45 protein-coding genes and 3 tRNA genes (1 of these 48 running past the window's edge) are annotated in these 57,671 nt (G+C 44.6%); 29 read left to right on the forward strand and 19 right to left on the reverse strand.

Annotation, left to right across the window (positions count from 1 at the left end; genetic code table 11):
* Window positions 1-93: 93 nt before the first annotated feature.
* From L2729_RS12145 to L2729_RS12240, 20 genes are all read left to right on the forward strand, one after another.
* Window positions 94-169, forward strand: a tRNA-Gly gene (locus L2729_RS12145).
* A 17-nt stretch (window positions 170-186) separates the two neighbouring features.
* Window positions 187-283, forward strand: a tRNA-Gly gene (locus L2729_RS12150).
* Window positions 284-302: 19 nt separating this feature from the next.
* A tRNA-Gly gene (locus tag L2729_RS12155) sits at window positions 303-378 on the forward strand.
* Window positions 379-1,096: 718 nt separating this feature from the next.
* Window positions 1,097-1,552 carry a hypothetical protein gene (locus L2729_RS12160; protein ID WP_248988515.1) on the forward strand — a complete coding sequence of 152 codons (456 nt, stop codon included), beginning with the start codon at window positions 1,097-1,099 and terminating at the stop codon, window positions 1,550-1,552.
* Window positions 1,553-1,740: 188 nt separating this feature from the next.
* Window positions 1,741-3,222 carry an NAD(P)H-hydrate dehydratase gene (locus L2729_RS12165; RefSeq protein ID WP_248988516.1) on the forward strand — a complete coding sequence of 494 codons (1,482 nt, stop codon included), beginning with the start codon at window positions 1,741-1,743 and terminating at the stop codon, window positions 3,220-3,222.
* An 81-nt stretch (window positions 3,223-3,303) separates the two neighbouring features.
* Complete coding sequence (gene tsaE / locus L2729_RS12170; RefSeq protein ID WP_232775159.1) at window positions 3,304-3,780, forward strand: tRNA (adenosine(37)-N6)-threonylcarbamoyltransferase complex ATPase subunit type 1 TsaE; 477 nt, start codon at window positions 3,304-3,306, stop codon at window positions 3,778-3,780.
* A complete protein-coding gene (locus L2729_RS12175) occupies window positions 3,764-5,083 on the forward strand; it encodes an N-acetylmuramoyl-L-alanine amidase (protein ID WP_248988517.1) in 1,320 nt (439 codons plus the stop codon). Before tsaE ends, L2729_RS12175 begins: the two co-directional genes overlap by 17 nt.
* A gap of 25 nt (window positions 5,084-5,108) precedes the next feature.
* Entirely contained in the window at window positions 5,109-6,968 is a 1,860-nt protein-coding gene (gene mutL, locus L2729_RS12180) for a DNA mismatch repair endonuclease MutL (protein ID WP_248988518.1), read from the forward strand.
* Window positions 6,961-7,887 (forward strand): tRNA (adenosine(37)-N6)-dimethylallyltransferase MiaA, encoded by a 927-nt coding sequence (miaA, locus tag L2729_RS12185; protein WP_248988519.1) that lies wholly within the window; start codon window positions 6,961-6,963, stop codon window positions 7,885-7,887. Before mutL ends, miaA begins: the two co-directional genes overlap by 8 nt.
* Window positions 7,888-7,982: 95 nt before the next feature.
* Window positions 7,983-8,261 carry an RNA chaperone Hfq gene (hfq, locus tag L2729_RS12190; RefSeq protein ID WP_101092527.1) on the forward strand — a complete coding sequence of 93 codons (279 nt, stop codon included), beginning with the start codon at window positions 7,983-7,985 and terminating at the stop codon, window positions 8,259-8,261.
* A gap of 20 nt (window positions 8,262-8,281) precedes the next feature.
* On the forward strand, window positions 8,282-9,577 hold the full coding sequence (gene hflX, locus L2729_RS12195) for a ribosome rescue GTPase HflX (RefSeq protein WP_248988520.1): 1,296 nt from the start codon (window positions 8,282-8,284) through the stop codon (window positions 9,575-9,577).
* A 48-nt stretch (window positions 9,578-9,625) separates the two neighbouring features.
* Window positions 9,626-10,765 (forward strand): FtsH protease activity modulator HflK, encoded by a 1,140-nt coding sequence (gene hflK, locus L2729_RS12200; protein WP_248988521.1) that lies wholly within the window; start codon window positions 9,626-9,628, stop codon window positions 10,763-10,765.
* A 3-nt stretch (window positions 10,766-10,768) separates the two neighbouring features.
* Window positions 10,769-11,647 (forward strand): protease modulator HflC, encoded by an 879-nt coding sequence (hflC, locus tag L2729_RS12205; protein ID WP_248988522.1) that lies wholly within the window; start codon window positions 10,769-10,771, stop codon window positions 11,645-11,647.
* A gap of 416 nt (window positions 11,648-12,063) precedes the next feature.
* Window positions 12,064-12,654 carry a ubiquinol-cytochrome c reductase iron-sulfur subunit gene (gene petA, locus L2729_RS12210; RefSeq protein ID WP_101092523.1) on the forward strand — a complete coding sequence of 197 codons (591 nt, stop codon included), beginning with the start codon at window positions 12,064-12,066 and terminating at the stop codon, window positions 12,652-12,654.
* A complete protein-coding gene (locus tag L2729_RS12215; protein ID WP_248988523.1) occupies window positions 12,654-13,868 on the forward strand; it encodes a cytochrome b in 1,215 nt (404 codons plus the stop codon). The genes petA and L2729_RS12215 overlap by 1 nt, the downstream gene beginning before the upstream one ends.
* Window positions 13,868-14,563, forward strand: a complete 696-nt coding sequence (locus L2729_RS12220) for a cytochrome c1 (protein ID WP_248988524.1) — start codon at window positions 13,868-13,870, stop codon at window positions 14,561-14,563. The genes L2729_RS12215 and L2729_RS12220 overlap by 1 nt, the downstream gene beginning before the upstream one ends.
* A gap of 109 nt (window positions 14,564-14,672) precedes the next feature.
* Window positions 14,673-15,302, forward strand: coding sequence for a stringent starvation protein SspA (gene sspA, locus L2729_RS12225; RefSeq protein ID WP_101092520.1), 630 nt, complete (start codon window positions 14,673-14,675; stop codon window positions 15,300-15,302).
* The gene (locus tag L2729_RS12230; RefSeq protein WP_248988525.1) at window positions 15,302-15,757 is read left to right on the forward strand and encodes a ClpXP protease specificity-enhancing factor; all 456 of its coding nucleotides are present in this window, start codon (window positions 15,302-15,304) and stop codon (window positions 15,755-15,757) included. The genes sspA and L2729_RS12230 overlap by 1 nt, the downstream gene beginning before the upstream one ends.
* Window positions 15,758-16,159: 402 nt before the next feature.
* Complete coding sequence (locus L2729_RS12235; protein WP_248988526.1) at window positions 16,160-16,732, forward strand: anthranilate synthase component II; 573 nt, start codon at window positions 16,160-16,162, stop codon at window positions 16,730-16,732.
* Between the two features lie 369 nt (window positions 16,733-17,101).
* A complete protein-coding gene (locus tag L2729_RS12240) occupies window positions 17,102-19,579 on the forward strand; it encodes a S9 family peptidase (RefSeq protein ID WP_248988527.1) in 2,478 nt (825 codons plus the stop codon).
* A gap of 73 nt (window positions 19,580-19,652) precedes the next feature.
* On the opposite strand, the gene L2729_RS12245 is transcribed toward L2729_RS12240, so the two are convergent.
* Window positions 19,653-21,086 carry a DEAD/DEAH box helicase gene (locus L2729_RS12245; protein ID WP_248988528.1) on the reverse strand — a complete coding sequence of 478 codons (1,434 nt, stop codon included), beginning with the start codon at window positions 21,084-21,086 and terminating at the stop codon, window positions 19,653-19,655.
* 372 nt (window positions 21,087-21,458) lie between these two features.
* On the opposite strand from L2729_RS12245, the gene L2729_RS12250 reads away from it, so the two are divergent.
* The 4 genes from L2729_RS12250 (at window position 21,459) to cydC (ending at window position 26,162) form a co-directional block, all read left to right on the forward strand.
* On the forward strand, window positions 21,459-21,674 hold the full coding sequence (locus L2729_RS12250; RefSeq protein WP_428848242.1) for a DUF3565 domain-containing protein: 216 nt from the start codon (window positions 21,459-21,461) through the stop codon (window positions 21,672-21,674).
* 195 nt (window positions 21,675-21,869) lie between these two features.
* Window positions 21,870-22,220 carry a DUF3622 domain-containing protein gene (locus tag L2729_RS12255; protein ID WP_248988530.1) on the forward strand — a complete coding sequence of 117 codons (351 nt, stop codon included), beginning with the start codon at window positions 21,870-21,872 and terminating at the stop codon, window positions 22,218-22,220.
* Window positions 22,221-22,608: 388 nt separating this feature from the next.
* On the forward strand, window positions 22,609-24,423 hold the full coding sequence (gene cydD, locus L2729_RS12260; protein ID WP_248988531.1) for a heme ABC transporter permease/ATP-binding protein CydD: 1,815 nt from the start codon (window positions 22,609-22,611) through the stop codon (window positions 24,421-24,423).
* A complete protein-coding gene (gene cydC / locus L2729_RS12265; protein WP_248988532.1) occupies window positions 24,423-26,162 on the forward strand; it encodes a heme ABC transporter ATP-binding protein/permease CydC in 1,740 nt (579 codons plus the stop codon). Before cydD ends, cydC begins: the two co-directional genes overlap by 1 nt.
* 449 nt (window positions 26,163-26,611) lie before the next feature.
* Here the strand turns inward: cydC and putA are convergent, their stop codons facing one another.
* From putA to L2729_RS12285, 4 genes are all read right to left on the reverse strand, one after another.
* Window positions 26,612-29,806 carry a bifunctional proline dehydrogenase/L-glutamate gamma-semialdehyde dehydrogenase PutA gene (gene putA, locus L2729_RS12270; protein WP_248988533.1) on the reverse strand — a complete coding sequence of 1,065 codons (3,195 nt, stop codon included), beginning with the start codon at window positions 29,804-29,806 and terminating at the stop codon, window positions 26,612-26,614.
* Between the two features lie 265 nt (window positions 29,807-30,071).
* On the reverse strand, window positions 30,072-30,647 hold the full coding sequence (locus L2729_RS12275; RefSeq protein WP_248988534.1) for a TIGR04211 family SH3 domain-containing protein: 576 nt from the start codon (window positions 30,645-30,647) through the stop codon (window positions 30,072-30,074).
* Window positions 30,648-30,810: 163 nt separating this feature from the next.
* Window positions 30,811-32,079 (reverse strand): inorganic phosphate transporter, encoded by a 1,269-nt coding sequence (locus L2729_RS12280; protein ID WP_248988535.1) that lies wholly within the window; start codon window positions 32,077-32,079, stop codon window positions 30,811-30,813.
* A 24-nt stretch (window positions 32,080-32,103) separates the two neighbouring features.
* On the reverse strand, window positions 32,104-32,784 hold the full coding sequence (locus L2729_RS12285; protein ID WP_101092509.1) for a TIGR00153 family protein: 681 nt from the start codon (window positions 32,782-32,784) through the stop codon (window positions 32,104-32,106).
* 232 nt (window positions 32,785-33,016) lie between these two features.
* Between L2729_RS12285 and L2729_RS12290 the strand changes: the two genes are divergently transcribed.
* A complete protein-coding gene (locus tag L2729_RS12290; RefSeq protein ID WP_248988536.1) occupies window positions 33,017-34,504 on the forward strand; it encodes a CYTH domain-containing protein in 1,488 nt (495 codons plus the stop codon).
* Between the two features lie 47 nt (window positions 34,505-34,551).
* Here the strand turns inward: L2729_RS12290 and L2729_RS12295 are convergent, their stop codons facing one another.
* From L2729_RS12295 to L2729_RS12330, 8 genes are all read right to left on the reverse strand, one after another.
* Window positions 34,552-35,346 carry a potassium channel family protein gene (locus L2729_RS12295; RefSeq protein ID WP_248988537.1) on the reverse strand — a complete coding sequence of 265 codons (795 nt, stop codon included), beginning with the start codon at window positions 35,344-35,346 and terminating at the stop codon, window positions 34,552-34,554.
* Between the two features lie 63 nt (window positions 35,347-35,409).
* Window positions 35,410-35,739 carry a hypothetical protein gene (locus L2729_RS12300; protein ID WP_248988538.1) on the reverse strand — a complete coding sequence of 110 codons (330 nt, stop codon included), beginning with the start codon at window positions 35,737-35,739 and terminating at the stop codon, window positions 35,410-35,412.
* 107 nt (window positions 35,740-35,846) lie between these two features.
* Window positions 35,847-36,500 carry a hypothetical protein gene (locus L2729_RS12305; protein WP_248988539.1) on the reverse strand — a complete coding sequence of 218 codons (654 nt, stop codon included), beginning with the start codon at window positions 36,498-36,500 and terminating at the stop codon, window positions 35,847-35,849.
* An 11-nt stretch (window positions 36,501-36,511) separates the two neighbouring features.
* A complete protein-coding gene (locus L2729_RS12310) occupies window positions 36,512-37,201 on the reverse strand; it encodes a PspA/IM30 family protein (RefSeq protein ID WP_101092504.1) in 690 nt (229 codons plus the stop codon).
* Window positions 37,202-37,213: 12 nt separating this feature from the next.
* A complete protein-coding gene (locus L2729_RS12315; protein ID WP_101092503.1) occupies window positions 37,214-37,627 on the reverse strand; it encodes a YjfI family protein in 414 nt (137 codons plus the stop codon).
* A gap of 92 nt (window positions 37,628-37,719) precedes the next feature.
* A complete protein-coding gene (locus tag L2729_RS12320) occupies window positions 37,720-39,441 on the reverse strand; it encodes a polyamine aminopropyltransferase (RefSeq protein WP_248988540.1) in 1,722 nt (573 codons plus the stop codon).
* A 71-nt stretch (window positions 39,442-39,512) separates the two neighbouring features.
* The gene (locus L2729_RS12325) at window positions 39,513-40,412 is read right to left on the reverse strand and encodes a DUF350 domain-containing protein (protein ID WP_248988541.1); all 900 of its coding nucleotides are present in this window, start codon (window positions 40,410-40,412) and stop codon (window positions 39,513-39,515) included.
* Between the two features lie 13 nt (window positions 40,413-40,425).
* Complete coding sequence (locus L2729_RS12330) at window positions 40,426-41,385, reverse strand: hypothetical protein (RefSeq protein ID WP_101092500.1); 960 nt, start codon at window positions 41,383-41,385, stop codon at window positions 40,426-40,428.
* A gap of 330 nt (window positions 41,386-41,715) precedes the next feature.
* On the opposite strand from L2729_RS12330, the gene glnE reads away from it, so the two are divergent.
* The 3 genes from glnE to L2729_RS12345 all read left to right on the forward strand — a co-directional run bounded on the left by glnE (window position 41,716) and on the right by L2729_RS12345 (window position 45,989).
* Window positions 41,716-44,565, forward strand: coding sequence for a bifunctional [glutamate--ammonia ligase]-adenylyl-L-tyrosine phosphorylase/[glutamate--ammonia-ligase] adenylyltransferase (glnE, locus tag L2729_RS12335; protein ID WP_248988542.1), 2,850 nt, complete (start codon window positions 41,716-41,718; stop codon window positions 44,563-44,565).
* A 236-nt stretch (window positions 44,566-44,801) separates the two neighbouring features.
* Complete coding sequence (locus tag L2729_RS12340; RefSeq protein ID WP_248988543.1) at window positions 44,802-45,491, forward strand: DUF4347 domain-containing protein; 690 nt, start codon at window positions 44,802-44,804, stop codon at window positions 45,489-45,491.
* 123 nt (window positions 45,492-45,614) lie between these two features.
* Window positions 45,615-45,989 carry a hypothetical protein gene (locus L2729_RS12345; RefSeq protein ID WP_248988544.1) on the forward strand — a complete coding sequence of 125 codons (375 nt, stop codon included), beginning with the start codon at window positions 45,615-45,617 and terminating at the stop codon, window positions 45,987-45,989.
* A gap of 613 nt (window positions 45,990-46,602) precedes the next feature.
* On the opposite strand, the gene zapE is transcribed toward L2729_RS12345, so the two are convergent.
* The 6 genes from zapE to L2729_RS12375 all read right to left on the reverse strand — a co-directional run bounded on the left by zapE (window position 46,603) and on the right by L2729_RS12375 (window position 56,356).
* The gene (zapE, locus tag L2729_RS12350; protein WP_248988545.1) at window positions 46,603-47,799 is read right to left on the reverse strand and encodes a cell division protein ZapE; all 1,197 of its coding nucleotides are present in this window, start codon (window positions 47,797-47,799) and stop codon (window positions 46,603-46,605) included.
* 42 nt (window positions 47,800-47,841) lie between these two features.
* Window positions 47,842-49,383 (reverse strand): M16 family metallopeptidase, encoded by a 1,542-nt coding sequence (locus tag L2729_RS12355; protein ID WP_248988546.1) that lies wholly within the window; start codon window positions 49,381-49,383, stop codon window positions 47,842-47,844.
* Complete coding sequence (locus L2729_RS12360) at window positions 49,383-50,843, reverse strand: M16 family metallopeptidase (protein WP_248988547.1); 1,461 nt, start codon at window positions 50,841-50,843, stop codon at window positions 49,383-49,385. Before L2729_RS12360 ends, L2729_RS12355 begins: the two co-directional genes overlap by 1 nt.
* Window positions 50,844-51,057: 214 nt before the next feature.
* A complete protein-coding gene (norR, locus tag L2729_RS12365; protein WP_248988548.1) occupies window positions 51,058-52,599 on the reverse strand; it encodes a nitric oxide reductase transcriptional regulator NorR in 1,542 nt (513 codons plus the stop codon).
* Window positions 52,600-52,767: 168 nt separating this feature from the next.
* Window positions 52,768-55,062 carry a nitric-oxide reductase large subunit gene (locus tag L2729_RS12370; protein WP_248988549.1) on the reverse strand — a complete coding sequence of 765 codons (2,295 nt, stop codon included), beginning with the start codon at window positions 55,060-55,062 and terminating at the stop codon, window positions 52,768-52,770.
* A 367-nt stretch (window positions 55,063-55,429) separates the two neighbouring features.
* A complete protein-coding gene (locus tag L2729_RS12375; protein WP_248988550.1) occupies window positions 55,430-56,356 on the reverse strand; it encodes an LpxL/LpxP family Kdo(2)-lipid IV(A) lauroyl/palmitoleoyl acyltransferase in 927 nt (308 codons plus the stop codon).
* 119 nt (window positions 56,357-56,475) lie between these two features.
* Here L2729_RS12375 and hldE point away from each other — a divergent pair, with 119 nt between their 5' ends.
* On the forward strand, window positions 56,476-57,671 hold the 5' portion of the coding sequence (gene hldE, locus L2729_RS12380; RefSeq protein WP_248988551.1) for a bifunctional D-glycero-beta-D-manno-heptose-7-phosphate kinase/D-glycero-beta-D-manno-heptose 1-phosphate adenylyltransferase HldE. It continues 235 nt past the right edge of the window; 1,196 of the gene's 1,431 nt are visible here — the first part of the coding sequence; its start codon is at window positions 56,476-56,478; its stop codon lies beyond the right edge, outside the window.

The raw sequence follows: 57,671 nt of genomic DNA on the forward strand, positions 1-57,671 counted from the left end.
AAAAAAGATTTACGCGATATTAGCTCAGTTGCTAAAGGTGAAAACGATACCTTTGGTTAATGTACACAGCTAGAGTGTGATGAAAAGATTTATGCGACATTAGCTCAGTTGGTAGAGCGATACCTTGCCAAGGTATAGGTCATCAGTTCGAACCTGATATGTCGCTCCAATTTTAAAAAGATTTACGCGACATTAGCTCAGTTGACTCTTTATTAGAGCAAAAGGGCGATACCTTACCAAGGTATAGATCATCGGTTAGTTTTTTCGAACCTGATATGTCGTTTCAATTTTAAAAAGATTACGCGACATTAGCTCAGTTGGTAGAGCGATACCTTGCCAAGGTATAGGTCATCAGTTCGAACCTGATATGTCGCTCCAATCTTCCTCAAGTAAAACTCCAAACTTAGCTCTGTTGTGTTTTTAGAAACAGTTGATACCGTTTTTTTGCCAAGGTATAGGTCATCAGTTTGAACCTACTCTCTGTAACATCAAAAACTCGCTCCAATCTCCCTCTCGAATAACAACAAATTCCCTTAACAAAAGTCTTTAGCAACATCGCGTTTAAGAATAGCGCGTCATTAGCTCAATTGTGTTCATCGAAATAGTTGATACCTTCTTTTGCCAAGGTATAGGTCATCAGTTCGAACCTACTCTCTGTAACATCAAAAACTCGCTCCAATCTTCCCCTTGCAGCTAAAAAATTTAAGCTTCCCTTTTTAAAGACTGCCGTAATATGAACATGAGATTAGCTCTGCCATGTTCGTAGAAATAGCTGATATCTTTTTCTAAGGTAAAGAGCATAGGTTGGTATTCACTATTGCTAAATCAGAAGCTAGCGCCAGTTTTTACATTCCTTTCATCAGATAATAATAATTCCTTTAAGACCCATATCGCTCAATCCCTTAACCTCTCTACTTAAACGAAGCTGGGAATGGCGTGATCAAGCACTCATTTTTTTAACTATCTTTAAGGCTGGCCACTTTCTAGTTGGCAAAGTATGACTAGCATCAACTATTGCGTAGTGCGTTCAGCTCATAATATCGTCAAATTGATTTTTAGCTTGCTATCTAAAATGCAAGCGATAGGAGAGCGGTAAATGCGTATTCAACAACTTAGTGAGCTTTTAAATTATGTAGCAACTTGTCGACTTGAAATGGCACAGCTATATAGCCGTTTACACTCACAAGCTGACTCGTCACGTGTAAAGTTAATGCTTGAATATTTTCAACAGCATGAGCGTCAAACCGCCGATAAACTTGAAAACTATATCGATGCAGCTCCTAAGAAAATACTCGATACTTGGTACAAGGATATTGTGTTTGAAGATTTCTCGGCTTTTTGCTTAAAGCAAACTCTGCCAGCAAATATGAGCGAAGAAGATATTTTAGAGCTACACCTTGAGCTCGATAATAAGCTGATTGGTCTAATTGAAAAAACCTCCCTTTCTTCAGCATCAGCCGAGACAAAAGGTGCACTTGAAGATCTCGTTAGGGTTGAGAAAATTCAGCAACAGCGTTTGGTTCATAGCAGTATCCGCATGGACGACATCTAATAGTCTGCTTCTTCTATCGATTAAAGGCACCTTCTGGTGCCTTTTTTGATCCCGCCTGTAGCGGCCTATACTTGTGTTAGATCAACTTACGGTGATTTAAATGCCTTACGGATGAACAATTCATTTGTGTTTAAGTCTCAGTTACTAACATTCTAAGTTGGTCGTAATTCTGTCGTGGGGACACCTTAATGAACGAAAAAAATCTGTCTGCATTAGTATCATTATACTCAGTCGAGCAAGTGAGGGAGGCCGAGGCTAGCGCTGTACGTTGTGGCAAAACAAGCCTTTATGGGCTCGTTGAACAGGCTGCATCTGCTGCCTTTGAGCTGCTGCAAACTCAAAGTGCTGACTCTCAAACCATTTTGGTTTTAGCGGGGCATGGCAATAATGCCGCTGATGCTTATGTTACTGCATCACTGTTAATTAAGGCTGGACGAACGGTCTATTTACAAGCCTCTGTGGCTCATAACCCCACTGCCGAGCTGTTGCTTGCTATTGCACATTTTGAAGGCGTTGGTGGTAAAACTTGTCCATTTTGTATCGATAGAATCGTTGAAGCTGAAGTGATTGTTGATGGTTTATTGGGTACAGGGGCTAAAGGTGAACTCAGTGATGAGCTTGTTGCGATAATTAGTGCTGTAAATCGCAGTGGTGCTTGGGTAGTGTCACTTGATGTTCCATCAGGGATAGAGCCTGATACCGGAATCGCTAAACAGGTTGCTATAGAAGCGAGCATAACCCTTACCTTTGGAGGGATTAAGCAAGGATTGTTAACCAGTCAAGCTCGGCACTTTTGCGGTAAATTACTACTGGCAGATATTGGTTTAACTCCTTTCTTGCCTCTCAGTGAAGTGAAGAAGTTGGTGAGTAACGATCTGCCTAACATTTTTTTGCCAAGAAGAAGGGATTCCCACAAAGGTGATAGCGGTAAAGTTACCGTTATCGGTGGTGATTTAGGCATGTCTGGTGCGGTAAGATTAGCTTCTGAGTCATGTTTGAGAGCTGGAGCCGGACTTGTCACTGTGATTTCAAGGCCTGAACATCATGCGGTGGTTTGTACCACTCGACCGGAACTGATGTTTTGGGGTTGTGAGTTAGTCGATATGGAAGTTTACCTTAAACTGGGTTGGGCTAATGTTCTAGTGATTGGGCCCGGTTTGGGCACAACTGATTGGGGTTACAATTTACTTAAAGCGGTCGACTTAGCTGAGAAACCCAGTGTGATAGATGCTGATGCATTAAATTTGCTGTGTCATTTTCCATTGTCGAATAAGAATTGGGTGCTAACCCCACACCCAGGTGAAGCGGGTCGATTACTTGGAGTGAGTACTGAAGAGGTAGAGAAAGACCGTTTCAAGGCGGTTCGTACATTACATCAAAAATATGGCGGAGTTATCGTTTTAAAAGGTGCTGGTACCCTTATCTATGACGGTAATGACTGCCTTGTCGCCCCTGTTGGTAACCCCGGCCTTGCCAGTGGTGGCTGCGGAGATGTGCTCTCTGGGATCATTGGCGCCTTGATGGCGCAAGGTTTCAGCAACATGCAGGCGGCTTATATAGCCGTTGTCATTCATGGTGATGCAGCCGATCTCGCGGCTAAAGACGGTGAGCGAGGTATGCTAGCCAGTGATTTAATGTCTTATATTCATCAGCTGGTTAATGAAATCTAGTTTGGAAAACGAGATGATTAGGTTAAAGTAACGCATTCTAGCCAATGTGTTACTAGGACATCTTTTTAAATTAATATGAATATGCAATCAATTATCTTAGATCTTAATGATGAGCAAGCAACAGTGAGTTTAGGCAGCAAGTTATCGGCCTTAATCACACCGCCCTTGACGCTCTACCTTAGTGGTGATTTAGGCGCTGGAAAGACGACTTTTAGCCGTGGTTTAATTCAAAGCTTAGGTCACGACGGAGCGGTGAAAAGCCCAACGTACGCACTGGTTGAGCCATACGAGCTAAATGGTATGGACGTTTTTCATTTTGATTTGTATCGGTTATATGATCCCGAAGAGCTCGAGTTTATGGGGATAAGAGATTATTTTACCGAGCGTAGCTTGTGTATCGTTGAATGGCCCGATCGTGGTCACGGTCTATTACCGCAAGCGGATATACATATCTATATTAAATATGTTAATACTGGACGACAAATAGAATTACAGGCCCTTTCTACCAAGGGTGAGCAAATATTGGCGTGTTTGAATAATAATGATAATAAACAATAATATATTTAAGCTAGTACTACTACTCTTTACCTTTGGTGCCTCCTTTTTTGCGCAGAGTGCTAATAAGCTCGAAGGCGTAAGGATATGGGCTGCACCCGAGTCTACCCGTATCGTTTTCGATTTAAGTCAATCGCCGAGTTATACGCACTTTACCTTAACCAACCCCTATCGATTAGTGGTTGATTTGAAAAATGCATCAAACAAAGTCGACTTAGCTAAAATTGCTAACAACAGTAAGCTGGTTAAGAAAATTAGAAAGAGTACCCCGCCAGAAAAAGGCACGCTCAGGATTGTCATTGATTTAGTTAAGCCGCTGAGAGCAAGCTTGTTTGCACTTCCACCTACGGCGCCTTACGGCAATCGATTAGTCGTTGATTTAGATAGTGGCAGCGCTAAGGCTAAAAGCCAGTCAGCTAAACCCGTGAGTGTTTTGCGCGATGTGGTGGTTGCGATTGATGCAGGTCACGGCGGTGACGATCCCGGCTCTATCGGTCCAACGGGGATGTACGAAAAGAAAGTTGTATTACAGATAGCGAAGAAAGTCGCGAAAAAAATTAATGCAACACCTGGAATGAAAGCCGTGATGACGCGTACTGGCGACTATTTTGTCAATTTGAATCGCCGTTCTGAGATTGCTAGAGACAGTAAAGCGGATCTGTTGATCTCTATTCATGCAGATGCATTTACCTCGCCCCAACCGCAAGGTGCATCTGTCTGGGTATTATCGATGCGCCGTGCCAACAGTGAAATAGGCCGTTGGTTAGAGCAAAAAGAGAAACACTCTGAGCTGCTCGGTGGTGCAGGTGAAATTATTCAAAACACGGATAATGAACAATATTTGGCGATGACTTTACTCGATATGTCGATGGATCGCTCAATGGCGATTAGTCACAATATTGCAGATGATGTGTTATCTAATTTGGGTAAGGTGACTAAACTACACAAACATAAGCCTGAGTCGGCCAGTTTTGCCGTGCTTAAGTCTCCCGATATTCCTTCAATATTGGTAGAAACTGGATTTATTTCAAATCATAGGGAAGAGCGTCTACTCTCCCAAAGAGAGCATCAAAACAATATCGCCAAAGCAGTACATAAAGGCGTGGTTAAGTATTTTGAAGCGAACCCTCCCGCTAATACACTACTTGCCAGTAGAAGTAACACCAAGCACAAAGTGCGCAGTGGTGAATCATTATCGGTAATTGCCCATCGTTATCAGATCTCTATTAGTCGCTTGAAAAAGGCGAATAGACTTAAATCTAATACTTTGAAAATTGGGCAAACGTTAGTCATTCCGCGGGCGTAATCATGTTGCAGTTAAAGAGTAAATAATGGCTATAGAAAAGTTACCTCCCCAGCTTGCTAACCAGATAGCCGCTGGAGAAGTTGTTGAGCGTCCCGCTTCTGTTATCAAGGAGTTGGTGGAGAACAGCTTAGATGCCGGTGCAACAAAAGTTGACATCGAAATCGACAAAGGCGGCAGTAAGCTTATTCGTATTAGGGATAATGGCTTAGGGATCCCTAAAGAGGATCTTGAATTAGCGTTATCTCGGCACGCCACTTCTAAACTGAAATCACTTGATGACCTCGAAGCGATTATGAGCTTTGGATTTCGAGGCGAAGCGTTAGCCAGTATTAGCTCTGTTTCTCGCCTCACCTTAACGTCAAGAACGGCAGCGCAAACCGAAGCATGGCAAGCCAAGGCCGAAGGGACTGAGATGGCGGTGCAAATATTGCCGGCAGCACATCCTGTTGGAACCACCATCGAAGCCATCGATCTGTTTTTCAATACTCCGGCTAGGCGTCGTTTTTTAAAAAGTGATAAAACGGAATTTACCCATATCGATGAATGGTTAAAGCGAATTGCGTTAGTCAGGCGCGATATCCACTTTACCCTTAAGCATAATGGTAAAAGTGTCCGCAATTATCGACCCGCCAATACCGAAATCCAATACTTACAGCGTTTGGGGCTTGTGTGTGGCAAAGCATTTGCAGAAACCTGTTTGCATATTAGTTGCCAGCATAATGACTTAACCTTAAGCGGTTACCTTCAAGCACCTAATACTGTGTCCGGCTATTGTGAAACACAGTATTTTTACGTTAACGGTCGCTTGGTTAAAGACAGACTGGTGAATCACGCTGTGAGGCAAGCATTTTCTGAGTATGCCGCTGGGGTGTCACCTGGTTATGTATTAATGCTCGAGCTAGACCCGCATCAAGTGGACGTTAATGTTCATCCCGCAAAGCATGAGGTCCGTTTCCATCAAAGCCGTTACGTGCATGATTATATTTTGCAGGCATTGCAATCTGCTATGGCGCAGTCAACTGAGCTTGAGGGAATTGAGTCACTGCATGATATAGCAGGGGAGCGTTCATCGACCAGCATTGGAGCAAGTGCATCTGCTCAAGGTTATGCTGCTCCAGTCAGTAGTAAGCCAGCTTCCTCTTATAGTGTCAGCGAACGCCCACCAGTAGCATCATCAAGTTACAGCGACGAGGCGTCCAGTTATAAAGCCCCGTTAAGGCCTGCAACTCACCGAGCTGAAGTCAATTTACCGACCCAAAGTAGTTTAGATGCCTATGGGAGCTTGCTCAGTACCAGTGCTTCAGCGACGTTGACTAATGTCGTCAGCACTAGCTCCACCGATGCAGTGGCTGGCGCAACCCTCAATATGCCTCCCGTATTAGCCGATAAATATTGGGTGATCGCTAAGCAAGACACGTTGAGCTTACTGAGCATTGCAGATGTGATTAAAGCAACTGTGCGTGAAGAGATAAGCGCTAAGTTAGGACAAGGCCTTGTTGGGCAACCATTGCTGATGCCAGTTGCTGTTCCTGTTGATAAGGTCTGGAGCGAGGTCATTGAAAACAGAGAGCAATTGCTGAGAAAGTTAGGAATTGAGTTATCTATTCGACTTGGGCAGTTGATTATCAAAAAAGTGCCCCCATATCTGAGAGATAGCCAATTGGCTTCCGTGATCCCAGCATTATTACAATGGATCCGATTTGAGTTACCCTGTGACGCAGCATTAGTTAATTGGCTTGCTGAGCAATCCTCAGGTCGTTTTACAGCCACTGCCGAGGCGTGGTTAGCTTTTAATGCACTCGATGACAGTGTCATCAGCGACCTTTATAATCAAAGCCAAGTATTACCTTGGCAGCAATGGATGAAAGAATCTCAGAGTGACTGACAAGAAAAAACATAAAGTTATCACCTTAATGGGCCCAACAGCTTCAGGTAAAACTGCGCTGGCCATTGAGCTTGTCAAAAACCATGACTGCGAAATTATTTCTGTGGACTCAGCATTGATCTATCAACAGATGGATGTTGGTAGCGCCAAACCTGATGCCGCAGAGTTAGCTGAAGCGCCGCATCGCCTGATTGATCTTATTGATCCGATTGACAGTTATTCAGCTGCTGATTTTAGAAGAGATGCGCTGATCCAAATTGAAGAAATCATTAGTCGTGGTAAAACACCTTTGCTAGTGGGTGGCACCATGATGTATTTCAAAGCCTTGATAGAAGGGTTGTCACCTCTTCCTGCTGCAGATGTAGCGATTCGAGCACAAATAGCAGCAGAAGCTGACACCTTAGGTTGGCAAGCATTACATGACCAACTTAAAAGTATTGATCCAGTATCAGCTGAGCGTATTCACCCTAATGATCCGCAGCGATTAGCGAGGGCATTAGAGGTTTTTCGGATCAGTGGCAAGTCGTTAACCGAGTTAACGAAAACCAAATTAGATGCATTCCCTTACGAAGCAGTGCAATTTGCGATTGCACCTAACGACAGAAAAGTGTTACATAAAGCGATAGAAACTCGTTTTATGTCGATGTTAGGTCAAGGGTTTGTAGAAGAAGTAAAAAATCTAAAAGCTCGCGGTGACTTACATTTAGACCTGCCATCAATGCGATGTGTTGGTTATCGGCAATGTTGGCAGCATTTAGATGGTGAATTTGACTATGAAACCATGGTTGAAAAAGCTATTGTTGCTACTAGGCAATTAGCTAAGCGCCAATTAACATGGCTACGTGGTTGGCCTGACTTAATTTGGCTAGAAAGCGGAGCCGAAAGCAATCTTGCTACAGTAATGCGATATAGTCGCTAGCTTATTGGCTGTAGCTGTATAATACTAAAACTAAATAATAAAGTTTTATAGTATTAGAATTACTATTGATATTACATAAAAAAGGAAATTAGAAAATGGCAAAGGGGCAATCTTTACAAGACCCGTTTTTGAACGCATTGCGTCGTGAACGCGTTCCAGTATCTATTTATCTTGTTAACGGCATTAAGCTACAAGGACAAGTTGAGTCGTTTGATCAATTTGTTATCTTGCTTAAAAACACGGTAAGCCAGATGGTTTACAAGCATGCTATTTCGACAGTGGTACCTTCACGTCCATTTAACGTGAGTAACCACCAAGCGACAAATGCTCAAGCTGGTTTTAACGCTCAGCATGATGAAATTGATGAGAAGTAATTTTTTGAGGAGATTGCTTTTTGTTTGATCGTTATGAGGCCGGAGATCGAGCAGTACTTGTCCATATTGATTTCTCCGATGAAGATAGCCGAGAGGATCTAGAAGAGCTTAAACTTTTAGTTGAATCTGCTGGGGCCCAATCAATCGGAGTTATTACAGGAAGTCGTCGTGCTCCGGACCGTAAGTTTTTTGTTGGTTCGGGCAAGGCAGAAGAGTTAGCTGCGATGGTTGCGGCTACAGATGCTAACGTGGTGATCTTTAACCACCCATTGAGCCCAGCTCAAGAGCGAAATGTAGAGCATTTGTGTGAATGTCGAGTACTCGACAGAACAACTTTGATCCTTGATATTTTTGCTCAAAGAGCTAGAACCTTTGAAGGCAAGTTACAAGTGGAGCTAGCGCAATTGCGCCACATGTCAACGCGCCTAATTAGGGGTTGGACGCATCTAGAAAGGCAGAAAGGCGGGATTGGTCTTCGTGGGCCAGGTGAAACCCAGCTAGAAACAGATAGACGCTTGTTACGAGCGCGAATACGTACTATTAATCGACGTTTAGTCAAAGTCGATAAACAGCGTGATCAAAGTCGTAGAGCTAGACAACGAAGTGATATGTCGACAGTGGCATTGGTAGGCTATACCAATGCTGGAAAGTCTACATTATTCAATGCATTAACAACTTCGGATGTTTACGCAGCTGATCAGCTTTTCGCAACGTTAGATCCAACGTTACGAAAATTAGAGTTACCAGATGGCCATGTTATTTTAGCCGATACTGTAGGGTTTATTAGGCATTTGCCTCATGATCTTGTTGCAGCATTTAAAGCTACATTGCAGGAAACACGACAAGCTGATTTGTTATTACACGTCGTGGATAGCGCTGATGAGAACATGGCAGATAACTTTGAGCAAGTTCAAAGAGTGCTCAAAGAGATTGAAGCTGACGAAATTCCACAATTGATTGTTTGTAATAAAATCGATCTATTGGATGAGGTGAAACCTCGCATTGATTACGATGATGAGGGGAATCCAATTCGAGTCTGGGTATCTGCCCAGCAGCAAAAAGGCTTGGAGCTAGTTCAGGAAGCTATCAACGATTTAGTTGGTAAAGCGGTCAAAGAACTAACCTTGCAAATTCCTGCTTCGGCAGGACATTATCTTGGCCAGTTTTATAAACTGGATGTAATACAGCAGAAAGAGTATGACGATCTGGGGAACTGTATGATCTCTGTGCGCTTGTTAGAGGCCGATTGGCGTCGACTGGTAAAGCAGAGCCTTGGTGAAATAGAAACTTTTATCGTCGACGATGTCGTCGCATAAATTGTTATTTTAGTAATCTCGCTTAATTCATACACTATGGAGTACTAAATGGCTTGGAACGAGCCCGGTAACAAGGGTCAAGACCCTTGGGGGAAAAAAGGTGGTAACGATAAAGGACCACCTGATTTAGATGAAGTTTTTCGTAACCTTTCTAAGCGCTTTGGCGGCAAAGGTAATGGTTCTGGCGGTGGCATAAGCGCAATCAGCTTGGTTATCGTTTTGGCTATTGCTATTGTTGTTTGGGGCCTATCAGGCTTCTACACAGTTAAAGAAGCTGAGAAGGGTGTTGCACTGCGTTTTGGCGGCTATATTGGTGAAGTAGATCCTGGCCTTCAATGGAAAGCGACCTTCATTGATGAAGTCACTCCAGTGAATGTGCAAACTGTTCGTTCAATTCCAGCTTCTGGTAGCATGCTAACAGCGGATGAAAACGTAGTATTAGTTCAACTTGATGTTCAATATCGAGTGAATAATGCGAAAAATTATCTTTATAGTGTAGTCAATGCTGATGCCAGTCTGCGTGAAGCGACTGACAGTGCGTTACGTTACGTTATTGGCCACAATACGATGGACGATATCTTGACCACAGGTCGAGATAAGATCCGACGTGATACGTGGGATGAGATAGAGCGCATCATCGAAAGCTATAAGCTTGGTATTGTCGTTGTTGACGTTAACTTCTTGCCTGCTCGCCCACCTGAAGAGGTTAAAGATGCCTTTGATGACGCGATTGCAGCACAAGAGGATGAACAACGCTTTATCCGTGAAGCAGAAGCTTACTCTCGTCAGTTAGAGCCTAAGGTTCGTGGTACTGTGCAGAGAATGGATCAACAAGCCAACGCGTATCAGCAAAGAGTTACGCTTGAAGCGCAAGGTAAAGTTGCTCGTTTTGAACAGTTACTACCAGAGTACCAAATGGCGCCTGATGTCACTCGTGAACGTATGTATTTCGATACTATGGAACAAGTGATGAGTGGGACTAGCAAAGTACTTATTGACTCTAAAAGTAGCGGCAATTTAATGTATTTACCGCTAGACAAACTGATGCAAAATAGTCAGTCACAAACTTCAGTGAGTACTAAAAGCAAACCTGCACAGCCTGTAACGTCGGTGAATAGCACGACAAATAATCGCAGCATGCCTCTTGATGGTCGCCCATCAAGAGGAGATCGTACGGGGAGGAATTAAGTAATGGGTAAATTTACTGCGGTATTAATCGCTGTACTTATTGCAATCACTCTATCGTCACTTTTAGTGGTTAACGAAGGCGAGCGCGCAATCGTTTCGCGATTTGGTAAAGTCTTAAAAGATGATGGCGTTACGCGAGTTTACACTCCTGGTTTGAATATAAAGATCCCGATGCTTGATAAGGTCAAGTTTTTGGATTCTCGTGTACAAACCTTAGATGGTGCAGCGGACCGTTTTGTGACTTCAGAGAAGAAAGACCTTATGGTTGATTCTTATGTGAAGTGGCGCATCTTGGATTTTGAACGTTACTATTTGTCGACCAATGGTGGTATTAAAGCTAACGCTGAATCGCTGTTGCAACGTAAAATAAATAACGATCTTCGCACTGAGTTTGGTCGCCGTACGATTAAAGAGATCGTTTCTGGTAGCCGTGATGAACTGCAATCTGATGCGCTAAGAAATGCATCAGAAAGTGCTGCTGACTTAGGTATTGAAGTCGTTGATGTTCGCGTTAAGCAGATCAACTTGCCTGATAACGTTAGCACCAGTATTTATCAACGTATGCGTGCAGAACGTCAATCTGTTGCCAAAGAGCATCGCGCTCAAGGGCGAGAGCAGGCTGAAATCATTCGTGCTAAGACCGATGCTAGTGTGACTATTCAGACTGCAGAAGCTGAACGTAAAGCCCTGACCGTTCGTGGTAAAGGTGATGCTGAAGCGGCTAAGATCTATGCAAAAGCTTATACGAAAGATCCTGAGTTTTTCAGCTTTATGCGTAGCTTAGAAGCATATAAGTCGAGTTTCGCTGGTGATAGCAATGTGATGGTGCTTGAACCAAACAGTGAATTCTTTAGATACATGAAGAGTTCCACTGGTAAGTAATCTTATCACTCGATAAAAAAGGGCCTAACAAATGTTAGGCCCTTTTTTTGCTTTGAATATTTAATTTTATAGCCTACCGCCAATTCCTACCTATTCAGTCAACTATTCACTCATAGCAATAATAAGACAACATCTAAGAGTGTAAGTGTCTAATTTAGCAGTGTTTAAATAAGATGTTTTTTGATGTTCTATAGAGCTTGATTGCGGAACTTATTAGCCTTGATGCTTTCTTTTTATACATAATAGGCATTTAAAGCAACATAGTTAACTTAGTTCTGTGTTTTAACTATGATCTGGTTCTAATTTTTGGCTATAATGAGCTCCGCCTCTAATTTAGATTTTTAATCTCTGGCTGTAAGTCAGATTTTGAGAAACTTGATATAACAAAAATTCCAACACTCTCTGGAGACAAGTGGATGAGCAATGCGCCAGTCGATACCGGACGTCGCAGATTTCTGACCGCAGCAACCGCCGTAGTAGGTGGTGCTGGTGCCGCTGCTGTAGCGGTTCCGTTTATAAAGTCATGGAATCCGAGTGCCAAAGCGAAAGCAGCAGGTGCGCCGGTTGAAGTAAACATAAGTAAAGTCGAGCCAGGTCAACTTATTCGAGTTGAATGGCGTGGTAAGCCTGTATGGGTTGTTCGTCGTACCAAGGAGATCTTAGCGGGTCTGCCTGCTATTGATGATCAGCTTCGCGATCCCGCTTCTGTGGAACCACAGCAGCCTGCATACGCGCAGAACACCTGGCGTTCAATTAAGGAAGAGTACTTCATAGCCGTTGGCCTGTGTACTCACCTAGGTTGCTCTCCAACTTACTTACCAGATACATTTGGTGAGCAGGTAGAAGGTGTTGCATCTGGCTTCTTCTGTCCTTGTCACGGTTCTAAGTTTGATATGGCTGGTCGCGTTTTCCAGGGTGTACCTGCGCCATTGAACCTCGTCATCCCTCCACATCAGTATATTGATGATGGTACCGTGATTATCGGTGTCGATAAAGGAGCTGCGTAATGGTTAAGAATATCATTGATTGGATTGACGAACGTATTCCTATGACTGCGACGTATAATCGTCATGTCGGTCAATATGCGACGCCAACCAACTTTAACTTTTGGTACTTTTTTGGCTCATTAGCCATGCTCGTACTGGTTAACCAACTGCTTACGGGTATCTGGTTGACGATGAACTACGTGCCTACTGCGGAAGGTGCGTTTGCTTCTATTGAATATATTATGCGTGATGTCGAGTATGGTTGGTTGCTGAGGTATATGCACTCAACCGGGGCATCCGCCTTCTTTGTGGTCATCTATCTTCATATGTTCCGTGGTTTAATCTACGGTTCTTACCAGAAGCCTAGAGAGCTGTTATGGCTGTTTGGTATGCTTATCTTCCTGGTGTTGATGGCTGAAGCGTTTATGGGTTACCTACTACCTTGGGGACAGATGTCCTACTGGGGAGCACAGGTTATTATCTCATTGTTTGGTGCTATCCCTTTTATTGGTGATGATCTTACATTGTGGATCCGGGGTGACTTTGTTGTCTCTGGTGCGACTCTAAACCGTTTCTTTGCACTGCATGTTATTGCTCTGCCGCTTGTACTTGTGGTTTTGGTGTTCTTACATCTAATCGCGCTACATGAAGTTGGGTCAAATAACCCAGATGGAATCGAAATTAAGAAGAATAAGGATGAGAATGGTTGGCCTAAAGATGGTATCCCATTCCACCCATACTATACCGTCAAAGATATTATGGGCGTCGCAGGATTCCTGATTGTCTTCTGTTATGTGTTGTTCTTTATGCCTGAAGGTGGTGGTTACTTCCTTGAGGGGCCGAATTTTGAAGCGGCTAACCCGATGAAGACACCTGAACATATTGCACCGGTTTGGTACTTCACACCTTTCTATGCGATTTTGCGTGCGATTCCTGACAAGTTAATCGGCGTTATCGGTATGGGTCTTGCCATTGCGGTTCTGTTCATTCTACCTTGGTTAGATCGTTGTAAGGTTAAGTCAGTTCGCTACCGTAGCATGATCCACAAGCTGAACATTGGTCAGTTTGCCGTATCATTTATTGTATTGGGTTACTTAGGTGCAGTTCCTACAACGGAAATCCTGACTAACGTGGCACGTTTCTTTACAGTGACTTACTTTGGCTTCTTCTTACTACTGTTTATTTACAGTAAGAACGAGAAGACTAAGCCTGTACCAGAGAGGTTGACACACTAATGAAAAAATTATTGATTGCATTAGTCGCATTGGTCCCAACTTTGGCGATGGCTTCCGGTGGCGGTGCTCACCTTGAAGACGCAAACATTGACCTAAATGATCAAGCGTCGCTGCAGCGTGGTTTGGATCACTTCCAAAACAACTGTGCAGGTTGTCATAGCACTCAGTATCAGCGTTATGAAAGAGTCTCCACTGATCTTAATATTCCGCTAGATGTTATGAGCGCTAAGTATGTCCATGGTGAAGCTAAAGTGGGCGAACTTATGGAAAATGCGATTCCTGAAGTTGATGCGGCTAAGTGGTTTGGTGCTACACCGCCAGATCTAACCTTGGTTGCACGTGTTCGCGGCGAAGATTGGGTTTACTCATACCTTAAGGGCTTTTATAAAGATGAAAGCCGTCCGTTTGGTGTGAATAATACTGTTTTCCCCTCTGTTGGTATGCCGCATGTTCTGCAAGAACTTCAGGGCTTAGCCGTTAAGCAGGAAGATGGAACTTTAGTTGCGACTGGCGGAACACTCTCTGCTGAAGAGTATGACCAATACGTCCGTGATATCACTGGCTTCTTAGTTTACTCTGGCGACCCCGTAAAACTTGAGCGTGAAAGCTTAGGTTGGTGGGTGATGGGCTTCCTGTTTATTTTCTTTATTGTGGCTTACCTCTTAAAGAAAGAATACTGGAAAGATGTACACTAAGCCCTATTAAAGGGTAGAATGTATTATCCGCATATTGTAAACGGGGAGCCTTGCTCCTCGTTTGCTTTTGCATTTTTTGCTTTTTGATTTGTGAAACCGGAGGGTATCAATGGCTGTCGCTGCCAACAAACGCTCAATCATGACCCTGTATTCAGGCGCCGATGACCTTTATAGTCATCAAGTACGTATCGTTCTTGCTGAGAAAGGAGTAACGGTTGACGTGCTGCAGGTTGATCCAAATGAGATCCCTGAAGATTTGATCGAGCTTAACCCGTACAACACTGTGCCAACATTGGTAGACAGAGAGCTAGTACTTTATAACTCTCGCATCATTATGGAATACCTAGATGAGCGTTTTCCTCATCCTCCATTAATGCCTGTTTATCCGGTTTCACGTGGCCAAACTCGTCTTTGGATGCACCGCATCGAAGAAGATTGGTATGCACTTGTAGAGCGTATTAGAAAAGGCGACCGTGCTGAAGCTGCTCGTAAAGAGTTGACTGAAAGCTTAACGGCTATTGCCCCTATCTTCGGTGAAGTGCCTTACTTTATGAGCGAAGAGTTTGGTTTAGCTGATTGTTATTTAGGCCCACTATTGTGGCGTCTACCTGTGTTGGGTATCGAACTTGATAGCCGTGCAGCAAAAGACATTAAAGGTTACATGACTCGTTTGTTCGATCGTGAATCCTTTAAAGCTTCTTTAACAGAGACTGAGCGCGAAATGCGCATGGGTATCTAATGAAAGAGCTGACTCCGAATCGTCCATACTTGTTGCGGGCTTATTATGACTGGTTGATGGATAACCAGTTAACGCCCCATGTTGTTGTTGACGCTTATGTGCCTGGCACACAAGTACCACAACAATATGTTAAAGATGGTCAAATTGTACTTAATATTACTGAAAGTGCTGTAGGTAACCTACAAATCACTAATGAGTTTATTGAGTTCAGTGCACGTTTTGGTGGTGTACCTCAGCAGGTGTTGCTGCCTATGGCTGCAATTGTTGCTATCTACGCCAGAGAAAATGGCGCTGGTACGGTTTTCGATTTAGAAGAGTCGTACCAAATAGATGACGCTGAAGAGACAGGACTTTCTGTAGTGAAAGAGCCTGTGGTTGAAATCAGCGAGCCTGAAGAGACTAAAGAAGAGGTTAAGGAACCTAAACGCCGTGGTCATTTGACCTTGGTAAAATAGGTTGTCACCTGCGAAGAAAGCCAGTCATTGACTGGCTTTTTTATTAGAAAAAATTCAGTGTTACGAATGTAATCGCATTACTTATCTACTCATTATTAGTGGTTAAAATGTACCTCTATGGGGTGTTTGTTTTTATCATTAGAATCGTGAGTGACATCCGTATACGCCTTGAATAATCTCATTTTTAAATGAATAACGGGCTTACGTGATTTTATTGGCATAACACGCCGTATCGCCTATCTATTCCACTCTGACAAGTGAAGATCCACTAGCACTGTGATAGCATCAGCGCCCAACTATACTAAACCAATACAAAGTGATGTTTAGCGCGGTTTTCCGCAGGGTTACCGGAACTCTTTCGCCATAGATGTTGCAAGTGAAATACAGGCCCACGGCGCTCCTATGATCTTAATGATCGATAACTACGACTCTTTTACATACAACTTGGTGCAGTACTTCCAACAACTGGATCAAGACATCACGGTTAGGCGCAATGATGAGATAACCCTAGCGGAAATTGAGTCTCTCAATCCTAGTCATATTGTTATTTCCCCTGGTCCCTGCACGCCAAATGATGCGGGATTATCCCTTGCCATTATTAAGCATTTCGCGGGTGAATTACCTATTTTGGGTGTGTGCTTAGGCCACCAAGCTATTGCCCAAGTATTTGGCTCAAAGGTGGTGAAAGCGAAGCGAGTCATGCATGGAAAGACCAGTAAAATAGCGCATTCAGGGAAAGGTCTATTTACGAGCCTGAATAACCCGCTAACAGTCACGCGATATCACTCTTTATTAATTGATGCCGTCCCTGCCGGTTTTGTATTAGATGCTTGGTACGATGATCCGTTACATGGGCGTGAAATAATGGCTATGAGTTGTCCAGAGCAGAAAATATATTCAGTTCAGTTTCATCCAGAATCAATTTTGACAGAGCAGGGGCATAACTTGTTAGCCAATTTTATCGAAATTACTTAAGTTGCTACTATCTGTTACAAAATTAACTGCGTTTTAAACTAATCCCGTTGGTAAAGTGTGATATAAAAGTCCGCAAAATACTAATACCAACCAGTATAAAGATTTGATCGCTCAGCGAGAGTTTAGCGGCTCTGAGGTAAGGCAACGAGTGAAGAACATAGTTATTACTACGTTTTAGCTTGTTAACGCAGCATCAGAGCCGCTAAAACTCGCCAATATGGAGTGTTTTTGGCCTCCTACTTCTGTGTTGAATGAACTCATAAGGGAACAACCATTATGTCATTCATTCGCCTTGAATTAGTTCGCCAAAAAACACTCTGAGTAGATCAACTTCTTATACCGATTGGTATATAATAAAAGGGATTGATAATGAAAAACGTCATTCGTCATATCGGATTGAGTGCTCTAACAGTCGCTATTTTAGCGGGTTGCTCATCGACTAACACCACTGTTGCACCTGAGCTCACTTCCGCTACAAATGTTGTAGCATTGTCAGCGCCTCCGCAAGTTGACCAAGCACTTACGCTTAATCAGATTATGGCAAATCCAGATTGGATGGGATTACTTGCAAAAGGGGCCTACTGGAGTGACGATAGCCAATCTATCTACTTTTCTCGCCAAGCCCATGGCAAGCCAACTAAAAATTACTATCAACAAGATAGCAAGGGTTCAGCAGCCAACGAGCTTGCGTTAAATCAGCTTCATGCAGCCGATCAAGAATACGGTGTGCTAGATAATGATAAGACGCGTAAAGCCTATCTCTATCAAGGTAACTTGTTTGTAAAAGATCTCGGTTCAAAAGCCATCACTCAACTTACCCGCCAAAATACCAATGTTGATGGTGTCCGCTTTTTGAACAATGGTGATATTGCCTATTGGCAAGGTGATAATATTTTTAAAATTCACCGTGATTCAGGTTTATCCGAGCAGATAGCCAATATCAAAATGGCACCCATGCCTAAAGGTGTGCAAGATCCTTCAAGCTATATCGCCAAACAGCAACATCGCCTTATTGAATATGTTGCACTGCAGCAAAGCAACGCCAAGTCTAAGCAGCAGTATAAAGAAGCTTTAGTTAACGCAGATCCTACTATGGCAGCCAAGACATGGTATTTAGGTGATACTGAAGTGGTCACCGAGCTGAGCTTATCTCCTGACGGACGGTATGTATTGTTGTCACTGCGTGACAAAGATTACAGCTGGCGTTCAGAGCACGACATCATGCCGAACTATTTAGGTAAAGACGGTTATGTCGACGCAGTACCTGCCCGCGCACGTGTTGCCGAAGATACCCCTCCAGGTGAGCGTATGGTTATTCTTGACCTACAAACTCACACCAAAAAAGACGTTACTATTGAAGGCCTGACGGGTTTTGATGAAGACGTACTTGCGTCAGTTAAGGCAGAAAATGCCAAGGCTAAAGGTGAAAGCTATATCAGCGAAAAGTCACCGCGTAAAATACAACGCATTCAAGATTGGGGATGGTCACAAAGTGCTATCCAATGGCAAGCTTCAGGCGATAAAGTCGCGGTTATGCTTGAAGCTATAGATAATAAAGATCGTTGGATAGCGACGGTTGATTTAAGTAAAGGCAGTTTGAAAACCGAACATCGCCTGCATGATGATGCGTGGATTAACTACAACTTTAACCAGTATGGTTGGTTGCCCAATAGCGATAGCCTGTATTACCTTTCTGAAGAGACGGGTTATTCACACCTGTACCTAAAAGCCAGTGGCGAAAAAGCTACAGCGCTGACGCAAGGTCAATATGTGGTAAGTGATATTACATTGGGCCCCAAAGCACAGTTTATCTACTACAAGGCAAACAAGAGCCATCCGGGCATCGATAATGTTTATCGGGTAGAGATTGCAACAGGTAAAGACGAGCAACTAACGCAGTGGCAAGGTCAGCTCGATTATAGTTTGAGCCCTGATGGTACGCAGTTACTGCTCAGTGCTTCTACTCGTACAAAACCTGCAGAGCTTTTTGTACAACCTGTTGGCGGCGCGATAAAACAGCTGACTGATTATACGAGTGATGCATTTAAAAACTATGCATGGCAAGCACCAGAAGTCGTTACTGTTCCATCAACTCATGGTGCTGGCGAGGTGTATGCTCGTGTTTATTTGCCGCAAGGATATAGCAAAGACAATGCTGACAAGTATCCGGCTGTGATCTTTAACCACGGTGCGGGTTATTTGCAAAATGCTCACTACGGCTTCTCTGGCTACTTCAGAGAGTTCATGTTCCATAACCTACTTGCTCAACAGGGCTACGTGGTCATGGATATGGATTATCGCGGTTCAAAAGGCTACGGTCGAGATTGGCGTACAGCAGTATACCGTCAGATGGGAACCCCTGAAGTTGAAGATCTTAAAGACGGTGTCAGCTGGATGGCAGCTAATGCTAATGTCGATGCTGGTAAAGTGGGGACCTATGGTGGTTCTTACGGTGGCTTCTTAACGTTTATGGCGCTATTTAATGAGCCTGAATTGTTCCAAGCTGGCGCGGCACTGCGTCCGGTGACTGATTGGGCTCACTATAATGCACCGTATACCTCTAACATCTTAAATACGCCAGATGTTGACCCTATCGCTTATGAGCGTAGCTCGCCAATTGAGCATGCTGCAGGATTACAAAAGCCATTGTTGATTATGAGCGGTGTGTTAGATGACAATGTATTTTTCCAAGACAGCGTTCGTTTAGTACAACGTTTGATTGAGCTTGAAAAGCCGATGTTTGAGACTGCAATCTATCCGGTAGAACCTCATGGTTTCCGTCAGCCATCGAGCTGGTTAGATGAATACCGCCGTATTCATAAACTGTTTGAGCAAGAGCTTAAATAACGTTATTCCAGACAATAAAAAGGCTCCCATCGGGAGCCTTTTTTGTTTTGGTATTCAGTGCTATAACGCGATATTAGCCTTGTGGGCTATTTTCGCTGCGACGACTGCGGCGTTGCCCTGATAACGGCGCAGATCCAGGCTTGCTTGATCGGCTATGTCTTGGGTTTTTATCCGTAGGCTTATGGCCACGCGCCGCTTCTCCGCTGCGTTGTCCATCTTTATGTTCAACCTTACCCGCACCATCTTGTTGGCTGCGGTTAGCAGGCTTGGCACTTGAATTAGAACGTCTTTGGTTGGTGCCACGAGGGCTACTGTTACGCGGACCTTTGTTTTGTCCGTGAGATTTACCAGTCAAATCGGTCTCTGGCAGAGTATGGGTAGGTTCTAAACCTTCAATAACTCTACGTTCTAAATTTTGCTTGATCAGTATTTCGATATCACGCAGCAATTTAACTTCATCATCGCTAACCAGTGATACAGCTTGACCAGTAGCACCTGCACGGCCTGTACGTCCAATACGGTGAACATAATCCTCAGGTACATTTGGCAGGTCGAAGTTGACAACTTGAGGCAGCTGATCGATATCAAGGCCACGAGCAGCAATATCGGTTGCGACTAAAATGCGTACATCGCCATTCTTAAATTCAGCCAGTGCTTTAGTACGTGCTCCTTGGCTTTTATTGCCATGGATGGCTGCTGCAGTAATGCCTTTAGCCTCGAGACTTTTAGCCAAACGGTTTGCACCATGTTTAGTTCGGCTAAAAACCAAGACCTGTTGCCAGTCATTTTGCTTAATAAGCTGAACCAGAACGGCTGCTTTTTGGCCTTTATCGACCGGGCAGATCCACTGGGTTACAGTATTGGCTGTGGCGTTGCGAGGTGTTACTGAGATTTCTACCGGATTGTTGACTAAGCCTTTAGCTAACTTACGAATATCATCAGAGAAAGTCGCAGAGAACATTAAGTTTTGACGCTTAGCGGGTAGCGCGGCAATAATCTTCTTAATATCGTGAATAAAGCCCATATCTAGCATACGGTCAGCTTCATCTAGTACTAAGACTTCAAGCTGGCTAAAGTTGACGGCGCGTTGGTTATAAAGATCAAGCAGGCGACCTGGAGTCGCGACTAGGATGTCAACACCACGACTAAGCTTTGATATTTGTGGGCCAATGCCGACACCACCAAAAATAACCGCTGATTTTAGAGGCAGATTTTTACCGTAAACTTCTACACTTTCACCCACTTGAGCCGCGAGTTCGCGCGTCGGGGTTAATACTAATGCTCGCACTTGTTTTGCTGGAGCTTTGGTGCCTTTTGAAAGAATCTCTAACAGTGGCAATGTAAAGCCAGCTGTTTTGCCTGTCCCGGTTTGGGCGGCGGCCATAACGTCTTTACCTTCAAGCACCGCTGGAATTGCCTGTGCTTGAATTGGAGATGGAGTGTCATAGCCTTTGCTAGCGACAGCTTTCAAAATTTGGGCTGATAAGCCCAGTGAAGCAAAACTCATAGATTGGTCTCATTTCGGCCAGCCAAGCTGGCGTAAAGCGCGCTGACTGCTGTTATAGGAGGGCCGGCTAATGCTGGCGGGCGTGCAGCTTACAGGATCTGCCCAAAAAGCGCCATTTAATAAACAATAGCGCTATTATCTTCATCGTTTAGAGTATGGCAGTGAATAGCCGTTTTTGAACGGGAGTATAGGGTAATGATTACCCACTTAGCTGCTGGGAAAACAGCCTAATTGAGTTAAAGTTCTCAGTTGTGTGATTTTTAGTCGCTTAAAAGATGTTGTTTCGAGTCCGCACGTGTTAATCTCGCGCCCCTGAAAGTTTATCTATCGACTGCAACTCAAACTTAGCCAATCGCTTTTGGTCTATTTAAGGTGTATTCCTTGCTACAAGCCATTATTAATTATCATAAAGATGATGAACAACATTGGGTTGCAGAGTTAGCTTGTGGTCATAACCAGCATGTGCGTCATCGTCCACCGTGGGAAAGCCGTGGTTGGGTGACAAGCATTCGCGGGAGAAAATCTATGCTCGGGTATCAACTCACATGTCAACTATGTGAATTCGACATGGTAGACAAACTGAAGTGATAGCTTAATAGGCGAATTGATTAGTCAGACATATTATTAACGACTATGATTTGGCATGGCAATTACGCGCTATTACGCTGAAAGAATATTGAAGGTAGCAGCAAAGCAATGGCGGTTGCTGTTACTTATGATTGAGCTAAATCATTAACGCATTAAGCTCAAAGTATTACGATTATTGTTAGGAAAATAAGTAACATGACACAAACAAAGAAGTATGATTTTCGCGTTGTTGAAGATAAAACAACTTGGACTGGCCAGATCACTCGTCGTCAATCAGCTAGAAAAATAGTGGTATCAAAAACCCAAAAAGGTTTTGCTACTGAAGCTGAAGCGATAGCGTGGGGCGAAACTGAGCTGAAATCATTCTTAGAGAACCTTGTTAAGCGTAACGAACGTAAAGCTATAGCGCGTGACGAGCGTAATAAAGCGGCTGACGCTAAAGAGCTTGCTGCTGATGTATGGCGCAGTGCTCGTGACGAAAAGAGAGCATCTGAGAGTGATTCCGCAGACGAAAACCTTGATTACGGCTCAGACGCCGAGCGTTAATTGAGACGCTAACTTGCCAAGTGTTATTACACTTATCTTAGGCAAAAAATAAAATTAACCGCGATAAGCTTAGCTTTCGCGGTTTTTTTGTGCTTAAAAAGCTAACTATTATGGCGAATGATGTTGAGTCATCGTCGCCCTTTTATTGATCTAGCTCAATTTTTGTGAGTCTCATAGCAAATACGTCACTGGCGTTTTATTCCGCGTTTAATGCCTGCGATACTAGCCATCCTTTATGCCTCAACATTAATATTTTTTAGGCTACGGAACTTACACTTAAATGCAGTCCTCTTAAGTACTGCCTTCTTGGTGACGGCCTTCAGGCGTCTTACTCTTACTCCGTTAATTTATTAAGCTTATCTGTCAAGTACAGTAAACCTGGGATCCAATGGATAAAACCGTAGAGAAACAACTCACTCACTGGCTCAAACAGCAAAAATCAGCCTGTGGTTATTACCTCAATGTATCGATTTTCTTCGGGGTGCTAACCGGCATAAGTTTGATGTGTCAGGCATGGCTCATTGCCACCATATTACAAGGCATCATTATCGATGAGCTGCCTAAGGCAGCCTTTAGTGACCATTTTTGGTTACTGTTGCTGCTCACTATTGTTAGAGGTGTATTGGCATTTGCTAGAGAGCGTTCAAGTTTTAAAGCGGGTGCGCTGCTACGGGTGCATATGCGCGCTGCGGTACTGGATAAGTTGGCCGCATTAGGGCCTGCTTTTATTCAAGGTAAACCTGCTGGCAGTTGGGCGAGCATTGTGCTTGAGCAGGTGGAAGACTTACAAGATTTCTACGCACGTTATTTGCCACAGATTGTTCTGGCAGGCTTTATTCCACTGATTATTTTAATGGCTGTATTCCCGGTCAATTGGGCGGCAGGGATTATTTTACTCGCGACCGCACCGCTTATCCCGATGTTCATGATTTTAGTGGGAATGGGGGCCGCGGATGCCAACCGTAAAAACTTTGGTGCCCTAGCTCGTTTAAGTGGTCACTTTATGGATAGGCTGAAAGGCTTGTCGACCTTGAAGCTGTTTAATCAAGGTGCCAAAGAAGCTAAGGCGATTGAGAAAGCGTCAGAAGAGTTCAGAGAACGCACCATGTCGGTTCTGCGAATGGCGTTTCTCAGTTCAGCAGTGCTTGAGTTCTTTGCCGCGGTATCGATTGCGGTCTTGGCGGTGTATTTTGGTTTCAGTTATTTAGGCCATTTGGATTTTGGTCATTACGGTACCTCAATCAGCTTATTTACCGGTCTATTTATTCTTATTCTCGCGCCAGAGTTTTACCAACCACTGCGAGATATGGGCACCCATTATCATGCTAAAGCACAGGCGATTGGCGCTGCAGAAGAGCTAATGGCTCTGCTTGACCATCCAGAAGCAAACGCGGGTCAAAAAATGGGTACGGGTGATGAACTTGAGGCTGAGATTAGTATTGAAGCCATTGATCTTAAAGTTTATAGCGTCGATGGCACCGAGCTGCTTGGACCGATTAGTTTTACGTTGCAGCAAGGTGAGCATTTAGCCGTCGTAGGGGCTAGCGGTGCGGGTAAAACAAGTTTGCTTAGTGCCTTATTAGGCTTTTTGCCGTATCAAGGCCAGCTTAAGGTTAATGGTATTGAGTTGCGCCAATTACCGATGTCGCAGTGGCGTAAAAAATTGGCATGGCTTGGGCAGGAGCCACAACTGTTTTGTGGCACTGTGCGTGAAAATGTCGCGCTAGGACAGTTAGCACAAGACCAAGCATTGTCAGATGATGCTATTAAGGCATTGTTAGCCCAAGCGCACATTCTCGATTTTATTGAATCGCAACCGCTAGGGCTAGACCATCCTATACAAGAACAAACGGCAGGCTTGTCTGTTGGGCAAGCCCAACGTATAGCACTCGCTAGAGCGCTAGCGCAGCAGCCTAAACTATACATATTAGATGAACCTACCGCGAGTCTAGACAGCTTAAGCGAACAAGCTGTACAAGCGACGTTAGCTGATGCGATGCAAGCAACGGGTTGTCTAATGGTGACTCATCGGTTGGAATCATTAAGTTCGATGGACAGAGTATTAGTGATGGAGAATGGCTTATTGGCACAGCAAGGTACATTTGCTGAGCTTTCAGCGGCTGAAGGGGTATTTAAGCGAATGTTACTTGAGTCAGCGCCTGTTGATATTGAGCTCGCGACGAAGACGGAGGGAGAGCTGTAATGAAAGCGCTATTACCTTACATTAAACGATTTAAAAGCCAATGGTTCATGATGTTTATCGGACTGTTTTTAAGCGTGACCACAATGATGGCTGGTCTTGGCTTATTAGCGCTTTCCGGTTGGTTCTTATCCGCTGCAGCGGTTGCTGGGCTCACCGTTGTTACGGCGCAGATGTTTAACTATTTTACGCCTGCTGGTGGTGTTCGTTTGTTATCGATTGTTCGCACTGCGAGCCGTTATGGCGAACGATTAGCCACTCACGAGGCAACATTTAGTTTATTAACCGATCTGCGTTGTTGGGTGTGGAATAAGCTGATGCCGCTGAGTGCTAAAAACCTGCAGGGGATCCGCCGAGGAGACTTACTTAATCGGCTAGTGGCAGATATCGATACGTTAGATCATCTTTACTTGCGCTTGCTTACACCGCTACTAGCTTCATTATTGATGCTAGTTGGGCTGTATTTCTTTATTTCATGGTTTGATGCAAAACTGGCGGCCACACTCTGTAGCATATTATTGGCAGTATGGTTGCTTCTGCCAACGGTATTTTACTTTCTCGGTCGTAAACCAGGTATCGCCCAGCTCGAAACTAAGCGCGAGTTACGGGTGCAGTTACTCGAGTACTTGCAAGGCCAAGCCGAGTTAACCTTATTTGGTGCACAAGGGCTGTATCGCCAGCGCTTAAACGGTGCTGAAAGCTTAATGATCGCCAGTCAGAATCGAATGAATCGGGTGACGGCACTCAGTCAAGCATGTCTCATCTTCTGTCATGGTTTTGCGGTGCTAGTCATGCTGTACATGGCTGCAGCGGGAGTAGGGGAGTCTGTACCGCCAGGGCCAAAACTGGCAATGATTGTATTTATAACGATGGCGACCATTGAGATGATGATGCCATTAGCTGGGGCATTTCAGCACCTTTCCGCTTGTAGCTCAGCAGCAACCCGACTTAATCAAGTGGTAGAGCAAACCCCAGAGGTCACTTTTGCAGAAGATAATCATCTGCAAGTCAGTGAGGGCAGTGTTGAATTATTCAATATCGATTTTGGTTATGACCCTGAGCACAGCGTACTGCAACAACTTAACTTCGTCATTCCAGCGGGGGCCAAGGTCGCTTTACTGGGGCAAACGGGTTGTGGGAAGTCGAGTTTATTGTCATTGATTACTCGGGAGTGGTTACCACAAAATGGCCAAGTGATATTGGATGGGCGTGACGCGAGTGCTTATTCTGAGGACGCTCTACGCAAATCAATGTCGGTCGTGAGCCAACGTATCTATCTATTTAGCGGCACCTTAAGAGAGAACTTAGCTATCGCATTGGATAACGCTAGCCGTAAAGATGACGATAAGTTGATTGCGGTGTTAGAAAAAGTCGGCTTAGGGGTCTTACTACAAGGTGATAAGCCATTAGACAACTGGATTGGTGAGGGTGGTCGGCAGTTATCGGGTGGCGAGCAGCGCAGAATTGGCGTGGCTAGAGCACTGCTTAGAGATGCGCCTATGTTACTGCTTGATGAGCCAACAGAAGGGCTCGATAAGAAAACAGAGCGAGAGATTTTAGCACTATTGTTTGCGTTTGCGAGTGATAAAACGGTATTGATGATCAGCCATCGTTTAACGGCAATGGCGAGAATGGACACGATTCATTTGATGGAACAAGGTAAAATCCGTTGTTCTGGGAATCATCAACAACTACTCGCAAGCGATAGCTATTATGCCAGCTTATATCAAAAAATAGCATAAGCGGCTGAACGATTCGATTCTGCAGTGCTACGCCTTGTTATTGTGGCGTGGATATATTTTTAGTATTTTAATTCAGTAGTTTAGGGCTGGATTTCAGCAGCTGATTGGTATCGTGTGACAGCGATATAAAATGGCATGATCGCATTCGTGGTCACATTGTTCGTTTTTATAGCTAGAAAATCAGGTGGTGTCTGCTAATGAATGAAACTGCTTTAGCCTGGATTGGTCTTAAATCGTGTGTCGTAATGGATGCTCGTGAGAGTGAGCAGAAAGTTTCGTTACAATGATGCTTAAGTTCATAGTCTTGTACTTATGATCTGGCCATCGTATGCCGCGTTAATGATATTGAGAGAGCGCTTTGGTTGGAAAGAAGACATAAAAAAGCCAGATTGAAAATCTGGCTTTTTTTATCGTAATATTAACAATTAAGGCTGTTCTACCTTAGAACATTACTCGTCACTATCACCTAAAGACAATAGTGTGGCATTGCCACCTATCGCGGTGATGTTGTTAGTGCGTGTTTTCTCGGTTATAAAGCGCGTAAGGTAGTGTGGCCCCCCTGCTTTAGGACCTGTGCCAGACAACCCTTGACCACCAAAGGGTTGAACACCGACGACAGCACCAATTTGGTTACGGTTAATATAAACGTTACCGACATTAACTTTGCCTGCTAATTCAAGCGCATGACCTTCGTTACGGCTGTGAATTCCTAACGTGAGACCAAATCCAGTTGAGTTGATCTCATCGATAACTTTATTGAGCTCCGATGCCTTGTAACGGATCACGTGCAAAATCGGCCCAAAGTGCTCTTTATCAAGCTGCTTGATTGAATCGATTTCAATGGCCGTTGGCGCAACAAAGTAACCATTTTCGGTACCCGCAGGTAACTCCATCTGCTTAATTAGAGTACCGACTTGTTTGATATGGTCGATGTGAGCGTTAAGGTTTGCTGCAGACGTGGCGTCAATTACTGGACCAACGTCTGTTTTCACTGAACTTGGGTCACCAATGGTAAGCTCTTCCATTGCGCCTTTCATTACATCAAGCACGCGATCAGCAACATCCGCTTGCAAGAACAGCACCCGCAGCGCAGAGCAACGTTGGCCTGCACTGGTGAAAGATGCCGACACTATGTCGTTAACCACTTGCTCTGGTTGCGATGTGGAATCCACTACCATAGCATTCTGTCCACCGGTTTCAGCAATCAAAGGAATAATCGCCCCTTCTCGCATGGCTAGCGTGCGGTTAATCAGTTTTGCTGTACCTGTAGAGCCGGTAAAGCAAACACCACCGATACGGTCATCGCTGGTAATTGCTGAACCAACGGTTGCCCCTGTACCCGGCAGAAACTGCAGCACATCTTTCGGAATACCCGCTTCGTGAGCGAGCTGTACCGCGCGGTAACCGACGATAGACGTTTGTTCTGCAGGTTTAGCGACAACAGTGTTACCCGCCGCTAGCGCTGCTGCTGCTTGGCCTATGAAGATAGCCAAGGGGAAGTTCCATGGGCTAATACAGACAAAGATCCCGCGGCCCTGAAGGAATAACTCGTTAATCTCGCCAGTTGGGCCAGGAAGTCGCTCGGGTTGAGCCATCATCTTCTTAGCTTGTACGGCATAGTAACGACAGAAATCAACGGCTTCACGCACTTCATCGATACCGTCTTGAATACTCTTCCCTGCTTCACGAGTACAAAGTGCAATCAGCTCTTCACGGTTATCTTCAATTAGGTCGGCAAGCTTCAGCAGTGCAGTGGCTCGCACCTCGACAGGGGTAGCACACCAGCTTGGAAATGAAGCCGCAGCGCCTGTAAGGGCTTGTTCAATAGCATGGTTGTTAGCGAAGGCGACCTTACCAACGACCTTAGAGGTATCAAATGGGCTAACAATCTCTTTAATGTCACCACTTAAGGTTTCGCCGTTGACTATTGGGCCAGCAGACCAAGTGTGGTTTTTATACTTTTCTATTGCCGCCAAAAAAGGAGTCGATTCTGACATGATGTTCAGGTTGAGGCCTTTCGAGTTTTGACGCTCAGTACCGAATATGTTGGCAGGTAAAACAATTCTGTTGTTAGCTAGAGTTTTGTAGCCCTTTAGCGTTGACAGTGGATGTATCACCAACGACTCAATCGGCGTTTTAGGATCGACAAGTTTATGTACAAACGACGTATTTGCGCCGTTCTCTAGTAAGCGGCGCACTAAATAAGGCAGTAGGTCTTTATGGGCACCCACTGGCGCATAGATACGTACCGTCTTAACGCCACGTTCTGCCAATAGCGTATCGAAAAGCTCTTCTCCCATACCATGTAAGCGTTGGAATTCATAATTTCGGTCACCTGCCATATCGGCTATTGAAGCAACCGTTTGGGCGTTATGACTGGCAAACTGTGGGTAGATAGCGCCGCGTGTGGCATCAGACAATAAGTATCTTGCACAGGCAAGATATGACACGTCGGTGCTCGCTTTACGGGTATAAAGAGGGTAACCCGCTTCGCCATTTTCCTGGGACCATTTAAGCTCGCTATCCCAGTAGGCACCTTTAACTAAACGTAGTGGAATTTCATCGCCTTGGTCTTTCGACAGACGAGTTAACCAGCACAACACTGGTAGCGCACGCTTAGAATAAGCTTGAACGACAATACCCAGTAGACCCCAGCCTTTTGCTGCATCTGAATTATAAAGGCGTTGGAATAGTTTTAATGAAAGCTCAAGGCGATCCATCTCTTCTGCATCAATAGAGATACCGACTCTAAGAGAGCGAGCTTGCTTGATAAGTAATATCAGCGTGTCATATAGCTCTGTTAAGACTCTATCTTCGTTGGCGACTTCGTAACGAGGATGTAGCGCCGAGAGCTTAATTGAGATCGTTGGGCGAGGGGATTTACTTTCGTCATACTCTAGCCCGCCGATCGTTGCGATAGCACTAGAGTACTCATCGAAATATTTTTGCGCATCTTTTTTAGTTAAGGCTGCTTCACCTAACATATCGTAGCTGTGCGTATAACCAAGCTTACGTTTGTCGACACTATTTTTGAGCGCCTCTTTTACGTTGCGGCCAAGTACAAATTGTTTACCCATTATTTTCATCGCCCCAAGCATGGCTTGGCGGATAACAGGTTCACCCATTTTATTGACTAAGCGGTTAAGTAGCTTACTTGGTTTGCCGTTGATTTGTTTGTCGAGTTTGACGATTTTACCGGTAAGCATCAACCCCCAAGTCGAGGCGTTGACCAAGAGTGAGTTACTCTTGCTCAGATGTTCATCCCATTGAGCGCCTGAGAGTTTATCTTCAATCAGGGCATCAGCGGTTGCTGCATCAGGAATACGCAATAAGGCTTCAGCAAGACACATTAAAATAATGCCCTCTTGTGTTTCTAAGCTATATTGCTGTAAAAATGCATCAATACCGACCATAAGGCCTTTTTTGTCGTATTGACGTACTTTATTCACTAATTCGTATGCACGATTTGTCACACGATCGATCTCTTCTTTGCTGGACGGAACCAGTTTTATCAATTCTGATAAATATAGTTCTTCATCAACAATGTAATTATTGCTGATCGCGTTGAACAGTTCGTTGAGATCGGCTGAGTCATAACGACCAGCTAGTACTTCACTCGCTTTGAACATATTAATAACTTCCATCTTGGCCGAAGGTATATTGCAGGGATGTTTAATGCGACAAGATCTTTGTTGTTATCTTTTTGTATACAATCTAAGGCCTCCGCGCGGGTGATTGTACCTGTAAAATGTGATAAGGGACACCTTTGCGTAAGGGAGTGTGATCTTTGTTTGATTTTTAGAGGGTGGGGTGCGTGCTAGGCCCCAGTGGGTAAGGGGGGAAGGCTAGAAAATAAAAAGCCAGTGTTTAAAAACACTGGCTAAAGAACTAAAAATACCAGGTTAGTATTTACCAGTGATTTTTAGGCTTACGCTGTGGTCGTGGTAAGTAAACTAAAATAATGCCCAATAACAGGCCGCCAGCGGCGATAAAGCCACCTTGTTGCCACATTTGAAAACGTTCATTACTTTGTATATTTGCCAGTTTTGCCTGAGCGCTATCGCGTTCTTGGCTAGCACTTGCTAGTGATTTTTGTGCTTGAGCGAGTTGCGTCTTAATCTGGCTTAACTCTTGTACACTCGAATCTGTTGTCGTGAGTGCGTTAGTTAAGTCAGCTTTAGTTTGCACTAGCTCTGCTTGCACCAAGGGTAATTGTTCACGCAAGCTTACAGCTGAGCTGAGTAGCTTAGTTTGAACCCAGCCTTCACGATCCTTATGATCGATTATCTTGCTGTAGTCACCTTGAGTTTCACCTAATAAAGTTATCTTCTGACCCGCTTCTACACTGCCCAAAATCCGAAACTGGGTACCCGGTCCGCCATGGAGATAGATAAAAACATCATCAGAGATGTAACTTGTTTGGTTTGCCGCAAATAAAGAGGGGGAAAGTAATAACGCTCCCACAATAGTTAGAATTTTTAACACCAATCTATTCTCATCAATGAAATTTAGCCAACATGCTATGGATTTAGAGGACTTAATGCAAGTAGCATTAAGGGAGATAAAACGCAAAAAGGGAGCTTGATACAAATATTATCAAACTCCCTTAAGGAATCGCAGTACTTTTCGGTGCAATAAAGCTCAGTATTTAGCTAAAAATACCTTTAATCATGAAGAAGATCATGATTGATAGCGCGGCACCAGCGGGTAGGGTTACCACCCAAGAAACAACAATATTACGCACTACGCCAATATTGATTGCAGCGATACCACGAGCCATACCGACACCTAACACCGCACCCACTAGGGTTTGTGTGGTTGAGATGGGTAGACCAGTACCCGATGCTATCACCACCGTTGAAGCTGCTGCCAGCTCCGCCGCGAAACCACGACTTGGTGTCAGGTGAGTAATATTCTTACCGATGGTTTGCATTACACGCTTACCAAAGATAGCTAGACCCAAGACAATACCTACAGCACCCAGCGGTAGAATCCACCAAACAAGAGGCGCTTCACTGCTGATCTCACCACCACTGTTAACGATTGAAACAACAGCGGCTAGCGGGCCAATAGCGTTTGCTACGTCATTTGAGCCGTGCGCAAATGCCATACAACATGCGGTTACAACCATTAAGATTGCAAAAACTTTCTCAACGTTGCCAAACTGGGTTTGACGATCCGCTTTACTGTCCATTTTTAGGCGCTTGATGGCAATCATGCCAGCAATACCCACTAATGCTGCAATCGCGAGAGCCAAAGAGTAGGCTTCGAAGTTATCAAAGTGCAAACCAACATGTTTAAGACCTTTCTTGATGGTAACCAATGCCATTACAAAACCAGCAAGAGCCATATAGAAAGGAACATAACGTTTAGCATTTTCAAGTGGATTCGAGGTATTAAAGATAAGCTTTTGGACACTTTGGAATATCATAAAGGCGATAAAGCCCGATATTGCCGGCGTGACGACCCAAGAACCTACGATACCTCCTACTTTCCCCCACTCGACGGCGTCAGCGCTCACACCTACTGCTGCGAAACCAACAATGGCACCAACAATAGAGTGAGTTGTCGAAACCGGCCAGCCGAGTGCTGAAGCAGCAATAAGCCAAATGCCAGCAGCTAGCAAAGACGCTATCATGCCATAAACCAGAAGCTCAGGCTGTTCCATAAAGAAAGTTGAATCAATAATGCCTTTACGAATTGTACTGGTGACTTCGCCACCGGCTAAATACGCTCCTGCAAACTCAAAAATCATTGCGATAATAATCGCTTGTTTAATTGTAATCGCATTGGAACCTACAGAGGTTCCCATTGCATTGGCTACATCATTTGCGCCAATACCCCAAGCCATTAAAAAACCAAATAGAGCTGCCATGCCAATAAGCCATGGGCCGTTGGTGACTAATACATCAACCATGTTATTACCTTGATAATCTTTTGATTAGACGCGAGCTAACATCAGCTCTAGGCGGGAACCGACTCGTTCGGCAAGATCTGCCAAGTCACCAACCCACTCAATTATCTTGTAGAGGAACATTACATCTACAGGGTTAAAATCAGATTCGATAGCCAAAAGTTGTCTACGTATCTTAATTTGTAAAACATCAGTGTCATCTTCGATAGAGTCAAGTTCACTGATCATTTTTGCCACAAGATCCACTTCACGGCCTCTAAAACCTGTTTCTAGTAGGTCGTCGAGTTCGTTAATTGCTTGCTTTGATAACGCAACTGCATCAAGACAGCGTTGTAAATAAGCAATGAAGGATTCTTGGATTGCATGGGGGATGACGAGCTCTCGGCCAATAACTCGACCGGAAATGTCTTTCGCTTTGTTAGCGATCTTATCTTGCTGGGTGAGTAGCTCCAGTAAGTCAGTACGCTCAACGGGCATAAACAAACCACCAGGCAGAGTTAAGCGGATTTCACGTTTTAGTGAATCTGCTTCTTGCTCAGTCAAGCTTATTTGTTGACGCAGTTGAACAGCTTTGTCCCAGTCACCTGAGGCTGTAGCTTCGAAAAATGGGACAAGTAATGACGCGCAGTCGTATACTTTGTCGATATGCTCTTGGAGAGGCTTAATTGGCGATTTTGCAAACACGCCCAAAATAGAGTTTACTGGCATTGCCGTTTACCTATTTAGGTTATTCCACTATTGGAAAAAGCGGGCGCATGTTAACCCAAGCGGCCGCGTAAGAAAACTGTGTTTTTGTAATTAACTAAACAGTTTTTTATTCTAACGAGTTATATCTTAACTGCAAAGCGAATCCTACGGCGTTTTTATTACAAAAATATTACACTGTGTCGAATTAATGACAGATTGATTAAATTTTGATTACAAGGCGAATAGTACACAGATGGAAGCAGAGATAGAACTCAAACTTTTCTTTAATGAAAATAAAAGAAAAACCCTTATAAACCTGTTGGATAGCATTCCTAACTCCGATAGTAAAGGCAGCGAAAAGTTAACGAATGGGTATTTTGAAACCCCTGACCTTACTTTGCGTCATTGGGACATGGGCTTGCGAGTTCGCGGGATAAATACTCACCGAGAGCAAACAATTAAGACTGCTGGACAGGTTGTCGGTGGGATCCACTCTCGGCCTGAATTTAATGTCGATATAGATCACGATTTTCCAAAATTAAATTTATTCCCGAGTAAAATTTGGCCACAAGGCGCAGATCTTGAACAAGTGCAGTTACAGCTGCGTTGTTTGTTCAATACTGATTTTGAACGACAAAAATGGCATATTTTTGTTGATGATAGTTTGGTCGAAGTGGCGCTTGATATCGGTCATATTTGTGTTGATGACCGCTCTGAACCCATCTGTGAATTAGAGTTTGAATTACTTGCTGGTGATACTGCAGCCCTACTTGTTTTAGCGGGCATCGTTAGCAGAGAAGTACCGGTTCGATTAGGCAACGCGAGTAAAGCAAAAAGAGGCTATCAGTTAGCGGCTCAAGCAAGTCCGTTTAATTTGGAAGTGCTCGATTTTATTGCATTAAAGCCTGAACAAAACTTAAAACAGGTCGCTATAAACTTACTCGAAGTTGGACTAGAAAGGTGGCAGCAGCTTGAGGCTATGATCCTTGATGTGGCGCAGAACCCCCATGAACTGCCAATGCTCTGTTACCGACTCAGAGCTTGTATTCGATTGCTAAAAAGCACGCTGGCGCAATTTACCTTGTTAGGAGACTCTTTTGAAGAGGATTTTGGCTGTATTGAGCGTCGGCTTAACTTTATCGAAGAGTCGCTGAGTCTATTTTCTATTGTGGAGAAAAACGCTGCCCTTATCGCTAAGTTGTCGATGTCGGATGCACTGGTCGATATAGCCAATGCTAAATTGCAGCAACTGGATATTTCTGCCCATTTCGACGCGCTGTTAGACGATATTTGTTATGGCCGGCTTCAAGTACATCTTGTTGATCTGTTGATGCAAATAAGTGTTGGCAACGTTGTTATCGATAAAACACTCAGTTTGAAGCACTTTGCCGATGAGCTACAAGAAAAATCATGGCAAAAGATATTGGATGTTATGCCATTAAATAATGACTTAAGCAGTAGCGACTATCTTGCTGTCGCAAAGGCGTTAGATAACAGCATGTTTGTTGGTGTGGCATATGGTCAGCTTTATTCAAACAAATCACGAGATCAATTTAGAGCGCCTTGGCAAGACCTTGCGTTAGGGATTAGAACCTTAGCGGCTTATCGACAACTTAAAGAGATTAGTGAGCTAGCGTATATCGATATTAGTGATTGGCTAGAAAATAAGGAGCTGAGCTTAGTACAAGCAATGGAGTTTTCTCGCCGTAGTGCGATGCAGAACGAACCGTACTGGCGTTAACGCTTTGGTGACCCATTTTTAATGATTGAGCCCGCCAATGTGCGGGCTTATTTTTTAGTGTCTTTTATGGCCTGCTTGAGGGATTCTATCTCTTGTAATAGCTGCTGCTGGTTGGCTTCCATACGGTCGAGACTCATATGCAGTTCTGAGCGAATTTCTTCGCTGTGAGTTTCCAGTTTTTCAGCTTCATCAGGCGCAACAAAAACAGACGCCATGTAACCTGAAATGACACCAAAAAAACTCACGCCACAGACAATGACAAAACCACCGATGATATGTCCTGCTGTCGTAATGGGATAGTAATCACCGTAACCGACGGTTGATATGGTGACCAAAGCCCACCAAATGGCATCTTCAGCGGTTTCAATATTGGCTCCTTCAACCCCACTTTCAACAATCAATACCAAAACAGAAGCAAAGGTTAGAATGGTGACTAAAGCGACTAATAAGCTGGCGAGAGTGGCTTGGCGACGCTGTTTGAGCATAGGGACAATCAAAGAGCGGGTCATACGGATGAGTCTGACCACGCGAAGAATTTGGAACAAGCGTGCCATTCTAAGCGCTTCAACGGCAGGGATACTGGCAATAAAATCTATCCAGTGATGTTTGAAGTAGCTTAGCTTGTGCTCGGCCTTAAAAAGGCCATAGAAAAAATGAGCCATAAAGATAAGACAAATACTGGTATCAATAAAGAACAGTAAACGCCTAGTTTCGCCATCAAGGCCGCCAAAGGTAAGCACGAGTACTACAACGACAGAGAGTAACGACAACAGCATCATCGCGAGCTGGAAAGGTGTCGGCGGCGTTTCAGGTTGTATGATCCAGCGCTTTTCTGTGGTCATTTTTCGGTCCATCGTTAATGCTACGTACTTCCTAAGCAGGAAGCGAAACTAGCCTTTGAAACTTTAGTCTTCGGTACTAAAGTGAATGAGAGCATCAAGAACATGTTTTTTGATTTCTAACTGCTGCTCTGCTTTGAGATTATACTTTTCAGCTAACAGCGCATAGTCCTCAGCGCTTAAGGATACGGTAAGGCGAGGGCGTTTAGGGCGCTTAGTCACACTTAACCCGAGAATGTCTCTAATTTGATCTGACGGACTGACACCGGCATCAAGCGCGGCTTTACGGATGGAATATTGAAATTTTTCATCCAAATCAAAGGCAATTTGAGTGGCCTTAGCGGCTTTTTGATTTTGCTGCCACTGTTCCGGCAACGGATTCTTTTGCTTGCTCATGCGTAAGATATTACCTATCCATAGAAACGGCTTTATAGGTTAATGCTATCACTCATGGCGGCAGAAACAAAAAAGGTTCTAACGTGAGTCACGTTAGAACCTTTAAATTATGCGCCAGGCCAATAGTCCCTGATGTCTGATAGTGGGCGGTAAAGTGTCAACATGACATCCGTTTCGCCCCCATCATAGACTTCGATATCAATGGCTTTATCTTCATCGTCATCCAGTAATTGGTATGATTCAAAAGGGTCGCCAGTGGCACCGTCAGCATCTTGAGGTGGCTTTGTGCCACGATAGTCCTGACGATGAAAGTAACCAAACCCCGCGAATGTGACCTGATGATATTGAGGTGATAACCACTGCTCAAATTCAGTTGCTAGCTCAGGTGACAATTCACTGGTGGTTAGCTCTGCTTTGCCAGGTTCTTCAAAAATAGCGCCAAATTGCTCTAAATCGAATAGCTGCTCGACTAAACCACGATTAACCTTTATCGACAAAGCGAGGTAAGTTTCATCATCTTCATCTAAGCCGAGAAAGATGGTGTCACTTCCATGCCCTTTTAGCACCCATTCCGTTTGCTGCTTGCGCTCATACTCATAAGTATTAACCGCTTCAACTCTAAGCTGCTGCCCACGTAATTGTGGTGGCAGCGCAAAGCTATCATCAAGGGAGATCATATCTCCCTTATCTAGCTTTGATGGGTGGTCGAGTTGACGTTTAGGTTCCTCTTTCTTGCCAAATAGGCCACTTAGAAATCCCACGTCATACTCCTTTAGCCTTTACGGGCTTTAATGCGATCAAGTACAGCATTAGCGTTAGACTTCTGCTCACCAATACCCGCTTCCGCTAGCTTATCATGCAGCGCTTTGTCGTTGTTTTCTTCCGCTAGCGTCTCAGATGCCTTAAGGCGATCATCAAATGACTGCTGACGCGCTTTGATGCGCTCTAGCGAATCTTTAGCATTAAGTAACTTTGAGTTACTGCCCGCAAATGAATCGGTAATTGTTGCCGTCGCCTTTTGTACGCTTTCTGTGGTCTTCACCATCGTCAGTTGGCGTTGGTAATCCGTGACTTGACGTTCAGTTTTACGTACTAGCTCTTTTAGGCGAGTAGCATGTGCGCTGAAGCTTTCGTTGGCAGATTGCTGGTCATTAAGTTCTTGATCCAATTCAGCGATTTTCTCAGCAACTTCTAGTGCTAATGCTTCGTTACCCTTTTCAAGTGCTTGTGCTACGTAACCTTCATGTTCAGCAACTGCACGCTTAAGGCGGTCAACTTCACGGCTTGCTTGCATCTCTTTTGCCATAACTTCAGTTAAGTCGCGTTTAGCTTTAGTCAGATGTTTCGCTGCATCACGGATCTCTTGTTCAAAAATACGTGTTGAGTTTGCGTCTACAATACCTTGGCCAACTTCAGTTGCGCCACCGCGAAAAGCAGTAAGAATCTTGTTTAGAATGCCCATAATGTGGCTCCTTTATTTAAGGTAATCGGCGAGTTCGTCGATTACTTCGAGACAGTTGTCAGATAGAACAGATAGTTCTTGTTCTATCTCTTCGATGCTTGATTGTACTGATAGTGCGCCGTATACCACATACTTGTCATCAATCTTGGCGAATGATGAAAGTGGCATTGGAATGTTGAGTTCTAACATGGTCTCAAACATTTCGCTGCGACGCTCTTGATTCACTTCATCCTCGCCCCATAAATAGCTGATGCAAAGGATCTGGTTGTCCGTAACCGATAAGAACACCGGGATCTCTTCTCGGCCAACGATGTTAACCTGCAAGACTTCCACGTCGCCATCAATTGGATAACAATCAAATTGAAAGCCAGTATGGCCATTGTCGCCAAGTTCATTTAGATGGTTGGCAATGTTGTGGATATTCATATTTGTCCTTATTGACATATTATGTCTGCGATTAAAGATAACATCAGGACATAATATGTCAAGCGCTATCTTTGCGGTGTAAAAAATAAGCTTTACTGATTTTCTAACCAAGCTTGCTGGTGGTATTGGTATAACTGACTCGAACCCAAGGTATTTGGTTTGATAGCTTGTTTATCGATATAGAAATTACCCGGGAATGCAAAAGCGGCATGCATTAATTCTGGCGTAAACCAAGCATCATCTATGGGTAATTGCTGTATTTCATCTAGTCTAGATTTGGCACTTTTTCCGCTTAATGTCGCAATAGTCCAACCCCATTCGCCAAAACTGGGCACATTATGGTGGTATTGATCCACCGTAAAGCCAGCTAGCTCCAAAGTCTTACCCACTGAAATAAATGCTTTGGGCGCATGATACGGTGATGTTGACTGTATTGTTATGGCAGCGTCACGGCTCATAAGTTCCTTTAGTTTCAGATAGAAAGTATCTGAATAAAGCTTGTTAAGATCGGGATGGCTTGGATCAGGAAGGTCAACGATAATGGCATCGAATTTTTCCTCATTTTTAAGTAATTGGTCTACTCCATTGAAAGCATCGTCAAATATCAGTCTAACTCTAGGGTCATTCAGTGCATCTTTATTGAGTGCCATTAATGCTTTCGTTAGATGTGCAGGCATATCGGTGTCTGGCGTTTTGAATAGCTTTACCAGCTCCTTATCTAAGTCCATTAATGTGACCTGTTTAGGCTGCCACTTAAGCACCTGAGCAAGCCCTAAGCCATCTCCACCACCAATGATTAAAATTTTGTCATGACGCGCGCTGGCTGCAAGCGTAGGGTGGACTAAAAAGGAGTGATATATGTGTTCGTCGCTACTCGAAAACTGTAGACGGCCGTTAATATAGAGCGAGTGAACCGGACCGAGTCCATTTCCTCTTAAGCGTTCAGTGAAAGTGAGCTGCTGAAAACGCGTTGCTTTAGCGTAAACCACATTGTCCTTATAGAGTAAGTTATTAAAACTTTGCTCCCAAGAGGGGCCATGCAGTGCTAATAAGAGAAGTACGCCTGTTGCAGCAATATGGCCGACGAGCAGCAGTTTCACATGGCGGATTTTAGTCCAAAAACGCCAAATAAATAGAAAGCCAGCGAGTAAATTAAAGCTGGCGGTTAACGACGCGGCTAACTGAATATCAATGGCAAGCATAAAGCCTACCCAGATGGCTGCGCCAATGCCAGCGCCGATATAGTCAGCGCCATAGATAGTGCCCGCATTATGCATCAAGTGTTCGTCAGACAAAGCCTGACGAACCCTAGCGATTAACGGGATCTCCATACCAATCATTAACCCCAGTAATACTCCCCAAAAATAAGGTAAGTACTCACTGAGTTTTTGTAAGGTTGCGATAAACCCGCCATTAGGGAGTTGATCGCTTGGAAGACCGAGTGTTTGAGCCACGATTAACGGTAGCTGTTGGCCAAAACCAATAACACTAGCGGTGATCAAAATGGCTAATGAGCCACATAGCGCGACGCTGAGCTCAAGTACGGCAAAGCCGGTAAAGGCGCAGCGAATTTTCCGCGCGGCAAAGGCCCCAATACCCATGGATACGATCATCAGGCCGATCATGGTGTAAATAGCGGCTTCAAGCGCGCCGAGTATGCGGCCTGCATAGTGTGAGAGTAGATACTCATAGATCAAGCCGCAGCCTGCCAGAACGGCCATAATGCCCAGCAGTAATAGATCATCAAACCAGCCTAGTTTTGCCGGCTTTATTGTATTCGGAGTTAAGGTGTCGCTGTGAGAGGTGTTTGGCATGGTGAGTCTATTGGTTTATCTATGGTATGAAAAAGGGAGCGATAATAACCGCTCCCATCTTTAGGCTTACATTAGGCCATTAACGCCGCGAGAATAAGCGCGATTGAAACACTGATTGCCATTTCAACAGCAGCAACACCAATGTTATTTTGCTTCTCTACTTCATCAAACAGATCAATGTTGGCGAGGACTAACTTTTTGACAATTTTTATCAAAATAGACAAAGACATCAGCATAATGACAGAGAACATTAACCAACCGAATAGATTGGCAACATAAGCTTCTGGATTGAAGATAATAAAGTGACTTGCCGCATTAAAACTAAACGCCATCGCAAGCATATAGCCACTATGCCTAATCGCTAAAGCGATATGACCTTGAGCCAGTGCCGCCTGCATAGAAGCATTTTGATTGCGGCCAGCATAGCGCTTGGCACGCACACGCGTCAGTACGACTAACATGAGCTGCGAGATAGCAAAAGCACTAAAAATAGCGATAAAGGTATAAACCGTAAGGTCTTCCGCCCACATCAGCACTGAGCGAATGATAATGGCGGTTGCAATGGCTGCCGTGGCATCGACAATGGCGACTGAGACATTCCCTTTAATGATCAGGGCATTTTTATCAATCTCATTTAGTGCCACTTTATCATGCAAAAATCGACCTAGTTTAATCAGTATCAGTCCAAACAAACCGTAAGCGGACATGCCAATAGCTTCGACTAGGTAGGATTCCGCTGCCTCTCCAGTGATAGCGCCAGTCAGCACAATACCCAATGCCGCAACCGCGCCAGCAGTGCTGATACCAAAAGCAAAGTTGTCGTTTTCAGCAAGCTCTTTACGACTATTTACCTTGATAGTCCAGCCTTGCAAATAACGCATTAATGTCAGCAGTAACACGGCAATGGTTAGATCAATTGCCAAAATAATCAGTAGTTCTGGGGTGATGCCGTAGTGTTGAAAAAATGTCATGAGAGTCCCTTAATTATTTGCCTCGGCGAACACCGCGAGTAGTACGACTGCTTGAATTACGAAAGCTACTGTCTTTAGAGTAATTTGAGCGGAACTTGCTCTTGCTACTCGCAGTGCGTCCTGTTGAACTAGCTTTAGGCGTGCTGGTACTTTGTCTCGACAAGCTGGTAGAGCCTGTACGCGATTTGGCGTATGGACTGTCAAACTTCTTACCTTGAGAACTAAATTGCTTTTTGGTGCGCTCAAAGGTTTGAGTTTGCGATCTGGCTTGTTTAGGTGAGGTATAACGATAACGGCCAACATCATTGTAATAGCTATAGTTACGACGGCTTGACCAGCGATCGTATCCGATAGGGCCTCGGGTTAGATTCGAGAACATCGAGTACATGCCGTACCAAGCCCAAATTGACATCCCACTCGAGCCTGATTGCCAGTTACCATAAGAAGGGTTGCCTACTAATTGGCTGCCAGCGCCAAAGTCTTCAGAGCCATTCGCCAAAGTAGCAGCTTCGCGACTGATGGAATTGACTCGGGCAAGCGCGCCATCAGACATATCTGCAACCACATTGAGTTGATCTGAAAGCATGTCGTTATAAAGACTTGGATCCATTGCCTGATATAGGTTTTCAACTTCGGCGAGTTGCTGATCGAGATCAACAAAATTCGCTGCATTCTGAGCTTCAGTTAACCTGCGGGTTAGCGAGGTAAACATTGGGCCTCGAGCAGTCGCATCAGTAGCGAGCTGATTTAGCAGTGGCACTAGATCAGGTTTTTGCTGAGATAAAATACGCGTATATTGCTGCAATAAATTTGCATTACGCACTTGGCCGTCATTGAGCATGGTGCTAAGCGTATCCAAGCGTTGCTGACTGAGCTGCTGGTACTTTGCTATTTGCTCTGGTCTATCATCACCGCATCCTGCAAGTGATAACGCCAATATAACGGTGAGAACACGAATTAGCATTCCTGCCATGCTTTCTCCAAAAATCAGTTAAGGTAAGCGCTAATGATTAGCAGCGACTCGGGATTATATTCTCTTTTTAACTTGATATTTAAGTACATAAAATTAACCTGTCATGTGCTGAAATATTGAATTTGCTAGAGAAACAGCCTTGCTGTACTGCAATTACTACAGCTTTGGGTATAGTATTCTGTATTAAAGCACAAAAATACAATGATTGATGTTTCAAAGAGCTATAAGCACTTAATTGCTCATCTAGCCAACATCATTTAAAAAACTCAATCACATTTTTATAGCACTGTGGACATAATATGTCGATAGTAAGAATTGTTAGGGATTATTATGCGCGCGGCTTTACGGGGTAAAAAAGAAGTTTCCACTCAAATGGCTGCTAACGTTGAAAACTACTGGCAAAGATTCGTCGATATCTCTCCAGAGGCGCTAGCCTCCTTGTCGAATGAGCAGCAACAAGAGCTTAAAACCATCATGGCGTTAAGTGACTTTGTTGCCACCCAGTTATGTCGATACCCGCAATGGATAACAGGGCTATTTGAATCTCAGCTTAACGGCACTGACCGAAAGTCTTTCGCCAGCGATCTGCATGAGTTGTTAAGTGCGGTGAATGACGAAGAGCAGATTAAGCAAATCTTGCGTCAATATCGTAACCGCCAAATGGTGGGGATCGCTTGGCGAGATTTTATGGGATACACCTCGCTGGAAGAATCTTTATTAGATCTATCAGTATTAGCTGAGGCACTGGTTATTGCGGGGCGTGATTGGCTATATCACGATATGTGCGCAACGCTCGGTACACCCACCAGCCCTGAAGGGGTGGCACAAAAGCTATTGATCCTTGGCATGGGTAAACTCGGTGGCCGAGAGCTAAACTTTTCGTCTGATATTGATCTGGTATTCACCTTTCCTGAACACGGTGAAACGATTGGCGGACGACGCTCAATCGACAATCAACAGTTTTTTATCCGTATGGGACAACGTTTAGTTAACTTATTGCATCAAGTGACGGCTGACGGCTTTGTTTATCGGGTCGATATGCGTTTGCGTCCCTATGGCGAAAGTGGTCCTTTAGTGGTTAGTTTTAGTGGCCTTGAAGACTATTACCAAGAGCAAGGCCGGGATTGGGAGCGTTACGCGATGGTAAAAGCGCGTGCGTTGGGCCCCTGGACGGCAGACTCCGATGAACTGCACGATTTATTGAGACCATTTGTATATCGCCGTTATCTTGATTTTTCTGCCATTGAATCACTGCGAAAGATGAAAGGCCTTATCACTCAAGAAGTTCGTCGTAGAAAACTGACCGACAATATAAAGCTAGGGGCGGGTGGCATTCGCGAAGTGGAGTTCGTGGTGCAAAGCTTTCAACTTATACGCGGGGGAAGAGAGCCTTCCTTAAGGCAGCAAAGTTTATTTGCCGCCATTGAGACGCTGTACCAGTTAGGGCAAATTGAGTATCTCGCGCTTGATGAACTTAAGCACAGTTATCTGTTGCTGCGCCGTGTCGAAAATTTGCTGCAAGCCATTAATGATGAGCAAACTCAAACCCTGCCGGTTAAAGAATTGGATTGGGACCGTTTATGTTGGGCCTTAAATGCTGATAATGAGATGGATCTAAGGCAACAAATTGAAGGTGCAATGGCCTGTATTCATCGTCACTTCAAAGAGACTGTTGGTGGCGATAATCAAGATGATAAAAGTGAAACTTGGTCGCAGCAATTATGGAATGCGCAGGAGGAAGAAACCGCATTCGCGATTTTAGATGAACAAGAGGTTGAGTTGCAATTGTGGCCCATGTTAAAGCGTTGGCACGACACGGTAGTGCGTAGGACAATCGGTCCACGCGGCAGAGAAACGCTCGATAAACTGATGCCAAGATTATTGTGTGACTTGTCCTCACACTCACAACCCACAAAAGCATTTGAGCCAGTCTCCAAAGTACTGGATCAGATCCTAACCCGTACAACCTACCTTGAATTGCTCTATGAAAATCCAGGGGCAAGACAACAATTGGTCAGCCTTTGTTGTGCTAGTCCATGGATTGCACAGCAGTTAGCAAAATTCCCCATGTTGCTTGATGAGCTTATTGATCCCGCGCAGCTGTATGACACCACCTCACTTGATGATTATGGCAGTGAGCTTAGGCAATATCTATTACGCATTCCTGAAGGTGATATGGAGCAGCAGATGGAAGCGTTACGGCAATTTAAGTTGTCGCAACAGCTTAAGATTGCCGCTGCAGATGTCACGGGCGTCTTACCTGTAATGCAAGTGAGTGACCATCTTACTTTTTTAGCAGAGGCGATAATTGAACAAGTGGTGCAACAAGCTTGGTTGCAGGTGAGCACTCGTCATGGGGTGCCCGAAAGCCTCAAGGCTAATGAGATGGGCTTTGCAGTGATAGGCTACGGCAAGGCTGGTGGCTTAGAACTTGGCTATGGTTCTGATCTTGATTTAGTTTTCTTACATAATGCTAAGCAGGGTGGGCAAACCAATGGTGATAGATCGATTGATATCGGTCACTTCTATTTAAAGCTGGCACAGCGGATATTGCACCTGTTTTCGACGCGCACGACATCGGGTGAGTTGTACGAAGTTGATATGCGTCTACGTCCCTCTGGAGCTTCGGGTTTACTGGTTAGCGAGATAGAGCACTTTGGCGATTACCAACGAAAAGAAGCGTGGACCTGGGAACATCAAGCACTGGTAAGAGCTCGCTTTATGTTTGGTGATAATAGCTTATCGAGTCGTTTTAATGAGTTAAGATCTGAGGTGTTAGAGTCGAATCGTGATAATGCGGTACTGGCAAAGAATGTGCGGGATATGCGACTTAAAATGCGTGAGCATCTGCTTAAGGTGGGTGATGGCATGTTTGATCTTAAACAGAGTCCCGGTGGTATCGCCGATATCGAGTTTATTGCGCAATATCTTGTGCTTGCTAATGCCAGTGAGTATCCGTCGTTGTCTTTTTGGTCCGACAATGTGCGTATTTTTGAGCAACTTGCAGAGCTTGAACTTATCCCTATCGCTAGCGCCCAATCGTTAACTCAGGCTTATTGTCATCTTCGTGACGAAAGCCATCGATTGACTTTGCAACAGGTGCAAACTATTTTGCCGTTTAGCGACGTGAAGCATCATGCTGAAAAAGTGGTTGAGATTTATCAGCAGATCCTTAATTAACAGCATCTCGTCAGCAGAGCAAAACAGTTCATGTAAAATAAAGAGCGGGATGGCTTAGTTCATGCCGCTTTTTTATTGCAGATTGCGCTGCAAAATAGAAATAACCGTCGTCGCCATACCTAAAGTTTGAAAGCTATTGAGTTATCTAACTGAAATTTAACTAATTGTAAAACTGGTTTGTTCTATGCATTACCTACATACACCGAGGAAATCTAAGCCTATGTAGGAGGCCTGACATGGATAGCCTAAAGCACATTTCAACATACTCCACTTTCAATGACAGCCTGACTCATCTCAGTTTATTTGCCGAGTCAGACTCGGCACTGGATACTGAATTTGATCCAGCACTCGATATAAAAACAGCATCTGCAGAGATTAAGTTTCCTAGACAGTTCCCGTTAACGTGGCTGATTTTGCTGTGTTGCCTACTTTTTGTTAATGAAGCCACAGCGAATGAGCGCCCAACAACATCCTTGCTCAACGTTGAGCACTCAGCCGTGTTAGTCATTGTTGACAGTACAGTGCAAGATCTAGAGGGATTATTGCAGAACGTTAGGGGAGAGGTGCACTTACTGATCCTTGACGATGACCAAGAGCCATTTGCTCAAATCAATCAAGCTATCGCTAATGAACCGAGTTATATTGGAGTGGTTATGGTCGCTTCTGCGGCCAGTGATGCAATTTATTTAGGCGGGCGCTGGATTGATAAGCAGTATCTGGTTAATCACCGTGTCAGCGTGAGCCAGTTTGGAGCTCACTTTAGCGCAAGCAGTCAGTTTATGATTTTGACCAACGACAGTATTGCCAACCCAAAAGGTGATCAACTATTACACTTGATTACGCGCCTGACTCAGCTGGATATTAGCGCCTATGGTGACACTGAACACCACTATCTGTCTTCAGGTCATACTGTACGTTTTTTTTAGTTAAATCAGTCTGTAACAAAGATACGTTTTGTATCATGTTTTACTTTTCATTAACGAGAGTTTGATAGTTTTGCTGCTACTATACACATCAATATAACCTGCAGTTGTTTAAAGGACTATTTGATGACATACGTTAGCGGTGTAAGCAGTAATTTGGCTAATAACTTGGATGCACTCGCGAGCGTTAACAGTCGATTGTCGGCCGCAAATGTGACAGAAACGACCAAGCAACCTCGAGTGGAGCCCACGGCTCAATCGAATGTATCTGATACATCAGTGACGCTCTCAGAGGCGGGGAAAGACAAACTAATGCTTGAGCAACAAACGCCTGCCACAGCCGATACTGATGAGACAACCGATTTAAAGTCTTTTGCTTTTGGAGCGTTAGGCTTAGATCATCCAGATCAAATCGAAGACAAGGAAGACTCTTCGTACACTGTAGGCCAATATGTAAAAGCCGCTGCGACGATAGGCGGCATGATTGCGATGTTTGTTTAAGCTCGCTTTTGTCGCACACTATTCTGTCATACACCACTCTGATATCCACATTTGAAAGCTATATGTTTAAATCCATGTTTTAGAACGGGTAACGACCGTGTTCATCTCTTATTAATTTAGCAGTATCATATCCTGATGGTATTCACTAACGCGCACAGCTTCTACAGAGCATTAGCCATTGTTGGTTGTTCTTCGTCGCAGTTTATTGGCTATTTTGACAAGGCGGAGCCTATGTCGTTTAGTCATTCTCCACAAATAGCCTACAACACCGTAAAAATAGCCAAGAAACGCGGCCCTTAGGGTTCGTGTCAATGCTTTTAGTCTTTTATGACAAGAATTCGTTACGCGCTTTTCGCTTAGATTGCTAAATCATCGCTCAATCCTTGTACTAAAATCATTACTCCTTACGGTAAAGAATCGAACAAAAACCAAGCTCGAAAGATCAACAGCCCCTAGTATTACAAGGTGATTCATTATCACTAAAATCATGCTATCGGCTAGGGGCCGTTATCGGGTTTATCCTGTCGCTAAATTCAGTCACTAAATCCAAGTGACTACGATAAAAGCGGTGTTGCTGAGGCAAGTTGAGCTCATAACGCGAGAGTCGGCCGCGTTAGCCTTTTACGTAAGTTAACGACTGCATTTGGGTGAGTCGGCTTAAAGTACGTCTAAATTCAAAGCTTAACGCTCCGCCAGTGTATAAATCTTCCATCGCAACATCAGCTTGAATATAGAGTGTTACGCCTTGGTCATATAACTCATCGACTAAGCTAATAAAACGCCTTGCAGGATCATCATTTACCGCATACGACAACTGTCGCTCGCCCGTTTCGATGGCGATAACGCCATCTTCTGTGCCGCGTGCGCGGATCCAGCTTCTTGGCTCACCGCCTAAAATAGGCACCTCTGATACCATGACGGTGTTAAAGCGAGTGGCTATTTCAATATAATCTAACTGAGAACGTGGTCCATCGCATAGTGCATCAAAGCGAAACCAAGCGATGTTGTCGGTATACTTTATAGTATCAATCACTCTGCTATGCACCACGAGTTTGGCAGCGCAAGGCTTTGCCGATGCTGTCATCGTGCTAAAGCGCTCTGCGAAGGCGCTATGTTGGCTTTGCGCAGTGCCAGTGTTATTAATAAAATAGCGCTGTTGATAAACCGAGTGACGCAGCCTATGGTCAGCTTCACCGTTGAGATGAATTTCTTGAGTAAACTGATTCAATAAGTCGATAGTGGCTAAAAATCGTTGGCGCTGTAAGCCGTTTCGGTATAACTCATTAATGGGGATGTTTGAGGTGGTGACCAAGGTCACCCCTTCATTAAACAAGGCTTCAAATAGCTTACCGAGGATCATTGCATCACCAATATCAGATACAAAGAACTCATCAAAACACAGTAGCTTACATTCGCCAGCAATCCGTTTAGCAATTCGAGCAAGCGGTTCTCTGTTACCGGATTCCGCCATCATCTCTTGATGAATTCGCGCCATAAAACGATGAAAGTGCAGCCGCAATTTTGGCGTGTTTTCAACACTGTTATAAAAGAGGTCCATTAAAAACGTTTTGCCACGGCCGACATCACCCCATAAATACAGCCCAGTTAACGCGCGATGAGCAGGGCGACTTGAGTTTGAGGATGTGAGCGCAAGATACAATGCCTCTAAGGCTTCAATCGCTTGGTATTGACTCGGGTCATCGATAAATTCTGTGTGCGCTAGTTGCTGCCTGTAGCGCGCAAGTGGTCCAGCCTGTAATGGTTCAAGCTCTGTTTTTGTGTCTGCTGCTAGCGCGCTTAACAATGTCATTAGTGGGTCGTATTCAAATCAGAAAGGCGCGCATTATAGCGATTAATTAGCAGACACTTCAATCAGCTGCCAGTCAGGAAGCTTCTGTTTAAGATCTGCATTGATTTTTTCTGCGTCGCCACGGATCACAATATAAGGCGGACGGCTAAACACATCGGCGGCAATGGACTGCAGTTGCTCCGCGGTGAGCGCATCGATTTTGTCGGCGAATGCTTGCTGATATAAAGGTGAGTAGCCAGAGGTGAGCTGCCTAATAGTATCAAGCTCTAGCGCCATAGGGTTATCTTGGCGTAGCAGTAATTTACTGGTGTTATAGGTTTTGACTGCGGTTAACTCTGCTTGACTGGCCGGACTCTCAGCGGCCAGTGTTAAGTGCTTGAGTACGCCATCGATAAAGGCGCCCGTGTGCTCAAGTTTAGTACTGCCATAAAATTTGATAGAGCGCGAAAGAGGATTGTCATAACAGCGACCGTAAATACCGTAGGTTAAACCGCGAACCTCACGTAAGTCGTAATATAATCGGCCCGAAAAACTGCGCCCTAACCAGCTTGCCAGCAACTGACAGTCTTGAGCATTGCTACTCGCGTCACTGGGTAATAATGCCTGATTTTCCTGTGTGTCATTTAAGTCTCTAACCATTGGATAGCCGACTCTGATTTGAGTTTGTACACTGCCAGGGGCGTCAATAATGTAGATCGTTTTACTGCTATTGCCTAAAGGAACCACAGGCATGTTCTGCATTATCTGCGCGTTAGAATGAATATTGCTATCTTGGGTTATGTTGGTGGTGCTATTTAATGCCACAGCGCCGGAGAGTAATGCTTGTGGTGGCTTAGCTCTAGCATTAATTAGTCTTTGGTTGGCTAATACAGCCCAACTCGATTGAGACACTATCTGCTCTCTAACGTGGTTAAGACTATCAAGCGTTAAACTATCGGCAAGTGAGCTGTCGTTGAGCGCTTGGTTATAGATATGTTCTTCGCCGAGAATGGTTCTCGCCCAGACGGTATTGATCTCTGCGCCACTAAAAGCATTGATATGTTTAGCGAGCTTTAATTGCCGCCTAACATTAGCAATGTCGATGTCATCAAAGTTGTGTGGGCGCCAAAAACTCATTAGCAGCTCAGTGGCTTGTGTGGGAAGTTGGTGGCAACTAATACCAATCGCGATACTGTGCAGCGAAGGGCTAAACGTTAGGCTCTCGGCACAACCCTGCTCTTGACTCGCGACCAGCCAACGGCGCTTTTCTTCAAACGCTCTCATCAACACGTCTACATTTTTAAATGGCTGTTGAGCACTATAAGCCACGAGAGTGAGGTGATCTAAACCTGATGTTGGATCGTTAACCCTAAACAACTGACTGCCGTTAGACATTATTTGTTGTTGAATGGTCTGTGCTTGCTCAAAACGCATGGGCTTTAGCGTTGGCGCGCCTTGAATGGGGTTAAACTTGGGCAGACTGGTTGCAGCTGTGGCAGTAAAGTCTATTTGAGTCTGTTGGCAGCCCAGTAGGTATAGGCTTAAATAAACCATTAAACTTACACTGGCAACTCTTATATAGATCATGCGTATCCGATGCTTCATCACATTACACTCTCTTCAAGATCATCCGCTGTTCCCTTTGGCAACCACTCAAGAATCGTTTTGGCAGCACGTATGTGCCAAGGGGGGAGTAAGTCGAGCCTGACGCGTTTGTGCGTAAAATAATGCTCGCTAACGCGCTGTAGATCTGCCGCCGTGACGGCATTTATTCGCTGCCATTGGGCGGTTAACGGGGCTGAACTATCTTGCGGAAAAGTCGCTGAAAGGGTTCGAGCCAGTCCCGATGGGCTATCTAATATTGAGAGCTTTTTATCTAGCCATATCTGCTTTAGTTGGCAAAGTTGTTGCGCTGGTATGGGCTCTACCGTTACCGATCCAATTAACTTTTCAACGTTCTCGGTTAAGGTATCGAGTGAAGTGCGGGCTCGGGGGACTAATACCAGATTGGTCACGCCATGATGCTGCATTTTGAGCGGAATTGAATAGCTAAGGAGTTGGTCGGGATCGCTGAGACTGGTGCGTTCAATCAAGCTACTTTTATTTTGAAACAGGTGCGCTTCGAGCAACGCCAGTGCAGCGGCATCTGGCGAATCAGTTCCTGCAGTATGCCAAGCGAGTAACACCGCTGGCCACGGGCCGCGTTCATCAACTATTTCACCGTGAACCGGTTTTGCGTCAATGGTGAGAGCTGACATGGCGACTTTAGCGGCAAGTGGCTGTTGCCAGCTGGCAAAACTATTATCTATCCAAGTATTGGTGTTTGCGGGGAGGTTACCCACTAAGCTTAACTGCATTGCATCGGGGCGATAAAAACGCTGGTGAAACTGATTGAGCGATTCAGGTGTCGCGGCTTTTACGTCAGCAATGCTACCAATAACCGCATGTCCATAGGGCGTACCTTGAACTTGCGCTAGCAAAAACTCCATCGCTTTACGCACATAAGGTTGGTTATCAATGCTGGTGGCCATCTCTTCGAGCACTGCGCCTTGCTGGTTAGCAACGGTGGCAGGGGTTAGCGCTGGATACCTAAAACGATCGGCTTCTAACCATAAACTTAGTTCCAGTGCTGGGGCGGGAATGGTTAAGTAATAATTAGTGAAATCAAAAAAGGTACTGGCATTAAACTGACCGCTGAGCTCACTCATGGTTTGAGCGTAACTGTCACCGGGGGCATGTTCACTGCCCTTAAAGAGCATATGTTCAAATAGATGCGCGTAGCCAGTTTGCCCTTTAATTTCATTTCGAGAGCCAACATCAAACTGGCTGGCGATTGAAATGGATGCCGAATCCGTAATTGCTAAGGTTCTCACCTGTAAACCGTTGCTTAATTGGCGATATTGAATTCGCTTTTCGGTTTGATAAAGCGGGGCTGCTTGGACGGTTAGATCGCAATGGATATCACTGGCAGTAAGGCGCTTAGCCTCTGCTGCCGTAGTATTTGAGATATAACCTACGGCAAAAAGTAGGCTGATTAAAAGATATTTATTTGCCGGTTTTCTCAATGTGCTTCATCCTTTTGCAATGTAATTCTTTAAAATGACGGCTGATTTATAGCCGTCACTAATAAATAATAGTCCCTAATTCTTAACCGTCGAACGCGAAACATCTAACGCAAAAAATCTATTCTAAACACCCAAGTCTAAAAATGAGTTGGGTGCCATTTATAGCAGTTATTGTCATTAACCCCCAATGGTTGTTTTGATGTGGTTTAGCGTATTATTTTATTCCAATGCGTTTAGCGAGTCGGTGGAGGTTGCCAGAGTCGAGTGCAAGGGATCTCGCTGTTGCCGCCCAGTTACCTTCGTTTTCAGTTAATACTTGCTGAATATACTGTGATTGAAAAGTTGCGGTAGCTTGCTTCAACGTTTGATGGCTGGGGTGTGCAGTATGGCTAGGGTTTAATTTAGCGTTAGCGACGCTGGTTTGCGGCTCCACATGGAAGTCAAAATGTTGCTGCGAGATAAGGCAGCTGTCCGATGATGATTGCGCGCGAGATAGCACCGATGCTCGGTGCAACACATGTTCCAACTCACGGATATTGCCGGGCCAGTCGTAGGCATTGAGAATGGCAAGGCTGCTAGCATCTAATCTAAGGCTTTTAAGCCCTAGTTTTTGGCGACAGCGCTCTACAAAAAAACCGCTTAATAGAGTGACATCACCATCACGTTCTCTTAAGGGCGGTACGACGATTGGGAATACACTGAGTCGGTGATAAAGGTCGGCTCTAAAGCGTCCTGCAAGCACCTCCTTTTTAAGGTCTTTATTGGTCGCGGCGATGATCCTGACATCAACTTTCAAGCTCTTATCAGAACCTACTTTTTGTAGGTCGCCGTATTGCAATACTCTTAATAACTTGGCTTGTAACCCTAATGGCAGTTCGCCAATTTCATCTAAAAACAAGGTGCCGTTGTCAGCCTTTTCAAACTTGCCACTACGATGACTTATTGCACCGGTAAACGCGCCTTTAACATGACCAAATAGCTCACTCTCAGCAACCGATTCTGGTAACGCAGCGCAGTTTAAGTAGACCAGAGGCTGTTTTGCACGATGCGAGAGTTGATGCACCGATTTTGCCACCAATTCTTTACCTGTCCCTGTTTCCCCTAAAATAAGCACGTTTAGATCGGTATTCGCGACCACATTAAGCTCATTTTTAAGTGAATTTATTGCCATTGAATGGCCTATCATTTCTACACGAGTATCGGCATTAATACGACTCGCAGAGGGTATTTCCTGTGACTGGACTGCCTGTTTCTCGAGTTTATCGATCATCAACGCATTGTTAAGCGAAGCGGCCGCAAGCGCACTGAGTGTGCGCAGCTCATTGTCACTAAAATCGTTAAATTGCTTAGGGTCAAAACCGTCGATGGTGACAGCGCCAATGAGGTCGCCGTTAGCAAGCAAGGGGAGTCCGATGCAAGCGTGCACCACTAAGTTATCACCTTGATGAGGGATCAGGCCATCGTAAGGATCAGGCAGTTCACTGTCAGCCGGAAAGCGCACGATATCGCCAGCGCGTGCAATGGCTTCAAGTCTTGGGTGTTCGCTGATAATAAATCGTCGCCCGAGTACATCTGGGCTGAGACCATCAATTGCCAGAGGGTTAAATTGTTGTCCGGTAAATTGCAGTAGTGCGGCAGCGTCGCAATGCAAGGTTTGCCTTATGGTATCGAGTAAGCGCGAGAATCGGTCATGATCAGAAAGCCCTGCAGTAATATCTAAGGCGATGCGGGTAAGATCGGTTTGGCTTAAAGACATAGAGAATTTCCATAAAGTATTACCACAAAACTCATACTGATTGAGCTATAGGAGGTGTTTGTCTTTTTGACAGTAATGCGAATGATGAACAGTGTCAAATGTACTGTGTATTAGATAAAGAAAAGGGCGCTACAAATAGCGCCCTTGAGTCTGTATCATTTAACGTTGCTAAGCATTAGCTGATGCTTGACTGTCATCTATTGCGCTAGCTGCTTTCTTCTTAATAATGGCTTTTTTGATAATATCGAAGAAGAAGTAGCCCATAAATAAGCCACCAAAACTAAATAAAATATCACCAGGCATACGCATCCAAACCAATGTTTCAACCAGTGGACTATGGATCACTTCTGGTGAACGAGCAAACCAGTAACCATGGTCGATAACGGCAAAAAACTGCACGATGCCGACTGGCAGTAGAGACATAAATACCATGGCGGCTAAGCCTATGTTCATGGTCCAGAAGGCGCCTTTTAGAAGTTTCTCATTCCACTGCATTTGTCCTGTTAATCCACGTAAGCAGAATAACATCAGTCCCATACCTAGCATTCCATATACACCCATGAACGCTGCGTGGGCGTGAGTTGCGGTAGTATTTAGACCCTGGATAAAGTACAACGCGATAGGTGGGTTGATGAGGAAGCCCAAGATCCCAGCGCCGACTAAGTTCCAAAATGCGGTGGCCACGAAAAACATAATCGCCCACTTGTAACGGATCATCCATGGGCTGGCTGAACGTAAGCGATAACTTTCAACCGCTTCAAAACCAATCAGTGCCAACGGTACCACTTCGAGAGCCGAGAAAATCGCGCCCCATGCAATCACTGAGGTGGGTGTACCGGTAAAGTACAAGTGATGCAGTGTCCCGATTAAACCGCCGGTTAAGAAAATAACCGTGGTGAAGAGTACTGCTGCATTTGCGCTGCGAGCACGGATAAGTCCAAGGCGCACAAGCATTAGGGCGACAACAGAGGTAGCGAAGGTTTCGAAGAACCCTTCTACCCATAAGTGAACCACCCACCAGCGCCAGTATTCAGCAATCGCAAGGTTGGTATGCTTACCCATAAATAGGCCAGCACCATAGAATAAACCAATCGCGACACATGAAGCGTACAGTACCCAAATAACCGGGCGCATCTCGCCTTTAACTTTTAACGCGGGACGCATTGCTGCTGTTACAAGGGCAAGCCAGATCAATAGTCCTACCAGCAGTAATATCTGCCACACTCGGCCTAAATCGATATATTCGTAACCTTGATGACCGAATAAGAAATTCATGTCTAGGTCAAAATACTGCTGAACACCAATCCATTCCCCTGCCATAGAGCCGAGCACAACCACTAGAAGTGCTACCCAAAGTACGTTTACACCGATGCGCTGGAACTTAGGTTCATAGCCCGATAATGCAGGGGCGATATAAAGACCTGTCCCTAACCAAACTGTTGCAATCCAGAATACGGCAAGTTGTGTATGCCAAGTACGAGTGACGGAGTAAGGAAGAATTTCTGACAGTGGAATACCGTAAAAATTTTGCCCTTCAACCGCATAGTGTGCGGTGATCCCTCCGAGTAATATTTGCAATAGAAACAAGCCTATCGCAGTAACGAAGTACTTCCCTACAGCGCGTTGTGATTTAGTGGGTTTAGTGAAGAAGAGTGGGTCTTGTTCGGCAGGTTTTGGCAAACTGTCATGTTTACAGCTCGCGTGATGCCAGACTAATGCGCCGATACCCGCAATAAGAGTCACAATACTTAAGATGGACCAAACCACGTTGTCTGACGTTGGCGTATTACCAATTTGTGGATCGAATGGCCAGTTATTGGTGTAGGTATAATCGGCATCTGGACGTTCTGTTATTGCAGCCCAAGCACCCCAAAATAGAAAACCATTGAGCTTTTCACGACGATCTAAGCTCGGAACGGTACCCTCTTTCATTGCATATTGTTCTCTAAGAGATGATAACTTTGGGTCATCACCAAATAGCGCTAAATAATGTTGCTCTACCTGTTTAATCGCTGCAATGCGTGTGTCTGAAAGAGTTATATAGGTATCACCATTAGCTTGCTCGACAACCGTATTACGACGAATGTCTTCGCGCAAGCCTTGCTCAAGCCCTGCTTGTTGCTGGGTGTTTAGTTGCGTAAACGGGATCTTGAAACGCTGCTTAGCGGTGATATCTAGCCAAGCCTGAGCTTCTTTATGTAACCAGTCTGCAGTCCAGTCTGGAGCAACATATGAACCATGTCCCCATATAGAACCCAGTTGATGCCCCCCCATAGAGCGCCAAACCAATTGTCCTTGTTCGATATCATTTTGACTAAATAGTGTTTGTCCTTGGCTATCAACAAAAGCCGTCGGGATTGGCGGTTTTTCTCGATAAATTTCACTACCAATACTCAGTAGTACAGTAAATGAAGCAATTAGCACCAGTAGTAGTGCAATTGCCGTTAGTCTTTGTTTGCTCATAAGTCCTCTTAGCGCAACGGTATTATTATTCAGGCGTAGCTTGCTATAGCAGATAACATGCCAACAGTTGAAGATGCTGTTTTAAAAGGATATTGTTGTTTTTATTTATATCGATCATGTCATAAGGACAGTACTATACCTGTCCTTATGACACGGCTTTGTCTTTTTGACATTAACGTGATGTTCGAAAAGTAATCGATGTAGAAAGTATTGTGAAAATAAATACTTATATGAGGTTCATTGAGCTGCGAATGTCGAGTATGGCTAAGCATGAGGACATTGGGGGGGGAGGCTTTAAAAAGGGCTACTTCTTGAGCGAAAGTGAGCGTGCAAAAGCCCTTTGCAATTGCAGCAAAGGGCTAATCAATTATTTATATAATGACGGGTCTTCAGGTTTTGGCCGTGTCTTAAAGCGTCGATGCAGCCACATATATTGACCTTTGTTACGGCAAATAATCTCTTCAATAATTCGATTACCCCGCTTGGCATCTTCAATCTCATTTTCGCCAGGAAAGTCTTCTAACGGCGCTTGGATCTCGATGTTATAGCCGGTGTCCGTGCTGTTTCGTTCAACAAAAAAGGGCAGCACTTTGGCTTTACCCAGCCTTGCCAGTGTGGTTGCACCGGTAATGGTGGCGGCTTCTTGTACCGCGAAAAAAGGGATGAATGTGGCACTCGAACGGCCAAAATCTTGATCGGCAGTGTACCAAATGACGTTGGGGGCTCTTAAGCTGCGCACCATTTGGCGTAAATCTCTTTTTGGGACCAGCGCTTTATTAGAGCGTAATCGCCCTTTGACCTGCAGATACTCCATTACGGCATTATTATGCGGTCGGTAGACCCCGACTCCTGGTTGGAACTGGCCAAAGATACGGGCGCCCATCTCTAAAGGCAGGCAATGAACGGCGTACAGTATGACCCCTTGGCCACTGTTCAGCGTTTGTTCGACATGCTCTTGACCTTTAATGGTCATATGTTGCTGAATTTTTTCATCTGACCACCACCATCCATTGATGGTATCGAAGATAGCTTTGCCTGTTTGTTCAAAGTTTTCGCGTAATAGCGTTTGCTGTTCTGCTTCGCTCATATCAGGAAAGCACAGCTGCAAATTACGCTTGGCAGTGTTAACCCGTTTGCGGGCAAACTTCATGGCAATCCTGCCAATAGCCGCGCCAATTTTCATTTGGAGAGGTAATGGCAACACTTGTGTTAAGCGCATCATTGCAACGCCTAGCCACAGGAGCCAGTACTTAGGATGATAAAGATGAGATGACAACTGGGCTTTTTCTACCACGGAAAACTCGAATACATTGAAAAATTACTCATTATTCTAACGCAAACTCACTCAAACTCACTCAAAATCATTAAAAATTAGGTACAATCATCAGTAAATTTGCAAAACACACGGCCATTATGAAGATTTCTCTGCCAGCATTTGAAAACGCCAAAGTACTCGTCGTTGGTGATGTAATGTTAGATCGCTACTGGGCGGGCACGACTGCGCGTATATCTCCTGAAGCACCCGTCCCCGTTGTTAAAGTGGAACAGATTGAAGATCGGCCTGGCGGAGCGGCGAATGTGGCGATTAACATTGCCACGCTAGGCGGCGCAGCAAGTCTCGCTGGCATCGTCGGTGTTGATGAAACAGCTGACGCATTGACCATTGGTGTGCAAGCATTCGGCGTTGAGCCTAATTGGCATCGAGTTGCTGGTAAGCCGACGATCACTAAGCTACGAGTGATGTCGCGCAATCAGCAATTGCTGCGTTTGGATTTTGAAGAGAGTTACTCGAAAGTAGAAAGTGATGCGCTGCTAGCAAAAACCATTTTACAGTTAGACAATGTCGATGTGGCAGTGCTGTCTGATTACGCTAAAGGCGCCCTTGTTTCTCCTGAAGCCTTTATTCAAGCGGCGAGCGACAAAGGGGTCAAAGTGTTAGTTGATCCTAAAGGCAGTGACTTTGCTCGTTACCGTGGTGCTTATCTATTAACGCCGAACATGGGTGAATTTGAAGCGGTAGTGGGCAAAGTTGAATCAGAAGCAGACTTAGTCGCTAAAGCCCAATCTTTGTTGTCGCAATTTGAGCTCAATGCCATGTTGGTAACGCGTTCAGAAAAAGGCATGACATTAATCACTAAAGATCAGCCTGAACTGCATATCCCCACAGTTGCACGTGAGGTTTACGATGTGACGGGTGCGGGTGATACCGTTATTTCAGCGCTAGCGACAGCAATTGCAGCAGGCAGTGATTTACCACAAGCTTGTGCGATTGCAAATACCGCCGCAGGGATAGTGGTTGCCAAGCTAGGTACGTCAACGGTGACCCGAATTGAATTAATTGAAGCGCTCTCTTTGAATCAAGGTGAATCAGGTTTCGGCGCAGTGAGCGAAGACCAGCTAGTGTACGCGCTGGAGCAAGCTAAGCTGCGTGGTGAGCGTGTGGTCATGACCAATGGCTGCTTTGATATTTTACATGCAGGACACGTCAGTTACCTGCAACAGGCCAAAGCCCTAGGTGATCGATTAATCGTTGCTGTTAATAGCGACGCTTCAGTCAAACGCCTGAAAGGCGAAGGGCGTCCGGTAAACCCGGAAGACAGACGAATGGC

This window comes from Shewanella gelidimarina, assembly GCF_023283945.1.
GTDB classification, from domain to species: Bacteria; Pseudomonadota; Gammaproteobacteria; order Enterobacterales; family Shewanellaceae; genus Shewanella; species Shewanella gelidimarina.

Excerpts from the sequence above, each read along its gene's own strand:
- L2729_RS12160 (WP_248988515.1), top strand. The coding sequence starts at position 1,097 with ATGCGTATTCAACAACTTAGTGAGCTTTTAAATTATGTAGCAACTTGT.
- L2729_RS12165 (WP_248988516.1), top strand. The coding sequence starts at position 1,741 with ATGAACGAAAAAAATCTGTCTGCATTAGTATCATTATACTCAGTCGAG.
- tsaE (WP_232775159.1), top strand. The coding sequence starts at position 3,304 with ATGCAATCAATTATCTTAGATCTTAATGATGAGCAAGCAACAGTGAGT.
- L2729_RS12175 (WP_248988517.1), top strand. The coding sequence starts at position 3,764 with ATGATAATAAACAATAATATATTTAAGCTAGTACTACTACTCTTTACC.
- mutL (WP_248988518.1), top strand. The coding sequence starts at position 5,109 with ATGGCTATAGAAAAGTTACCTCCCCAGCTTGCTAACCAGATAGCCGCT.
- hfq (WP_101092527.1), top strand. The coding sequence starts at position 7,983 with ATGGCAAAGGGGCAATCTTTACAAGACCCGTTTTTGAACGCATTGCGT.
- hflK (WP_248988521.1), top strand. The coding sequence starts at position 9,626 with ATGGCTTGGAACGAGCCCGGTAACAAGGGTCAAGACCCTTGGGGGAAA.
- hflC (WP_248988522.1), top strand. The coding sequence starts at position 10,769 with ATGGGTAAATTTACTGCGGTATTAATCGCTGTACTTATTGCAATCACT.
- petA (WP_101092523.1), top strand. The coding sequence starts at position 12,064 with ATGAGCAATGCGCCAGTCGATACCGGACGTCGCAGATTTCTGACCGCA.
- L2729_RS12215 (WP_248988523.1), top strand. The coding sequence starts at position 12,654 with ATGGTTAAGAATATCATTGATTGGATTGACGAACGTATTCCTATGACT.
- L2729_RS12220 (WP_248988524.1), top strand. The coding sequence starts at position 13,868 with ATGAAAAAATTATTGATTGCATTAGTCGCATTGGTCCCAACTTTGGCG.
- sspA (WP_101092520.1), top strand. The coding sequence starts at position 14,673 with ATGGCTGTCGCTGCCAACAAACGCTCAATCATGACCCTGTATTCAGGC.
- L2729_RS12230 (WP_248988525.1), top strand. The coding sequence starts at position 15,302 with ATGAAAGAGCTGACTCCGAATCGTCCATACTTGTTGCGGGCTTATTAT.
- L2729_RS12235 (WP_248988526.1), top strand. The coding sequence starts at position 16,160 with ATGATCTTAATGATCGATAACTACGACTCTTTTACATACAACTTGGTG.
- L2729_RS12240 (WP_248988527.1), top strand. The coding sequence starts at position 17,102 with ATGAAAAACGTCATTCGTCATATCGGATTGAGTGCTCTAACAGTCGCT.
- L2729_RS12245 (WP_248988528.1), bottom strand. The coding sequence starts at position 21,086 with ATGAGTTTTGCTTCACTGGGCTTATCAGCCCAAATTTTGAAAGCTGTC.
- L2729_RS12255 (WP_248988530.1), top strand. The coding sequence starts at position 21,870 with ATGACACAAACAAAGAAGTATGATTTTCGCGTTGTTGAAGATAAAACA.
- cydD (WP_248988531.1), top strand. The coding sequence starts at position 22,609 with ATGGATAAAACCGTAGAGAAACAACTCACTCACTGGCTCAAACAGCAA.
- cydC (WP_248988532.1), top strand. The coding sequence starts at position 24,423 with ATGAAAGCGCTATTACCTTACATTAAACGATTTAAAAGCCAATGGTTC.
- putA (WP_248988533.1), bottom strand. The coding sequence starts at position 29,806 with ATGGAAGTTATTAATATGTTCAAAGCGAGTGAAGTACTAGCTGGTCGT.
- L2729_RS12280 (WP_248988535.1), bottom strand. The coding sequence starts at position 32,079 with ATGGTTGATGTATTAGTCACCAACGGCCCATGGCTTATTGGCATGGCA.
- L2729_RS12285 (WP_101092509.1), bottom strand. The coding sequence starts at position 32,784 with ATGCCAGTAAACTCTATTTTGGGCGTGTTTGCAAAATCGCCAATTAAG.
- L2729_RS12290 (WP_248988536.1), top strand. The coding sequence starts at position 33,017 with ATGGAAGCAGAGATAGAACTCAAACTTTTCTTTAATGAAAATAAAAGA.
- L2729_RS12295 (WP_248988537.1), bottom strand. The coding sequence starts at position 35,346 with ATGACCACAGAAAAGCGCTGGATCATACAACCTGAAACGCCGCCGACA.
- L2729_RS12300 (WP_248988538.1), bottom strand. The coding sequence starts at position 35,739 with ATGAGCAAGCAAAAGAATCCGTTGCCGGAACAGTGGCAGCAAAATCAA.
- L2729_RS12310 (WP_101092504.1), bottom strand. The coding sequence starts at position 37,201 with ATGGGCATTCTAAACAAGATTCTTACTGCTTTTCGCGGTGGCGCAACT.
- L2729_RS12315 (WP_101092503.1), bottom strand. The coding sequence starts at position 37,627 with ATGAATATCCACAACATTGCCAACCATCTAAATGAACTTGGCGACAAT.
- L2729_RS12320 (WP_248988540.1), bottom strand. The coding sequence starts at position 39,441 with ATGCCAAACACCTCTCACAGCGACACCTTAACTCCGAATACAATAAAG.
- L2729_RS12325 (WP_248988541.1), bottom strand. The coding sequence starts at position 40,412 with ATGACATTTTTTCAACACTACGGCATCACCCCAGAACTACTGATTATT.
- L2729_RS12330 (WP_101092500.1), bottom strand. The coding sequence starts at position 41,385 with ATGGCAGGAATGCTAATTCGTGTTCTCACCGTTATATTGGCGTTATCA.
- glnE (WP_248988542.1), top strand. The coding sequence starts at position 41,716 with ATGCGCGCGGCTTTACGGGGTAAAAAAGAAGTTTCCACTCAAATGGCT.
- L2729_RS12340 (WP_248988543.1), top strand. The coding sequence starts at position 44,802 with ATGGATAGCCTAAAGCACATTTCAACATACTCCACTTTCAATGACAGC.
- L2729_RS12345 (WP_248988544.1), top strand. The coding sequence starts at position 45,615 with ATGACATACGTTAGCGGTGTAAGCAGTAATTTGGCTAATAACTTGGAT.
- zapE (WP_248988545.1), bottom strand. The coding sequence starts at position 47,799 with ATGACATTGTTAAGCGCGCTAGCAGCAGACACAAAAACAGAGCTTGAA.
- L2729_RS12355 (WP_248988546.1), bottom strand. The coding sequence starts at position 49,383 with ATGAAGCATCGGATACGCATGATCTATATAAGAGTTGCCAGTGTAAGT.
- norR (WP_248988548.1), bottom strand. The coding sequence starts at position 52,599 with ATGTCTTTAAGCCAAACCGATCTTACCCGCATCGCCTTAGATATTACT.
- L2729_RS12370 (WP_248988549.1), bottom strand. The coding sequence starts at position 55,062 with ATGAGCAAACAAAGACTAACGGCAATTGCACTACTACTGGTGCTAATT.